A 43,191-nucleotide genomic window follows, 5' to 3' on the forward strand; every position below is an offset into this window, starting at 1 on the left:
GCCGTAGCCGAGCATCGGCCGGACCACCACGCCGCGCTCGACCAGTGCCGACTCGACCGGGGCGGCATCGGCGCCGAAATCGACCAGCACGAAGTTCGTCTGCGACGGGGTGACCTTCAGGTCCAGTGCCTGAAGCGACTCGGTCAGGCTGTCGCGCTGGCGCCGGTTGCTGTCGCGGAAGCGGTCCACGTGGGCCTGGTCGCGCAAGGCCGCCTCGGCCGCGGCCAGCGCCAGGGAGTTCACCGCGAAGCTTTCGCGCAGGCGCTCCAGCGGGCCCAGCAGCCCGGCATCGGCCATCGCGTAGCCCACGCGAAGCGCGGCCAGTCCATAGGCCTTCGAGAAGGTCCGCGTCACCACCAGATTGGGGAAGCGACCCAGCAGGCTGCGCGCACTCGGCACGCCGGGCACGGTGACCGTCTCGTGGTAGGCCTCGTCGACCACCACCAGCACGCTCTGGGGCACCTGCTCCAGGAACGCCTCCAGCGCCCGGGTCGGGAACCAGGTGCCGGTCGGGTTGTTCGGGTTGCTCAGGTAAACCAGCCGCGTGGCGTCGTCGACCGCCGCGGCCACGGCGTCCAGGTCGTGGCCGCGCGGCATCTCGGCATCCAGCGGCAGCGCATCCGGGCGTTTCACCTCTGCGCCCGCCGCGATCGCCGCCAGCACATGCACGGCGAAACCATACTGCGGCACCACCACGTTGCCACCCGGCCCGGCATAGGCCTGGGCCAGTTGCATCAGCAATTCATGCGAGCCGTTTCCCGGCAGCACCTGGTCGGGCAGCAGGCCCTCGCGGCGGGCCAGCGCGGCACGCAGGCCGGTCGCCAACGGGTCGGGATAGCGTGCCAGCCCCGCCAGTTGCGCCTGGATGGCCGCGGCCACCAGCGGATTGCTGCCGAAAGGGCTCTCGTTCCCACCCAACTCGACCAGCACCTCGCGCCCGAAACGCTCGCGCAGGGCCACGATGTCGTGGCCCGGGTCGTAGGCTTTCAGGCGGGCGATGCCGGGCTGCACCAGGGCCTCGAAGTCGGTCACGCTCAGCCCTTGCGACGGGCGAAATCGCCCATGAAGTCGGTCAGCGCGGCCACCCCGGCCTCGGGCATCGCGTTGTAGAGCGAGGCGCGCAGGCCACCGATCTCGCGGTGCCCCTTGAGCGCCAGCAGGCCGGCCTCGCGCGACTCTTCCAGGAACGCCGCATTGAGGCCCTCGTCGTGCAGCCAGAACGGCACGTTCATCCACGAGCGCGATGCCGGGTCGACCGGGTTGCGGTAGAAGCCCTCGCTGTCGTCGATGGCGTGGTACAGCCGCTGCGCCTTGCGCTGGTTGATCGCCGCCATGACCTCCAGCCCGCCCATCTCGCGCAACCAGGCGAACACCAGCGCGGCGAGGTAGATCGAGAACGTCGGCGGCGTGTGCAGCAAGGAACCCGCGCGGGCATGCGCCGCCCAGGTCAGCACCCGCGCACGCGGCTGGCCGGCACGCTCCAGCAGGTCGCGACGCACGATGACCAGGGCCAGGCCGGAGGGCCCGATGTTCTTCTGGGCCCCGGCATAGATCACCCCGAAGCGGGCCACGTCCAGCGGACGCGAAAGGATGGTCGAGGAGAAATCACCCACCAGCGGCACCGCGCCACTGTCGGGCACGGCGGGAAACTCCACGCCATGGATCGTCTCGTTGTGGCAGTAGTGCAGGTAGGCCGCATCGGGATCGACCGCTGCGGCGTCGACCTCCGGCGCCCGCAGGTAAAGCCCCGCCGCGTCGGCGGCATCCACCAGCACCCGGGTGCGCACGTGGGGCTCCCCCTCGGCGACCGCCCGCTGGCTCCAGTGGCCACTGACCACGTAGTCCGCACCCTGCCCCGGTGCCGCCAGGTTCATCGGCAGCAGCGCGAACTGTTGCGTCGCGCCGCCCTGCAGGAACAGCACCGCGTAGTCGTCGGGAATGCCCATCAGCGAGCGCAGGTCGGCCTCGGCCTGGGCGACCAGGGCCTCGAAGGCGGCACCGCGGTGGCTGACCTCCATGACCGAGGCCCGTTCCGCGCCCCACTCCAGCAATTCCGCCTGGGCCTGGCGCAGCACCGCCTCCGGCAAGGCGGCCGGTCCGGCACAGAAGTTGAAAGCGCGGCTCATCATGCCTCCCTGCGAATAGGCCGAAGGCTAGCATGAGGCCCGTGCGCGCCAGAAGCGGCAACCGCCATCAGGCCTCCGCGCGGGCGTACTCCAGCAGCAGCGCCTCGAACTCGTGGGCCGGCAATGCCGGCGAGAACAGGTAACCCTGGCCATGGCGGCACCCCGCGGCGAGCAGCAACTGGCGCTGGCCCGGGGTCTCCACCCCCTCGGCGGTCAGCGACAGGCCCAGGTCGGCGGCGAAGCCGGCGATGGTGCGCACGATCGCCCGGTGCCGCGAGTTGGATTCCATGTCGCGCACGAAGCCACGGTCGATCTTGAGTGCATCGAAGGGCGAGGAAGCGAACGACTCCAGCGACGAGTACCCGGTGCCGAAGTCGTCCACCACCAGGCTCACGCCCAGCGCCTTGAGGGCCCCCAGTCGCTCCTGCGCGTGCCCGCGACCCGCACGGAACACCGTCTCGGTCACCTCCAGCCGCAGTGCCTCCGCCGGCAGGCCGTTGCGCTCGAGCACCGATCGCACCTCCTCGACGATCTCCTTGCCCGCCAGCTGGCGCTCGTCGACATTGACGTTCACCCGCAGCGCCGCCAGCACCGGGAAGCGGCCACGCCAGCGGGCCACGTGCGCGCAGGCCTCGCGCAGCACCCAACCGTCGAGCTCGGTGATCATCCCGGTCTCGTCGGCCACCTGGAGGAACTCGTCCGGCAGCAGCAGCCCGCGCGTGGGATGCCGCCAGCGCACCAGCGCCTCGCACGCCACCATGCGCTGGGTCTCCAGCTCCACGATCGGCTGGTAGTGCACCTCGAACTCGCCGCGCTCCAGGGCCCGGCGGAAGTCGGTCTCCAGCTCGAAGCGCGAACGTGCCAGCCGGTGCATCGCCTCGTCGAAGATCGTGTATCCGGACTTTCCGCGGTCCTTGGTGGCGTACATCGCGATGTCCGCGTCGCGCAGCACCTGGTCCGGGGTCGTGTACTCCTCGCGGCCCAGAACGATGCCCACGCTGGCCCCGGAGAACACCTGTTGCGAACCGATGTCGAAGGGCTTCTCGAACACCGCAAGGATCTGCTGCGCCATCTCCACCGCGCGCTCCCGGTTGCAGGGCACCGTCGGAAGCACCGTGAACTCGTCGCCGCCGTAGCGTGCCAGCATCGCCCGCCCCTCCAGCACCTGGGCCAGCTGCCCGGCGATCGCCACCAGCAGCCGGTCCCCGGCCCCGTGGCCGAGGCTGTCGTTGAGCCATTTGAACCCGTCCAGGTCCAGGAACAGCACGGCATAGTCGTGGTGCCCGCTGCGCCTGGCGGCATCGATCATGTCGCCCAGGCGCTGCTGGAACACCGGCCGGTTGGGCAGCGAGGTGAGCGGGTCGTGGGTGGCGTGGAAACGCAGGCGCAACTCCGCCTCGCGGTGCTGGGTGATGTCCCGCACCGTCCCGGTGAGGTGGTCCACGCCGTCGAGCTCGATCGGCCCGATGCTCACCGTCACGTAGACCCGGCGCCCGTCGGAGCGGATGTAGCAGCTCTCGTAGTCGCGATGGATCGGCTCGTTGCGGGCCAGTGCCGCCAGCCGCTGCCGCACCACCGGCACCAGTTCCGGCGCCACCAGCTGCTCGAAGCGCATCGAATACAGCGTCTCCTCGTCATAACCCAGCAGGTCGAGCATGGCCTGGTTGGCGTAGACGTAGCGGTCGCCGCGCGAGATGAACACGCCCACCTGGCTGTGCTCGACCAGGGTCCGGTAGCGCGCCTCGGACCGCTTCAGGGCCTGCTCGATCTGGCGTTGCCGGGTGACGTCGCGGATCACCCCGGTCGAGGCGATGTCGCCGCGGTAGTGCACCGCGCTGGCCACCACCTCGCACAGGATGCGCACGCCGTCGGCGCGCACCAGGTTGATCTCGTAGCGTTGCGCGTCCATCGAGCCCGACTCGCGCTGCGCCCGCCGCTGCAGTTGCGCCTCGCGGTCGCTCGGCGCCACCAGCGCCATGTATTCCGACCCGGTCAGCGCCTCCAGGGTCATGCCCAGGATGTCGGCCATGCTCTGGTTGGCGAACACCACCACGCCGCGCTGGATCAGGAACACGCCGTCGTGGCTGCTTTCCACCAGCACCTTGTACAGCGCCTGGGACTGCTGCAGTGCTTCTTCGGCCAGCACCTGCGCGGTGACGTCGACCACCGTGCCCTCGAAGAACAGGATGTTGCCCTTGCCGTCGCGCACCGCGCGCGCGTTCTCGCTGATCCAGATCGCCTGGCCGTCGGCACGTCGCACCTGGATGCGCTCGGCCTTGATCCGCTCGCCGGCCATCAGCCGCCGGTGCAGCGATTCGCGGTGTTCCGGGTCCATGATCAGGTGTCCGGAGGAACGCCCCAGCTCGCGCAGCATCCGTTCCGGCGAGGGGTAGCCGAAGATCCGAGCCATGGCCGGATTGACGTCGATGAAGCCGGCACCGGGCAGCGAGCGGTAGATGCCCTCGGCCGCGGCGAGGTAGAGCGCGCGATAGCTCTCGTTGCCGTTGTCGCCCAGGGGTTGCGTGCCGGCCGGGCGGACGTTCTGCACGATGCAGAAGACGACCGTCTGGCCCTCGTGTTCCATCAGCTCCGCGCTGAGCTCCCCGTCGACCTCGCTGCCGTCGATGTGGCGCATGCGCACCTGCAGGTTGGAGACCTTGCTGTCGGCGCGCAGCTGCGCCCATATCGACGCCCGCACCTGCATGTCGGCCCACAGACCGATCTCGGCCGGCAACTTGCCGACCACCTCGTCCGCCCGGTAGCCCAGATGCGTCTCGAAGGCATGGTTCACCTCGAGGACCGCGCCGTCCTGGGCACGCATCAAAGTCACCAGGGAGTCAGAGAAACGAAAGCACTCAGCGAGTGGCATTTCACCTCTATTGCACGGCGCCGAAGCGTGGAACCCGTGCGCCCTGTGGTGCAGCGAGTATGCAGACCCCCGGGGGCGCCCGCAATCGGGGCCCGCGGCCCGGCTCTCAGCCGCGCCCGGGGCCGTACAGCAAAAGGGCGGTGATGATGGCCGCCAGCGTCATCGCCGCGGCGATCAGCCACCACACGGTGCTCGCCGTGTCGGCCCGCGCAGGCTGCTCGATCTCCACGTCGGGCAGGTCGCCGGCGTCGCCGGCCTTGGCGTGGTGCACCGCCAGGCCGGGGGCTTCCAGCACGAAACGCTGCTGTTCCACCACGATCTGGTCGCCGTGCTCGAGCACCGCATCGCGGCAGGGAAGACCATTCACCTCGACCGCATCGCCACCGGTCACCCGAAGCAGCACCCGGGCACCTTCAAGGACCACCTCCACGCGCGCATCCGACAGCGCCGGATCGTCCAGCTGGATGTCCGCCCCCGCACCCGCGCCCAGCACCAGGCGCTCGCTCAGGCTGAAGCTGCGCCCCGAGGTGGCCCCCGACACGCCACGCAGCACCACGCGCACGCCGGCCATCGCCAGCGGTGCCTGGGCGTCGGCTACGGGCCGGTTCGCCTCGCGGGCCAGGCACACCTGGGCTTGCAGATGCCCCAGGCACAGCAGGTCGCCGGGGCGCAGCATGGCCAGCGCATGTACCGGACGTGCATTGACGTGCACTGCGCCGCTGCCCTCGTTCACGCGCAGCCACAGGCCCTTGGGGTCGCGCTTCAGGCGCACGTGCGTCTCGGCCAGGCCCGCCCCTTTCACGCACACTCGGTTGGCGTCGCCCGAGCCGATGCCGAGCTCGCCCTCGGGCAGCTCGATGGCGGGGTGTTCGCCGTTCGGGAATGTCAGTCGCATGCGTCCTCCTGGCCGGGCAATCTAGCACGCGCGGGCACGGGCGCAGCCAGGCCGGGCCGCACTTTGCACCCGGCGCCGCGAAACCGCAGAATCGCCCGATCAACACGGAGGGTTCCATGTCCACGATCGATATCAAGCATCCGCATTCGCGCCCGGACGACGAGGCGCGGGCCGCCGTCGAGCGGGTGGCGGAGAAGATCCAGGAGAAGTTCCAGATCGACTACGCCTGGGAAGGCGACCACCTGCACTTCCAGCGCTCCGGCGTGGATGGGAACATCCTGCTGGAGCCGGGCCAGATCCACGTCACCGCCAAGCTCGGCTTCCTGCTGGCGATGATGCGCGGACCGATCGAGGAAGAGATCCGCAAGTACCTGGCGCGCGAATTCAGTTGATCGCGCCCGGCACACCCGCCAGGTCGAACGGATCCGGGGTGCCGGCGAACAGGCGCCGTGAAACGGCCCGTTCCCCGGTCTCGATGCGACGCAGGAATTCTCCGGCGCCGTCGAGCTGGCGGAACGCCTCGAACCCACGCTCCAGGAACGCCTGCAGTTCCATCACGCCCGCCGCACGCGCCGGCATCCGCGACATCCTCAGCAGCCGGGCCACGCCCATCGTGTGCACCGCGCGGTCCAGCGTGTGGCCCACCTCCAGCACCAGGTCGATCTGGTGGTTGCGCAGCCGCGGACATCCGGCCGCGCGGTAGGCGCGCGCGTAGCTCGCCGCGTCCAGCGCATCCGGTGCCACGCCGTCATCGTGGAGCGCCTGGGCCATCTTCAGGTCGAAGGCATGGCTCAGCGTGGCCAGCTCGATCGCCTGGGCCAGCGCCTCCAGCAGCGACAGCGGCAGCAGCCGCGACAGCAGCGGCGCTATGCGGGCCACGTCGCGGTCGCGCGCACTGAAGTCGCGGTCGGCGTAGAGGTCGCTCAGGAAGAACTCCGCGGCCGGCCGCATGCGCGGATCGGCCAGCAGGTCGCGAAAGCCCAGCGCGAGGCGCTGGTGCTGGAAGCGCCGCAGCGCACCCAGTTCCGGCAGCAGGTTGCGCGGCTCGCGCACCGGGTCGTGCGCTTCGTGCTGCCAGCGCAGCCGTCGTTCCAGGCCGCGCCGCAGCCGTTGTTTGTCCACTGACATCGCCACCTCGGTTCCGGGGCTACAATCGCAGCCTGCCCGTCGGAATCCTCGCATCCGCCATGCTTCTGTTCCAGCCTGCCAGTGTCTCGCGCCCGCGCCGCCGGAAGTCCGAATCCACCCGCGTGGGCCTGGCCATCGCCGGGGGTGGCCCGATCGGCGGCATGTACGAAATGGGCGCCCTGCGCGCGCTGGACGAGGCCATCGACGGCCTCGACCTCAACCGCCTCGACGTCTACGTCGGGGTGAGTTCCGGTGCCTTCCTGGCCGCGGCGCTGGCCAACCGCATCTCCACCGCGCAGATGTGCCGCATCTTCATCACCGGCGACGACCCGGAACTGCACTTCCGGCCGGAAAGCTTCCTGCGGCCGGCCGTGGGCGAATACGCACGCCGCGCGGCCACGCTGCCGCAGCGCGTGGTCACGCTGTGGCGCGACTGGCTGCTGCGCCCCAGCGAGGCCAGCTTCTCCGACCTCATCGACCACGTCAGCGGCATGGTGCCCACCGGCCTGTTCGACAACTCCGCCATCGAAGCCTTCATGCGCCGCGCCTTCACCATGCACGGGCGCACCAACGACTTCCGCGAACTCGATCGCAAGCTCTACGTGGTCGGGGTCGACATCGACACCGGCGAAGCGGTGCGCTTCGGTGCCGCAGGCTGGGACGACGTGCCGATCTCCAAGGCCATCCAGGCGTCCTCCGCCCTGCCCGGCCTGTACCCGCCGGTCGACATCCGCGGCCGCCACTTCGTCGACGGCGCGCTGCGCCGCACCATGCACGCCTCCGTCGCGCTCGACCACGGCATCGACCTGTTGCTGGGCGTCAATCCGCTGGTGCCGTTCGACTCCAGCCGCTCGATCCACCCCGAACGGCTGGACAAGCTGGCCAAGGGCGGCCTGCCGATGGTGCTCTCGCAGACCTTCCGCACGCTGCTGCAGTCGCGCGTCGAAGTCGGCCTGGCGAAGTACGCGCAGACCTATCCCGAAGTCGACCAGCTGGTGTTCGAGCCCAACCCCGAAGAGGGCGAAATGTTCTTCACCTCCATCTTCGGCTACGGCAGCCGCGCCCGCGTCTGCGACTACGCCTACCGCTCGACGCTGGCCGACCTGGCCGCACGACGCGACACGCTGGGCCCGATGCTGGCCGCCAAGGGCATGCAGCTGCGCGGGGAACTGCTCGACGATCCGCAGCGCTCGATCTTCGACGGCCTGCCCCCGGTGCTCGGCGGCACCGACGCCACCGCACGGCTGCGTCGCGCGCTCGACGACGTCCAGGAACTGGTGCGCCGCTCCTGAGCCGCCCCCGAGCCGCCCGGGGCGCCCGCACCGGCGTTGCAATACTGGTATGAATGCTCTAGACACCGCCCGCACACTGTGTCTCGTAGCAGGCAGTGCCTGATCCTTCCATCCAGCGAGGTAACCCCATGGCCAAGCTCAAGTCGTCCACCCGCACCAAGCGCGCTTCCGGCTCCACCACGAAGAAGTCCAGTGCGAAGAAGTCCAGCGCCCAGGCACCGGGCCTGCAGAAGCGCGCCGAGCAGATGCAGCGTTCGATCGTGGATTCCGCCCAGCAGATCTGGCTGGCCGGCGTCGGTGCGTTCTCCCGCGCCCAGGAAGAAGGCACCAAGATGTTCGAGACGCTGGTCAAGGAAGGCGTCACGATCGAGAAGTCCACGCGCAAGTACGCCGGCGCCCGCGCCGAGGCCGTGCGTGATGTCGTCGAGGACCGCGTGGGCCACGTGCGTGGCCGCGCCACCGACACCTGGGACCGCCTCGAGAAGGTGTTCGAGCAGCGCGTGCAGCGGGCCCTGAACCGCCTGGGCGTGCCGGGCCGCGACGAGCTGGCCGACCTCAACCGCCAGGTCGAGTCGCTCAACGCCGAACTGCGCCGGGTCAATGCCGGCGGCAAGGGCACCGCCGCGAAGAAGCCGGTCGCCAAGGGCCCCAGCGCCACCAAGGCCGCCAAGAAGACGCCGGCAGCGAAGAAGGCCAAGGCCGGCAAGTCGCCGGCGAAGAAGGCACCGGCAAAGAAGGCCCCCGCGAAGAAGGCGCCTGCCAGGAAGGCCCCCTCGAAGAGCGCGCTGCCCAAGGTCGCCAAGCCGCAGGCTCCCGGCGCGCAGGATTCCGGCACGTCGTCCTGACGTCCACGCTCAAGGCCCGCTGGCCACCAGGAAGTTCAACGAGTTCCCTCCCCTTGTAGACTTCCGGCCAGCGGGCCTTTCCCCGTCCCAGGGCGCATCGGCGATGTGCCCTGGAGGCTTGTCCTCGAGCGCGTGAAGATTGCGTTTATCCCGATAGGCTCCTTCCACATGGAAATCTATCGATGCTCGGACTCCATCCCGTTGTCATCGCCGCGTTCGTGGCCGCCACCGCCGTGGGCCTGTCCGCCGCCTATCTCCTGACCCACGCCCGCCGCAAGGCCCGCGAACGCGCCGGCATCGAGGCGCTTGCGCAGGTGAAGTGGCGCGATTTCGCCCACCTGGTCCTCGAGGCGATGCGCCGCGACGGCTACGTCGAGGAGGACCTGGAACGGCAGCCGGGCGACAGCGGCTTCGACTTCGTGCTCGCACGCGAGGGCGAGCGCGTGCTGCTGTCGTGCAAGCACGGACGCACCTTCCGCCTGGGCGAGGCCGTCGTGCGCGACTTCGCCACCGCCGTGCGCATGCACGGCGTCAGCGGCGGCATCATCGCCACGCTCGGCACCATCGAGGGCTTCGCCCGGGAAGTGGCCGAGGCCAACCAGATCGACGTGATCGACGGCGCCCAGCTGTGGCAGCGCGTCGCCCCGCTGATGCCCGAGCCCGTCACCGAACACATCCAGCACCACACCCAGGCCGAGGCGAAGCGCCGGCTGGGCATCGCCACCGCCGCCAGCCTGACCCTGGGTGCCGTCGTCTTCCTGGCACTGGCCGGCGTGCAGGATCGCCGCCCCACCGCGACCGAAATCGCCACGCGCAGCGCGCTGCCGGTTCCTGCAGCCACCGCCCCGCGCCCGGCCCCGCTCAGCCAGGTCAATGGCCGCACCGACCCGCTGGAACTCGACGACCAGGCGCTGAACCATCGACGCCTTACTGCCGCCCGCAGCCTGGCCAGCATGCCGGCGTTGATTCATGCGGACTGGTCGACGCGCTCCACGCTGGTGCTCAGCCTGGCCGAGCACGACACCCGCAACGAAGTCATCGACCCGCTGGTCGATGAAGCCTGCCGCATGCTGGTGCAGTACGAAGAGCTGCGCTACACGCGCTTGCAACTCGAGCCCGCACCCGGAAGGGATTCCCCGGTGCGCTGGCGCCAGTGCCGCTGACGCCGGCTCCGCCGCGCCAGCCCCCCCGCCCTACCAGTGCACGCCGCGCATCACCGCGGCGAACGCGATCTGCTCGCTGGTCGGCTTGTCGCCCTCGCGCGCTCCCTTCATGCCCTTGGCCGCGGCTGAATCCGGGAACAGCTCGAAGGCGGTGTTCATCACCACCTCGTAGGCCTTCGGGGCCAGCGCATGCACCAGCGAGGCGAAGATGCCCAGTCGCGTCGCGATGCGCGTGGGCCGCTCGATGATGCCCTTCACCACCAGGCCTGCCGCTTCCTCCGGGGTCAGGGTCGGCACGCTTTCGTACATCTTCGTCGGCGCGATCATCGGTGTGGCCACCAGCGGCATGTTGATCGTGGTGAACGCGATGCCCTTGCCCGACAGCTCGCCCTGGGCGCAGCGGCTGAACGCGTCGAGCGCCGCCTTCGACGCCACGTAGGCGGAGAAGCGCGGGGAACTGGCCAGCACGCCGATCGAGCTGATGTTGATGATGTGCCCGCGCCGCTGCTCGGTCATGTGCGGCAGGAAGCCCATGATCAGGCGCAGCGCGCCGAAGTAGTTGAGCTGCATCGTGCGCTCGAAATCGTGGAAGCGGTCGTAGCTCAGCTCGATCGAGCGCCGGATCGAGCGCCCGGCATTGTTCACCAGCACGTCGACGCCGCCGTGGTTCTTCACCACCGTGTGCACCAGCGAATCGCACGACGCCATGTCGGCCAGGTCGGCGGTGTAGGCGTGCACGTCGCCACCGGCCGCCTTGAGCTCGTCGCGGGTCTTGAACAGCTCCTCCTCGCCCCGCGCCACGATGACCGTCACCGCGCCGGCGGCCGCCACCTTCTCGGCGGTGGCACGGCCGATGCCCGACGAGCCGCCGGTGATCAGCACCACCTTGCCCTCGATGCGCCCGCGCAGGGAACGATCGACGAACAGGTCGGGGTCGAGGTTGCGTTCCCAGTAGTCCCACAGGCGCCAGGCATAGGTGTCCAGGCGCGGCACCTCGATGCCGCTGCCCTTGAGCGCGCGCTCGGCGTCGCGCGAGTCGAAGCGGGTCGGGTAGCTCACGAACGACAGCGCCTGGCGCGGGATGCGGAAGTCGCGCAGGAACATCCCCAGCATCCGCTTCACCGGCGGCAAGGCGCCCACCGCCCCCTTCACCGTGGGCGGCACGAAGGCGAACATGCGCGCATCCAGCCGCAGCGTCATCTCCGGCGCATGGCCGGCGTGGCAGAAGGTGTTGAGGATCTCGCCGATGCGCATCGGCTCGGGATCGACCAGGTGGAAGCACTGGCCGTCCAGCCCGCGCTTGTGCGCGATGTGGTCTATCGCATCGGCGACGAAGTCCACCGGCACCATGTTGATGCGCCCACCCTCGATGCCCAGCATCGGCATCCACTGCGGCATCGCCTGGCGCATGCGCTTGATCAGCGTGAAGAAGTAGTACGGCCCATCGATCTTGTCGATCTCGCCGGTCTTCGAGTGCCCCACCACGATGCCCGGCCGGTAGATGCGGAACGGCACCGGGCATTCCTTGCGCACCAGCCCCTCGGAATCGTGCTTGGTGCGCAGGTAGGGGTCGTCCAGGCCCTCGGCCTCCTCGAACATGTCCTCGCGGAACACGCCCGGGTACAGGCCCGCCGCGGCGATGGAACTGGTGTGGTGGAAGCACTTGACCTTGATCGCGGCGGCCAGCTCCATCGCGTGGCGCGTGCCCTCCACGTTCGCCACCCGCTGGCTTTCCGCATCGGCCTTGAGGTCGTAGATCGCGGCGAGGTGGAAGAAGTGGTCGACCTTCCCGGTCAGCGCCTTGAGCGCCGCCCCGACCACGCCCAGCCGCGGCTTGGCCAGGTCGCCATACACCACCTTGATGCGGCGCATGTCCCAGCCCATTCGCGCGCCGATCTCATCGAGCTTCTTCTTCGAGCCCCGCCGCACCAGAACATGCACCGTGCCCTTGCGCTGCAACAGGCGATCGACCAGGAATCGGCCGATGAAGCCGCTGGCACCCGTGACGAAATAGTTCATGCGCCCTCCCCCGAGGTTTGCAGGACCGTCCCATTCGACGGCGTATGCACCGAGCATAGCCAGCCCGGGGCCCGATGCCTAGCGAGCGCGGGCCGATCCGCGTTGATTCCTCCATACCTCCGTGCTATCAACTGCCGCACATCCGGGGGGAAGCGCACATGTCCGATCTCAACACCGAATTCGAAGCCGCCAAGGCGCGGGTGAAGCAGCTCGACGAGCGGCCCGACAACGACACGCTGCTCAAGCTCTACGCGCTGTACAAGCAGGGTTCGGAAGGCGATGTCCATGGCGAGAAGCCGGGCTTCTTCGACTTCGTCGGCACCGCCAAATACGAAGCCTGGTCGAAGCTCTCGGGCATGGACCGCGACGAGGCGAAGCGCCAGTACATCGCGCTGGTCGACAAGCTTTCCGGCTGATGGCGCGCGACACGCGCCAGCGCATCCTCGACTGCTCGCTGGCGATGTTCAACGCCCAGGGCGAGCCGAACGTCACCACCAACCACATCGCCGACGAGCTCGAGATCAGCCCCGGCAACCTGTACTACCACTACCGCAACAAGGACGACATCATCGAGCACCTCTTCGCCGCCTACGAAGAGCGCATCGATGCGACGCTGGTGGTGCCCGAGGGGCGCGAGCCCGACCTGGAGGACATCTGGCTGCAGCTGCACCACGTCTTCGAGTGCATCTGGGACTACCGCTTCCTCTACCGCGACCTCATCGACATCCTCAGCCGCAACCGCCGGCTGCGCCTGCGCTTCGCCCGCATCCTCAAGCGCGGGGCCGAGAACGCGACGGCGATCATGCGTGGGCTGGTGCGCACCGGCACGATGCGCGCCTCGGCCGCCGAGATCGACGCCACCGCCACCAACATCCTGCTCATCGCCACGTTCTGGCTCAACTACGCGGCCGCCCGCGGCGACAAGGACGAACACGCCGCCATCCGCGACGGCATCGTGCAGGTGATGATGCTGGTGGCCCCGTTCCTGCGCGACGCCGAGCGCGTCCACCTCAACACGCTGATCGTCGCCTACGAGTGAGCCCCGCCGTCCCTGGCCGCGCCTTGGCCTCGCCCTGGCGCCTCGGGCTTGCCCTTTGAACACGCCTCTCGCATGCTGGCCGTGGACCACGGGAGGCAACGCGATGGCGCGCAAGAATGCGGCATGGGCCGGCTTCGAGCCGGCGGGCAAGGGCTACGATTTCAGTGGCGCGAAGCTGGCCAAGGCCTGGCCGAAGCTGCACGCAGGGGACGCCGAGCCGTTTCCCGATGCCAAGCGCACCCAGGCGCTGCTGAAGTCCATCAAGAACCCGCCCAAGGGCCACGACCCGCAGACCCTCTCCGACGCGCTGGTCGACGCCTGGCGCGCCTTCCACCAGGGCGACTTCAAGGCCGCCTACGAGCAGGGCAAGGCGCTGGGCGTGGCCGGGGCATCGGTGGCGTGCAAGGCGCTGGCCATCCACGCCGACCACCTGGTCGATGACGCCGACGAACAGCTGGCCCGCTTCGAGGAAGCCGCCCGGCTGGCCGAGGATGCGATCGCCGCCCTGCCCGGCGAGGCCAACAGCCACTACCGCCACGCCCATGCGCTGGGCCGCTACTCCCAGGGCATCAGCATCGCCAAGGCGCTGAAGATGGGCCTGGCCGGGAAGGTGCGCGACAGCCTCGAGCGAACCCTGGAGCTGGCGCCCAAGCACGCCGAGGCGCACACCGCCATGGCGGTCTACCACGCCGAGATCATCGACAAGGTCGGCTCGATGATCGGCGGGCTGACCTATGGCGCCAAGGCCGCCGAGGCCGAGAAGCACATCAAGCAGGCGCTGAAGCTGACCCCCGAGGCCCCGATCGTGCACGCCGAACACGCCAACGTGCTGCTGCTGCTCAAGGGCCGCAAGGGCGAGGACGCCGCGGCGGATGCCTTCGAGCACGCCGCCGGCCTGACGCCGCGCGACGCAATGGAGGAACTCGACGCCTCCTTTGCCGCCGCACAGATCGAGTAGGTCGCGCCTGCAGGCGCAGCCGCAGCCCAACCCCGGAAAACACAAAGGCCACCCCGGGGGGTGGCCTTTGATCGCAACTGGTGGGCGGTACAAGGATCGAACTTGTGACACCTGCCGTGTGAAGGCAGTGCTCTACCGCTGAGCTAACCGCCCGTAGCGAGCCGCGTATGTTAGGTACAAGCACCCAACCCGTCAAGACATCCGGACGGAATCAGCGGCTCTGCTCGATCGCACCCTGGTACCACAGCTGCGCGTCCTGCGTGTCGGACTCGCGGCGGCGGCGACGCTCGGCCACCGTGAAGCAGCTGGTCTGGCGCATGCGGGTGCCCACCGTCTGCTCACGCGTGCACACCAGGCGGCTGTCCGCGGCCACGCCGGTCAGCATCGTGTTGATCTTTTCCTGCTCGTTGAACACGCGGATGCGCTGCTCCTCGCTCATCGCGTCGATCGAGCCGGCCGACTCCAGCCAGGTGCCGATGCGGTCGAGCGATTCCATCACCTCGCGCTTCTGCATCGCGTTGATCTCCGCGTAGGTGTCGCCGGACTCGATCTCGTTGACCAGCTGGTGGCGACGCTCGGCAAAGACCTCGGCAGTCACTGCGGCACGGTCCGAACCCAGGTTCAGGTGCTCGTTGCCGCCGGACTGCAGCTTGGCGGAAGCCAGCGGGGAAAATGCCAGGGCCATGGCGATGGCGGCGGCAGAAATGATCTCTTTCATGCAATTAGCCCTTTTTCGACGATATTGAAGTTCAGTGCGTTCACCATATCCAATTTTCACCGCGGTTTCACAACTGACAAAAGTCACGGTCCATGTGCATGTCAAAACCGGCGGTCCCCGGACGCCCAGGCAGGCCTCCGGGGAGGATCAGACCACGTCAAACGCCAAAGTGAGCGCGCAGCGGCCACGATCAGTGCAGGCTTCCGGACAGTGGTGCCGCTGCGCGAATGACGAGCGCCGCTGGCCCGGATGCAATAATCGGCCTTCCCCTCGCCGGCCCCACCCATGCCCCAGGACCCGACCCGCCTGCTAGACGCCCTGCTGCCGCTGGCCCGCGAGGCCGGCGACGCGATCATGGCGGTGTACGCCACCGACTTCCGGGTCGACGACAAGGACGACGCCTCACCGGTCACCGCCGCGGATGCCATCGCCGAGCGCATCATCCTGGCCGGGCTGGCCACGCTGTCACCAGGCGTGCCGGTGGTGGCCGAGGAAGCCGTCGCCGCAGGGCACATGCCCGAGATCGGCGATCGCTTCTGGCTGGTCGATCCACTGGACGGCACGCGCGAGTTCGTCAAGCGCAACGGCGAGTTCACCGTGAACATCGCGCTGGTCGAGCGCGGCCGCGCCGTTCTGGGCGTGGTCCTGGCCCCGGCCCAGGCGCGCATGTACAGCGGCGCGATCGGGTTCGGCGCCCACGTGGAAGACCGCGACGGCCGGCGGCCCATCCACTGCCGGGTGCCACCGCGCGAAGGGCTCACCGTCGTGGCCAGCCGATCGCACGGCGACGCCGATGCGCTTCAGGCCTTCCTCGGCGGGCGCCAGGTGGCCGAGCTGGTCAATGTCGGCTCGTCGCTGAAGCTGTGCCTGGTGGCCGAGGGCCGCGCCGACGTCTATCCCAGGCTGGGGCGCACGATGGAATGGGACATCGCGGCCGGCCATGCCGTGCTGGCGGCCGCCGGCGGACGCGTGCTGCGCGCCGACGACCACCAACCCCTGGCCTACGGCAAGCCCGGCATGGAGAACCCGCACTTCGTCGCCTGGGGGGCCGAGCCGGGCTGAACAAGGCCGGAGCGCCGGCGTTTTCGCGTTGACAGGCATTGTCTTCCACGCAAGGACGCCCACCCATGCCTTCCTCCGTTTCCCGCCCCGGCAACCCGGCGCTCATCGTCACCGCCGCAGCACTCGCCATGGCGCTTTGCACCCTCGGACCGGCCCAGGCCCAGGGCCGGATGGCGCCAGCCCCCGCGCCGCAGGGTGGGCACCAGACCGAACTGTCCAACGGGGTTCCCATCGAGAACCTCAGTGCCCCGACCGATGGGCTGCTGGCCTACTACATCGACGTCCCACCCGATTCGGGCCACCTGATCATAGAAACCAGCGGTGGCACCGGCGATGCCGACATCTACGTCGGATTCGAGTTCGAACCCACCCTGGTGGAGTTCGACTGCGTCGGCTGGCTGGCCGGAAACGAAGAGCGCTGCTGGTTCCCGATTCCCGACACGGGCCGCTACAACATCCTCGTGCATGCCTACGAGGCCTTCGAAGGCCTGCGCCTGGAGGCCAGCTACAGCGACGAGCGCCCCGAGGTCACGCCCCTGGCCAATGGCCAGACCGTGCCGGTGGAAGTGCCCGCCGGCCGGATGAACTACTACTCGTTCTTCGTCGAGGAAGGCAGCACCGACCTGATCGTGGAGATGCGCGGCGGGCCCGACACCACCGGCGACTCCGAGCTCTACGTCCGCCACGGCGCCCCGCCGGTGCAGGACGAGTTCTACTGGGACTGCGCCCCTGGATCGACGGCAACGACGAGACCTGCATCTTCGAGGACCCCGAACCCGGCCTGTGGTACGCCGGCGTGGAGGCCTGGCACGAATTCGGCGATGTGATCGACGTGACCCTGAGGGCGCGGTGGACCACCCCCGCCACCGACGTCCCCGGCAACCTGCAGGTGCAGTCGAACGGGTCGCGCCTGCGCTCGGTCCACCAGTTGAGCTGGACCGGCGGCCTGGAGGTCATCGACATCCTGCTCAACGGTGAGGTGGTGCACCAGGGGCCCAACGACGGCAGCCACACCCATCGCGTCATGGCCTGGCAGCTGCCGGCCGAGTGGCAGGTATGCAATGCCGACACCCTGGAGTGCTCCCCGCTCATCCTCGCCCGCTGAGCGCATTCCTTCGCCCGGGGCTGCGTCCAAGCGCCCCGGGCCGACCGGCTGGACCTGCCGTTCAGATATCTGAGCGCGGCGAAACGGCAGCGCGTGCAAGCTGGGATGTGAATCACATTCCACCGGCCCGGCCAGTAGCGACAATGGTGCATGGCGTCATGCCCGGCCCCCTGCCCGGTGCGGCTCGTCCGAACCGGCGCTCCAGGATGAATTTGCCTCCCCTCACCAATCCCGACCATCGCACACGCCAGACCTGCACCGGACTGTGCATCGCGTCGTTGCTGGGCATGCTGGCCGTGGTGGCGTTCGAACCCTACACCGCCGCCGGCTTCGCCCATGGATTGCTCTACGCCCCCCTGATCCTGCTGGCCGCGCTCACGGGCGACTGGCGCGCGGTGGTCCTGGCCACCGGACTGGCGCTCGTGCTCAACGCGCTGGGGGCCTACCTCTCCCCGGCGCCGCTGCCGAATGCGCCGGACATCGTCTCCCTCGGCAACCGCCTGGTGGGCACACTGGCCATCTTCACCACCGGCCTGCTGGCGGTGGCGCTGCAATGGCAGCACGCCCGCAGCCTGCACAGCGACCGGCAGCTGCGACGCATGGCCGATGCGATCCCGCAGATCGTGTGGTCGGCCAACCCGGAGGGCGTGCTGACCTACCTGAACCGGGCCACGCTGGAGTACACCGGCGACCCGGACCATTCCATCCCGTTGACCCAGAACTGGCTCAACGCGCTTCACCCGGACGACCGCGAGCGCTGCATGGCCCAGTGGATGGAGTGCGTGCACTCCGGCCGCGACTACCGCATCGAGTTCCGCATCCTCCGCCACGACGGCACCTACCGCTGGCATACCACGTCCGCCAAACCGGTGCGCGATGCCGGCGGCCGCATCACCCACTGGTACGGCACCTGCATCGACGTCGAGGACGTCAAGCGCGTCGAGAACGACCTGCGCCAGGCCCAGCGGCTGGAATCGCTGGGGCAGCTCACGGGCGGCATCGCCCACGACTTCAACAACCTGCTCACGGTCATCATCGGCAACGCCGAACTGCTGCGCGACCAGCTGGCCGACCATCCGGCCCTGTCCGAGCAGGCGCGCCTGGTGCACCGCGCCGCGCAACGCGGCGCCAACCTCACCCAGCGCCTGCTGGCCTTCGCCCGGCGCCAGAGCCTCGACGCCGCCGCCGTGGACATCACCGTGCTGCTGGCCGATTCGCAGCTGCTGATCGAGCGCACCATGGGCGACCACATCGCCACCAGCGTCACGCCAACCCCCGGCCTGTGGCCTGCCCTGATCGACGCCGGCCAGCTGGAGGACGCGCTGCTGAACCTGGCGCTCAACGCCCGCGACGCGATGCCCGACGGGGGCTGGCTGACCTTCGAGACGCGCAACCACACCGCCGCCACCGCCCGCTCCGATTCCCACGGCACGCTGGCGGCCGGCGACTACGTGGTGGTGTCGGTGTCCGACACCGGCGTGGGCATCACCGCCGAGGACCTTGGCCGCGTCATGGAGCCCTTCTTCAGCACCAAGAAGCGCGGGAAGGGCACCGGCCTGGGGCTGAGCATGGTGTACGGGTTCGCCCGCCAGTCCAACGGACACATCGAGATCCGCTCGGTGCCCGGCGCCGGCACCACGGTCGAGCTGTACCTGCCACGCGCCGCCGCCGAGTCCACCCCGGCAAGGCGCGAGGCCCCCTCCCCGTCCCTCGAAGCAGCGATGGGGCGAGGGCAAAGCATCCTCATGGTCGAGGACGACGACCTGGTGCGCGGCTTTGGCGAAGGCCTGTTGCGCGAACTCGGATACACGGTCGTGCCGGTCGCCCGCGCCACGGAGGCGCTGGCCATCCTGGAACGCAACGACGACATCGATCTGCTGTTCACCGACATCCTGATGCCGGGAGGCATCAATGGCCACGAGCTGGCCCAGCGCGCGCGCAGGCTCAGGCCAGGGCTGAGGGTCGTGTTCACGTCGGGATTCACCGACGACAAGGGACTGAATCCGGAAACGCTGCGCCGTACGGGGGCGTTTTTGCCCAAGCCCTATCGGCGTGCTTCACTGGCGGCGTGCCTTGACCACGCGATGCACGATCACCCCGCTGCCCCAAGGGACACCGATACGTGAGTCCAACCCGCTTGCTGATCCTCGACGACGAGCACGACGTCGGCGCCACCATCGCCGCCGTGGCTGGCTCCATGGGCCTCGGCGCCCGGGTGACCTGCGAGCCGGCGGCCTTCTTCGAGGCGCTCGAGGACTACCAGCCCCACGTCATCGCGCTGGACCTGATGATGCCGATGATGGACGGCCTCGAGATCATCGAGCAACTGGGTCAGCGCGGCTGCGGTGCACAGCTGATGATCACCAGCGGCCTGGGCACCCAGATCCTCGACGCGGCGCGACGCACTGCGGTGGAGCACGGCCTGCAGCTGGCCGGCGTGCTGCCCAAACCCTTCAGCAACGGCCAGCTGAAGGACCTCCTGCTGAGCGTCGACATGGGCGATGCATCGACAGTGGACCGCCCAGCCCAGTCCCCGGCCCATGCCGCCAACGGCTGCGCGGCCGCCTTGCGCGATGCCCTGGCCAACAACGAAGTGCGGCCCTGGTTCCAGCCCAAGGTGGCCTGTGCCGACGGCCGCCTGGTCGGGTTCGAGGCGCTGGTGCGCTGGCACGACCCGGTGCGTGGCGTGCAACCGGCCGACCGCATCATCCCGCTGGCCGAGGACAACGGCCTCATCGACACGCTGACCTGGAGCATGCTGGAGCAGAGCCTGGCCTGGCTGTCCGGGAACTTCCCCGACAGCGACCTGCACATGGCGGTCAACCTGTCCGCACGCAGCTCGCTGTCCACCAACACGTTCATGAGCGGCCTGGTGGCGCTGTGCGAGCGCCACGGCGTACCGCCTGCCCGCCTGGCGTTGGAGCTCACCGAATCCCACGCGATGGTCGACGAGCGCGGCTCGCTCAGCCAGCTCACGCGGCTGCGCATGCGTGGCTTCCGACTGGCCATCGACGACTTCGGCACCGGCTTCTCCACGCTGCAGCAGTTGCTGCGCCTTCCGTTCTCCGAGATCAAGCTCGACCGCAGCTTCGTGCTGCAGTCCACGCACGACCCTGCCTCGCGTGCGGTCATCGAGTCGCTGGTCGAGCTGGGCCACAAGCTGGACCTGGGCTGCACCGCCGAGGGCGTGGAGGACCAGCGCACGCTGGACTACCTGCGAGAGCTAGGCTGCGACCACGCCCAGGGCTACCACATCGCCCGCCCGATGCCGGGCGACGAGGCGCTGGCCTGGGTGGCCGCGAGGTAAACGGCAGCTGAAACCGCCCTGTCCGCCCCTTTCGATCGGACGCGTTGAGTAGATGGAACCACCCGTTCGATCCAGGTCGGGTGGTTCCAAACATTCGATTCGATGATCTTCTCTTTTGGGGGTGTCACATGAAGGAAATTCGCCGCGGGCTGCCATTGGCTGCCCTGTCCACCGCGCTGCTCGCTCTGGCAGCGCTTCCAGCCATCGCCACCGCGCAGACTCCAGTCAACAATGGCGAGCCGGTCTTCGGCCTGACCGCCCCCACCGGAGGCCAGCTCCTCTTCGTCATCGACGTCCCCGAAGGCAGCCACGACCTGCTGGTGGTGACCTCCGGCGGTCCCGGCGATGCCGACCTGGCCATCCGCCAGGGCGAGCTTCCCACCTTCGAGGAAAATGACTGCGCCTCCTTCACCGTAGGCAACCAGGATGCCTGCCTGATCGAATCTCCCGCCGCCGGCGAGTGGTTCATCCTGATCGATGCATGGGTCGAGTTCGAAGGCCTGGCGCTGGTCGCGTCCTTCGAGGACGAGCCCGCGCAGATCACCCCGCTGGAAGCGGATGTCGACCTTCCCGTCGCCGGCCCCCCCGGTTCGATGAGCTGGTTCAGCGTGGAGGTTCCCGAGGGCGCCGGGGAAGTGGTCGTGGAGATCTTCCCGGAGGAAGGCAGCACCGGTGACGGCGACCTGTTCGTGCGCTTCGGCGAGCGCCCGCTTCCCAATGGTTCCGACTGGGATTGCCGCCCGTTCGCGGTGGGCAGCGAGGAACAGTGCGTCCTGACCGATCCCCAGGCCGGGACCTGGTACATCGGCGTGCATGCCTGGCCCGACAGCGGTGAGCTGGCCAACGTGCGCATCCTCGCCACCGGCGACCTGGGCGAAGTGGAGCCGCCCGCGATTCCCAGCAACCTGACCGTCACGCTGAGCGGCCCGCGCATGCGTCCCGACCACAACCTCTCCTGGGACGGCGGCGGCGAGACCGTCGACGTGTGGCTCAACGGCGCGATCGTCTTCACCGGCGCCAACACCGGCAGCTACACGCAGCGCGTTCCCATCCTGTTCGGCGCCACCAACTGGCAGGTCTGCAACGCCGGCACCACGGAGTGCACCGACTGACGGCAGCCCGTCCAGCGGCCCCGCAACCGGGGCCCTGCACCCGGCCGGCCCGAACCGGCCGGGTGCCCTGTCCGCCACGGCCCGGCCTCCGCGTTGTATGGTGCATCCACCCGACCCGGCAACCTGCCCGGTCCACGACGGGGGCACGGCATGAAGGCGCACAAGAACAGCGTGGCAACAGTGATCCTGTTCACCGTCGTGCTGATCATCCTGTCACTGCCCTGGGTCAGCGGGGTCTAGCCCCCAACCATCACCCCGTCACGGCGCCAGCAGTCGCGCCAGCACCGCCTCGGCCAGCTCTTCGGCCTGTGCCGACATCGTGTCCAGGCGCAGCTCCGCGTTCTCGGGCACCTCGTAGGGCGACCCGATGCCGGTGAAGTTCGGCAGCTCGCCGCGCCGCGCCTTCGCGTACAGGCCCTTCGCATCGCGCCGCTCGCACTCCGCCAGCGGCGTGTCGACGAACACCTCGATGAACTCGTCCGCGTCGAAATACTCGCGCACCATGCGCCGCTCGGCCCGGAACGGCGAGATGAAGCTCACCAGCACCACCAGCCCGGCATCGACCATCAGCCGGCTCACCTCGCCGACCCGGCGGATGTTCTCCACCCGGTCCTCGTCGGTGAAGCCCAGGTCGCGGTTGAGGCCGTGGCGCACGTTGTCCCCATCCAGCAGGTAGGTGTGGAAGCCGCGCGAGAGCAGCTTCTTCTCCACCAGGTTGGCGATCGTCGACTTGCCCGAACCCGACAGGCCGGTGAACCACACGCAGCGCGGCACCTGGCCCTTGATCCGCGCCCGCGCCGCCTTGTCCACGTCCATCGACTGCCAGTGGATGTTGGTGGCCCGGCGCAGCGCGAAGTCGATGACCCCGGCCGCCACCGTGGCGTTGGTCTGCCGGTCCACCAGCACGAAGCCGCCCAGCTCGCGGCACTGCGCATAGGGCTCGAACACCACCGGCTGGTCCAGGTCCAGGTTCACCGCCGCCACCGCATTGAGCTCCAGCCGCTTCGCCGCGATGTGCGCCTGCGTGTCCACGTCGACCTGGTGCTTGATCTCGCTGACCTGGGCACCGACCGTGCGCGTGCCGATCTGCAGCCAGTACGGACGCCCCGGCAGCAGCGGCTGCACATCCATCCACAGCAGGTGTGCGCCGAACTGGTCTGAGGCCTCCGGCGGGTCGGCCACGGCAGCCAGCACGTCACCCCGGCTCACGTCGATCTCGTCGGCCAGCGCCAGCACCACCGGCTGTCCCGCATGGGCGCGCTGCACCGCCTGCGTGCCCACATGGATCGACGCTACCCGCGAACGGCGGCCCGACGGCAGGGCCACCACCGCCTCGCCCACCGCCACGCCCCCGCCCAGCAGGGTGCCGGCGAAGCCGCGGAAATCCGGGTTCGGCCGGCACACCCATTGCACCGGCAGCCGGAACGGACCCGACGCCGCCTCTCCGGCCGCCTCCGCGGCCTGCTCCAATACCTGCAACAGGCCCGGGCCCTCGTACCAGGGCGTGGCGTCCGAGGCCGCCACCAGGTTGTCACCGTGCAGCGCCGACACCGGCACCGCGCTGACGCGGCCGATGCCCAGGTGCCCGGCCAGCGCCTCGTAGTCGGCCACGATCGCGTCGAACACCGCCTCGTCGAAACCCACCCGGTCCATCTTGTTCACCGCCAGCACCACGTGGTCGATGCCCAGCAGCGACACGATCCACGAATGCCGGCGCGTCTGCGGCAACACCCCCTTGCGCGCATCCACCAGCACCACCGCCAGGCTGGCGGTGGATGCCCCCGGTGGCCATGTTGCGCGTGTACTGCTCGTGCCCCGGCAGTCGGCCACGATGAACTTGGCCCGCTCGGTGGCGAAGTAGCGGTAGGCCACGTCGATGGTGATGCCCTGCTCGCGCTCGGCCGCCAGCCCGTCGAGCAGCAGGGCGAAGTCCAGCGCCTCGCCCTGGGTGCCATGGCGCCGGCTGTCGTCGGCCAGCGCGGCCACCTGGTCCTCGAACAGCCCGCGGGTGTCGTGCAGCAGCCGCCCGATCAGCGTGCTCTTGCCGTCGTCCACGCTGCCGCAGGTGATCAGGCGCAGCAGCGGCTTGGTCTCGTGGCGCTTCAGGCACGCGGCCACATCGGGTCCACCCCCGGTCGTGGCCATCAGAAGTAGCCCTCCTGCTTCTTGTGTTCCATCGAAGCGCCTGCGTCGTGGTCGATCAACCGGCCCTGCCGCTCCGAGGTCGTGGCCACCAGCATCTCGGCGACCACCTTCTCCAGCGTGTCCGCATCGGACTCCACCGCACCGGTCAACGGATAGCAGCCCAGCGTGCGGAAGCGCACGCGGCGCATGCGCACCTCGTCCGCCTGCACCGGCAGGCGGGCGTCGTCGACCATCAGCAGCGCGCCATCGCGCTCCACCACCGGGCGCTCGGCGGCGAAGTACAGCGAGGGCACCGGGATCTGCTCGCGGTAGATGTAGAGCCACACATCGAGCTCGGTCCAGTTCGACAGCGGGAACACCCGCACGCTCTCTCCCTCGTGGATGCGCGCGTTGTACAGGTTCCACAGCTCCGGCCGCTGGTTCTTCGGGTCCCAGCGGTGCTGGGCCGTGCGGAAGGAGAAGATGCGCTCCTTCGCCCGCGAGCGCTCCTCGTCGCGGCGCGCCCCACCGATCGCCGCATCCACCCGGTGCAGGTCCAGCGCCTGCCGCAGCGCCTGGGTCTTCATCACGTCGGTGTGCACGCGCGCCCCATGGCTGATCGGGCCGATGCCCCGCGCCAGCCCGTCCGGGTTGGTGTGCGTGAGCAGCGTGCAGCCGGTCTCGGCCACGCGCCGGTCGCGGAACGCGATCATCTCGGCGAACTTCCAGCCCGTGTCCACGTGCAGCAGCGGGATCGGCGGCGGCGCCGGATGGAAGGCCTTCACCAGCAGGTGCAGCAGCACCGAGGAATCCTTTCCCACCGAGTACAGCATCACCGGTCGGGCGAAGCCGGCGGCCACCTCGCGCAGGATGTGGATCGCCTCGGCTTCCAGCCGGTCGAGGTGGGACACGTGGGGCTCGGGGATCATCGGTGGCTCCGCTGCGACCGCTCATCATAACGACCGCCCCCGCCCGCCCCAAGCTGAACCTTTCCCACGCCGGCCGGACCGGTAGCGACGCGCATCACAGTTGGACGACGTCCGTACGTGGCAGTATGCAGGCCGGTCCTCCACGGCCTTCCGGACATGATCACCCCCACCCACGACTTTCGCGCCTGCGCCAGGGAGAGCATCGCCTACCTGCGGGCGCGGCTGGCCTTCGACCTGGTCATGGTCACGCACGTGGAAGGCAACGACTGGATCGTGCTGGATGTCGAGGCCACCGGCTACGACGTCAAGGCCGGCGACATCCTGAAGTGGGACGAATCCTTCTGCATCCGCATGCTCGATGGCCGCGGCCCGCGCGTCGCACCCGACGCCCGCGCCGTCGGGGCCTACCGGGGTGCGGCCATCGCCGACCGCTTCGAGATCGGCGCCTACGTCGGCATCCCCCTCGTGCTGGAGAACGGCCACCTGTTCGGCACCTTGTGTGGCCTCAACCGCCGCACGGCCGGCCACGAGCTGCTGGCCGAGCAGCCGACCCTGGAACTGATCGGCCGTCTGCTCAGCGGCGTGCTGCAGGCTGAACTCAAGGCCGGGCGCGCCTCGCGCCAGGCCGAGCGCTACCGCGAGGAAGCGCTGAGCGACGTCATGACCGGACTCAACAACCGCCGTGGCTGGGATCTGCTGCTGGCCGCCGAGGACGAGCGCTGCGCACGCTACGGCTACAACGCCGCCGTGCTGGTCATGGACCTGGACGAACTCAAGTCGATCAACGACACCCGCGGCCACGCCGCCGGCGACGAGCTCATCCGCCGCGCCGGCAGCGTGCTCGAGGCGCATGCGCGCGAGAACGACATCATCGCCCGGCTGGGCGGCGACGAGTTCGGGCTGATCGTCGCGGAGGCCGATGCCGGTGGCCTGGACCTCCTGACCGCGCGCTACCGCCAGGCCTTCGAACGGGCCGGCATCGCGGTGTCGATCGGCGCCGCCGTCCGCGACCACAAGGGCGGTCTGCGCGAAGCCTGGACCCAGGCCGATGCACTGATGTACCTGCACAAGCGCACCGAGGCCATGGCCAGCGCCACCTAGTCGCCGCGCCCCCGCCGCGCCCGGCGCCAGGCCATCGCCAGCAGCGTGCCCAGCCCGCCCAGCACCAGTCCGGCCGCCGCGCCCAGCAGGTTCACCTGCACGTCGGCCAGGTGCGCCTCGCGCCAGTCCAGCAGGCCCTGCACCAGCTCCGAGAACACCGCCAGCAGCACCAGCACGCCCATCACCCGCAGCACGCGCAGGTCCGGACGCAGCAGCCACAGCAGCAGCGCCATCCACGCGAAACCCACGAAGTGCGCCACCTGCCCCGCCGACCAGGGCAGCGCGGCCGCCAACTGGTAGACCAGGCCCACCAGCGTGGCGCCGAACAGGCTGCGCACCTGCCCGCCGGGCAGGAACAAGGCGGCCGAGAACACCAGCGAGGTGAGCACCAGCGCCACGGCCGCCAGCGGCCGCCGGCCCCAGGCCAGCCACACGCTCACCCCAGCACCATCACCACCACCACGCGTTATGGTGCCCACGTCCTCGACCATGCATCACCCGTGTGCGGATCCAGGCACAAGGGTGCCGACCCCGCCCCCGACCGCGGCTGAACCACGCCGGGTCGGGGAAGTCGCCTCAGTGCCGCTGCAGGGAGGTGTACCGGGGGCGGCCACCTTCCGCGTCGCGAACCGGCGTCGCCCGCCGCAGGTTCCCTGCAGGGTCCCTCACCCAGGCGTCCACGAAGCGCTGGAACTGCGCCCAGCCCTGCTCCGACTCCCAGATCCCGTACTCGTGCATCACGAAGACCAAGTCATGGCCCGGGCCGAATACATCGCGCAACTCGGCGACCGGAAGCAGCCGGTGCTCGCTCTGGCGCCAGCACGGCACCCCGTCCGGACACGCCAGCAGGTTGGAGCCGGTGTTGGTGTAGTACAGCCGATGCACCACCGCGCCATCTTCCACCAGCAAGTGCCGTTGCAGGGTCGGATACTCGACCCAGTCACCGCCAGGCGCGGTCTTTCCGTAGCGCCGGGCACGTTCGGCTTCCGGGTCGAACAGCCAGCGCTGTTCGGTACGCCACAGGCCCATCGTGCCCAGTCGCGACCAGCTGCCCACGTGGATCCAGTGGTCGTTCCAGTCGAAGTCCGCGCGCACCGCTTGCGGCACGATGCCGGCGCTCACCCAGCCCCGCACCGTCCCATCCACCTCGCGGCGCACCACCGCCCACGACGAGGAATCGGCCAGGCCCGTGCGCAGCTGCTGCAGCTCGAAGCGCACTGGATCACCACCGCCCTCGGGCAGCGCATCGAACACCACCCGGCCGCGCGGGCCAGCTGCACGTCGATGTCCAGCGCGGTGCCTTCCAGGTGCAGCGTCTGCTGTTGAACGTCCAGCAAGCCGGCCACCAGCAGGGAGCCGCTCTCGCCCAGGCCCAGCAGCAACTGCCCGGGCACGTCCACGGCCGGGCCCTGCACCGACAGCGTGTCCACGTTGGGCCGGGTCAGCACATGGGTGAGCTGGTAAAAAGTACGCTCGGGCAGCAGCTCGACCTCGCAGTCGTCGGGAACCGGAGCGTGGAGTTCCTCGTACTGCACCCGGTGCCAACGCTTGACGATGTAGTCGATCCCCGCGAAACCGTGCACCCGACGCAGGTCCAGCGTCCCGCGACGCGAATTTTGCAACACCAGGTAGTTGTGCTGCGAGCCGTCGCCCAGCATGCACCACCGACCCTGGGCACTCTCCCCGCGCACGATCGGCTGGTTGAGTTCCACCCGCAGGCCACCCTCGTGCGCGTGCCAGCTGATCCCCACATCGTCCAGGTCCGCGCGTACGAAGTACTCGCCGCCGCCGCCGGCGCGCAAGGCCAGGCCCGTCCCCTCGCCCAACACCAGGCCATGGGCATGCGGCGGCCAGAACCAGGCCTCGTAGGGCGCCGCAGGCAAGCGCGCCGACCGGCCCGGGTCCATCAGCCGCGCCTGGATCGCCGCATCGACGTGCTGGTTCCAGTGCAGGCCACGCAACCGGTCGACCTCGGCGTCGTCCATCACCAGGGCCAGCGTGTCCGCATAGCCCGGCGGCAGCGGCAACACGCCCGCCTCGATCAGGTCCACCAGTGCAGCGGCCACCAGCACGCGCTGCGTGTCCACGCCAGGCGCCGCGCGCAACGCCGCCTCCGGATCGAGAGGCGCCTGCGGATCGATTGCGCCCAACGTGGCATGGAAGGCCGTCGAGGCCGCGCCCAGCCGAAGGGCCGGCCAGTCCACCGCCTCGAGGCGCTCGCCCGCCGAGGCCACGCGCAGTTGCTGCGCCGACCCCAGCAGCGACACCCAGCGCAACGCCGCACCGCCCGAGCCCACGCCTTCGGCGTGCAGCGACAGCATCGCCGCGCCGGGCAGGCCTTCCGGCACCACCAGGTCCACCGTGCCGTTGCCGCGCGTGGTGCCCTCGGCCAGCACGGTGGCACCCTCGTGCAGCGCCACGCGCACGCCGGCGCGATCACGCGCGGTCAACACCACGCGCATCGGCACCGCTGCCTGGGCGTCCACCACCCGCACCCGCAACTCGCCCAGCATCCGCTGCCCCGACGCGTTCACCAACTGATAGGCCACCCGGTCCACGCCGCTGCCCTGGGCATGCGCGGTGTAGTGCAGCCGGCCATCGACCAGGGCGGTCGAGCCCAGCACGCCGTCGCCCACCGACACCAGCGAGAAATCCGCCAGGCCTGCATTGGCAGCGGTGGCGTCGAACGACCCGGCCGTGCCACCCACCAGGGTCAGCTCGCCCATCGCGGCCGGGCGCGCACCACCCGCCGGTCCGCGCCCATCAACAAGGCCACGCAGGCCAGCACGCACAGCAGCCCCCGCAGGCGCGATGCCCGCGACACGAAAACGTCCATGATTTCTCCTGATCGACCGATGCCCCGAGTGAGGCATCCATGCTGCCATGCGCAATGTGCCCGGTCCCCAGATTTTTTCTGGGCAACTGCGTCTGCAGGGCGTGCTGCGGCTCGCGCTCAGTGGGCGTCGTAGAAATTCAGCTGCCGGGACACGCGCTCCGGCCCGGCACCGCTGTCGAGCCACAAGGCCTCGATGACATACAGGCGGCGCAGGCCCGGGCGCGCATCCATCCGCAGCGGCTCCCAGACCCGGCGCCGCACCTCGCGGCAGCCCTGTGCGCCGGGCGGGCAGTCCGGCCGCAACACCCCGGGTTCGGCGTCCAGCGCGAAGGTCAGGGCCACCAGGCTGCCTTCCTCGATCCGCCACGAGAACGGGATCGCCTCGCCCCCCGGCACCTGCTCCACTCCCTGCCCGGACCCGGCCTCGAAATCGACCGCGAAGGCGTCCACCGCACCCGGACGCGACAAGTCCGCGCCCGAGTGCCAGCGGCCATCCAGCAGCTGCGGCCCCAGCACCAGCCGCGGGTCCACGCGCACCACCGGCGTCACATGCGCGCGCAAGTGGTCGTCCACCGAATGGCGCAGGCGCGTGCTCAGCATCCACTCCTCCGCGCCCAGGCCATCACCGCGCACCCGCTCCATGCGCATGTCCACCACGCCTTCGCGAAGGCTGTCGGGCAGCAGTTCCACCGTCAGCGTCAGCTCGCCCTGCGGCGACACGCCAATGATTCCCTGCGCGGCATAGCCCGGCGCCACCACCCGGCCGTGGAGAAGTCCACGGTGCCCGCGATGAACTGTGCGTCCTCGTCGCCCAGCACCGGGTCGGGGTTGAGCAACTGCATCGCCACGGGCCCGGCATGCAGCACCGGCCCCATGCGCCCGCGCGGCAACTGCAGCGCAGGATGGGCGGCGTAGTAGTGGCGGCGAACCTCGCCCGAGGGCAAGGCATCCCGGCACGCCGGATCCACGTTCACGGGCAGCCGGTAGGCCAGCGTCCGGCTCTCGGTGAACTCGACGAATTCCAGCCCGGCCAGCATCGCCATGCGCCGGAACATCGACGGCATCCGCGCGGAGATGCGCAACACCTGCACCGGGCCCACGCCCGGACAGTCGACGTGGATGTCCTCGAATTCGAAGGACGGGTGCCCCGGCCGCACCACCCGGGCCGAGCGCGGGTAGCTGTCGATGTTGGGCAGGAACATCGCGCTCACCCGCCCGGTCGCCCCGGTGTCCATGACCGAGCCCACGAAGCCGTCCTCGCTCCAGTCGTCGATCATCCGCATCCGCACGCCATCCCGGCGCCCGAAGGACACCGTGCCCGGCGCCGAGGCCGGCACCATCGTCTTGTCCAGGCCCAGGAAGTCGATCTCCTGGAACGCGGTCGCACCGCCCCAGTCGAGGCTGGAATACGCGTCTTCCAGCAACTGCCCGGGCACGCCGGCAAGGTAGGCCTCCACGGCGTCGGTCGATGCGATCAAGGCATTGGGGTCCACCGACCCGGCGCCGGGCATGATGCCCAGGTTGATGCCCTGGAACACCTGCGCATGGCGCAGCAGGCGGTTGGGGTCGACCTCGTGAAGCAACGCAAGCAAGCGCGGCTCGGGCATGCGCCACTGCCCCGCGTTCGCCTCCTCCAGCAGCCCCACCAGCGCCGTGGTCAGCACGGTGACGTTGTTCGGCCGATGCTCGGAGTTGCCGATGCGCCCACCCGGGCCGGCCTCCTCCAGCAGGCGCGCCGCGGTGCCCTGCAGCGACTGGAAGCGGGCCGTGTGGCCTTCCGGCGATGCCGCCAGCACCTCCACCAACACCAGCTCGCCGCGCCGGGCCGGCGGCACCTGCACGCTCACCTCGAACCCGCCAAAGAAGTTCGAGTCCGGCAGGAACTCGCCCTCGAACCGGTCGGGCCCCACCCAGGCCACCACCTCCAGCGCCTCCCATTGCTCCTCCGACCACGCCGAGCAGCGCCAGTTGAGTGCACAGGGGAAGCCCCAGGTGCCGCCGATGGTCAGGACTTCGGTTGTCGCCGCCTGCCCCCGGGGCATGCGCCCCTCGCCGAATTGCGCGCTCAGCGACGCAGGACACAGCAGCAGCAATGCCGCCAGGAGAGGGGCGAGGGTCCGTGCCATGTGGAGCTCCAACGAGGGGGTACGGAGGAGCCAACGGCGCAAACCCGGGCGGCCGGACACCCTCGCCCGCGCCTCAGGGCGTGTCGTAGAAGTCGAGCTGCCGCGACGTGCGTTGCAGCCCCCCGCCCGCGTCGGCGAACCGCTCCTCGATCACGTACAGCCGCCGCAGCCCATCGCGCACACCAAGCCGCAAGGGCGTCCACACCCGCCGCAGCACCTCGCGGCAGTCGCCGACGCCGGGTGGACACACGGGCAGCAGCTGACCCGGCTGCGTATCACGGGCAAAGGTGCTGGCCAGCACGCGCCCGTCCTGCAGCACCCACGAGAACGGCACGCTGGGCCCACCGGGCGCCTCCCGGGCACCCTGCCCGGTGACCTCGTTGAAGCTCACCGCCAGTGCATCCACCGCACCCGGCAGCGACAGGTCGCTGCCCGAGCGCCACGTGCCCGCCAGCAGCCCACCGGAAAGCACCAGGTCGGTGTCCACCGCCACCACCGGCGTGACATGCGCGCGCACGTGGTCGCGTCGGAATCCTCCACGCGTGAGCTCACCCCCCACTCCGCAGCGCCCAGCCCGTCGTCGCGCAGGCCTTCCAGGCGCATCACCACCCGGCCGTCGATCAAACTCCCGGGCAGCGTGTCCACCGCCAGCGACACCTGTGCGCCCGGGCCCAGCGCCACCGTGCCACCGGACGCGTAGCCGGGCGCGTCCACCGCCCCGGTGGACAGGTCGATGGTGCCGGCGATGAACTGGCTGTCCTCCTCCATCGGGTCGGGATCCGGATTCAACATCTGCAGCGCCACCGGCCCGCGCGGCACCGCCACCGGCGCGCGCGCCAGGCCCCGCGGCGGGTAGGCCACGGCGTAGTGGCGAACCGCCTCGAACACCGGCAGCGTCTCCACGCAGGGCACCACGTCGCCCTCGATGGCCCGGTAGCCCAGGTCGTTGAGCTCGGTGTACTCGACGAACTCCAGCGCGCCGGCCATCGCCATGCGTCGGAACATGAACGGGTTGCGCCCGGTGATCCGCAGCGCCTGCACCTCGCCCTGCCCCGCGCATTCATAGGTGATGCGCTGCGACTCGAAGGACGGCTGCCCGGGCCGCACCACCCGCGCCGCCCGCTGCAGCGAATCGATGTGCAGCTCGAAGAACGTGGTCAGCCCGCGCACCAGCCCGGTGTCGATGACCGTCGAGAACCCGCCCTGCTCCTCCCATTCGTCGCGCAGGCGCATGCGCACGCCGGCACGGCGCCCGAACGCGATGGTGCCCGGCGACGCGCCGGGCGCCAGGGTCAGGTCCAGCCCCTCGAAGTCGATCGGCTGGTAGGCACTCGACCCCCAGGTCTGGAACTGCTCGAACACCGCCTGCAGCACCTCCTCGGGCACATCGGCCAGGTAGGCCTCCACGGCGTCGGTCGACGCCACCAGCGCATTCGGGTCCACCGTGCCGGCCCCCGGCAACGCGCCGGACACCAGGCCCTGGAAGGCCAGCGCATGCCGCATCAACCGGGCCGGGTCGACCTGCCGCAGCAGGCGCTGGAACTGCTGCTCGTCCATGCGCCAGTCACCGCCGTTGGCCTCCTCCAGCAGCCCCACCAGGGCGGTGCTGAGAATCGTCAGCATGTTCGGGCGCCGGTTGCCCAGCGCCACGCGGCCATCGGCATCGGCCGCGGCCTGCAGCCGATAGGCCACGTCCTGGAGGCTGGTGAAGCGCGCCACGTGCCCCTCCGGCGCCTGCGCGGTCACCTCCAGCATCACCATGTCGCCACGCTGCAGCGGCGGCACCTGCACGGCCACCTCGAATTCCGAGCGGTCGCCCTCGAAGCTGGTGAAGCCACCGATGAACTTCTCGTCCCCCACCCACGCCGCCACTTCCAGCGGCACCCAGTCCACCGCCGCGTCGGGGAAGCAGTTCGGCGTGGTCGTCAGGCAGGGGTAGCCCCACCAGCCCTCGATCACCAGCGCCTGCGGCAGCGCCGCCGGCGCCCTCGGCATGCGCGGCTCCGGCGCCTGGGCCAGGGCCACCACCGGCAGCAGTGCCACGGCCAGCGCCAGGGCAACAGCCAACACCGTTCCAGGGAATCGATTCATGGCGGACCTCCTGGTCCATGCGGGAACCACCGGGCCGTTCCCCGGCCCTCCCCACTCAAAACGGCGCAGCGTGCGCGATGCGGACTCCCTCGGCACCGCGTGTCATTTGTCCTCCCCAGGGTTCGGAGTATTCTGCGCCGACACCACAAGGAGAAAGTGACCATGCAGACCCGCGCGCAATTGCCGACCGTGTTCGGCAGCCTCCTGGCCCTCGTTTTCGCCGCTTCGGCGCTCGCCACTGAAGGCAACGACCAGGCACAGCCCGACCGTCTGGGCGACCCGGACTCCGACCTGGTGTTCACCCCGCTGGAGCCCTGCCGTATCCTGGATACCCGACAGCCCAGCCCACGCAGCGGACAGATCGCGGGCGGCACCAGCCGGGATTTCTACGCCTTCGGGGTCGACTTCCAGTCCAGCCAGGGCGGTGCCGCTGGCAATTGCGGGCTCACCAGTGCCGCCGAGATCGACGCCGTGGTCATCAACGTGGCCGTCGTGTCGCCGGCGAGCGCGGGTTTCCTCACCGTGTGGCCGGCCGGCGGCGAACGCCCGCTCGCCAGCACCGTGAACTACGCCGCAAACCAGACCGTGGCCAACGAGATCATCGCCCCCATCACCATCCCCGGGCTCGACGTCTCGATCTACAGCCACCGCAACGCGCACGTCATCGCCGACGTGGTCGGCTACTTCGCGCGCCCGCAGCGCGCCGGACTGGCGTGCAGCTGGGTGGTGGGGCCCGACACCAGCATCGTGTCCGGCGCCACCCTCAACGCAAGCACGGCCGAGTGCCCGGCCAACAGCACCCTGACCGGGGGCGCGTGCGAGCACAACATCAACGAGGTGTTCGTGCTGAGCAGCACCGACATCCTCGGCACGCGCTGGACCTGCCGCTTCAAGAACGAGGCGCTGGGCACGGTGAGCGTGCGCGCCAAGGCACGCTGCTGCTCCACGCCGGGGCGGTAACAGCCGCCTTCCAGAAGCCCGCCTTATACTGGCGGGCTTCTTCCAGGATGCCCCACATGAAAATCCTCGTCACCGGCACCGCCGGCTTCATCGGCTCCCACCTGGCCCAGCGCCTGCTGGACCGCGGCGACGAGGTCATCGGCCTCGACAACCTCAACGACTACTACGACGTCACCCTGAAGCAGGCGCGCCTGGCGCGCTTCGCCGAGCACCCCAACTACACCCACATCACCGCCGACCTGGCCGACCGTGCCGCGGTGGAATCCGCCTTCGCCACCCACAAGCCGCAACGCGTGGTGAACCTGGCCGCCCAGGCCGGCGTGCGCTACGCCGCGGAGAACCCGCACGTGTACGTGGCCAGCAACGTCACCGGCTTCCTGCACATCCTGGAAGGCTGCCGCCACCACGGCGTCGAGCACCTGGTCTACGCCTCCACCAGCTCGGTGTACGGCGCCAACACGAAGATGCCGTTCACCGAACACCGCGCCACCGAACACCCGCTCACGCTGTACGCGGCCACCAAGAAGGCCAACGAGCAGATGGCGCACAGCTACGCGCACCTCTACGGCATCCCCTGCACCGGCCTGCGCTTCTTCACCGTCTACGGGCCGTGGGGCCGGCCGGACATGGCGCTGTTCCTGTTCACCAAGGCCATCCTGGATGGCCAGCCGATCAAGGTCTTCAACCACGGCCACCACAAGCGCAGCTTCACCTTCGTCGAGGACATCGTGGAAGGCGTCATCCGCACGCTCGACAGCGTGCCCGGCACGAACCCGGACTGGAACGGCATGACGCCCGACCCGGCCACCAGCGGCGTGGCGCCCTACCGCATCTACAACATCGGCAACGAACAGCCGGTCGAGCTGCTGCGCTACATCGAAGTGCTGGAAGACTGCCTGGGCCGCAAGGCGGAGATGCAGATGCTGCCGCTGCAGGCCGGCGACGTGCCCGACACCGAGGCCGACGTGTCCGACCTGATCGCCAGTGTCGACTACCGGCCGAGCGTGTCGGTGGAGGATGGCGTGGCGCGGTTCGTGGAGTGGTACCGGGGCTACTACGTCTGAAGCAAGCGACGCATCCGGGCAGGGGCCACTATAGAAAATCATTTAAATAGCATATAGAGTAGCTGAAAGCATCTATTTGCTATTTAGATATATTTTTATGGGCCAGGGCATGCAAAGCACCGTCATTGAAGTCCACCGCCACGGCCAGTGGACGGCAGCCGCATCGCTTGAGCCGCTGGGCGACGACCGGGCGCGCGTGGACTACCTGCCCGAGTACATCTTTTCCAATCAACCGCTCCCCATTTCGCTGACCTTGCCGGTCGGGTTCCAGGCCACGCGCGAGGATCTCGATGTACGCGCCCCGGCCTTCCTCTACGACCTGGTCCCCCAGGGCAAGGGCCGGCGGTTGCTGGTGCCCATGTTGGGCCTCCGCGACCACGACGCGCTGGTCGTCCCCCTGCTCATGGCGGGCGCATTCAACCCGGTGGGCGCGTTGCGGATTCGTAGCGCCGTGGCGTTCTACGAGGACTACACCCGGAGCAATCCAGCCCCACCGGGAAGCGAAGCCGGCTTCAACCGCCGCCAGCTCGCACAGCGCGGCGACAGCGTGCTCGAGCACCTCTCCACCCACGGCATGCTGGCCTCCGGAACCACCGGCGTGCAGGGCGTGTCGCCCAAGTTCCTGCTCAGCGAAGACCGCGAGGGCCTGTTGCATGCGGACATGGCCCTGGAGGACGTGGATGCCCGTGTGCACTGGCTGGTGAAGGGCCCGCGCAACGCCAGCGACACCGACCGTGCGGTGCTGCGAAACGAGGCCGCGTATCTCCGTGCAGCCGCGGCCTGTGGGATACGCGTGCATCAGGCCGAACGGATCGAACACGCCCACGACCTGTTGTTCCTGCCGCGCTTTGATCGCCAGGCCGGGCCCGATGGCGTCCAGCGCCTGCACCAGGAAAGCCTCGCCAGCCTGGCAGGACTGCAGGGCTTTGGCTTGCCTTGCCGACAGAACACCCTGCTGCATGCCCTTCGACGCCATGCCACCGATCCACTGTCGGAAACCATCGAGTTCCTGCGCCGCGACGTATTGAACCTGGCCCTGCGCAACACCGACAACCACGCCCGCAACTCCGCCGTGCAACGGCTTCCGGATGGCCGCATCCAACTCACCCCCCTGTTCGACTTCGCTCCGATGTACCTGGACCCGGAGTTCATCCCGCGCAGCGTGCACTGGGTCGATGCGGACGACGTGCGCGTGCATGCATGGGCTGATGTGCTGGCGCACCTGCAACTGGAGGCCGCCGAGGTGCAGGCCGTGCGCACCGCGTTGGCGGATTTCGCCTCCGCTGTCGCCGCCCTGCCCGGCACCCTGCGCCAGCTGGGCGTCGACGCCGACATCATCGAGGCCTGCCGTCGCAGCATCGACGAACAGGCTCGGCAACTGCAGAACCTGTAACCATGCCCAGGAACCCACCCCGCCCCAGCCCGGCCGAGGCCCGCATCCAACTCGATGCGCTGTACGCGGCGCTTTCCCGGGGTGAGATCGACCTGGCCCATGCCGTGCGACGCATGCGCCACATCAGCGGCCTCACCCAACCCGAGTTCGCGCGCCATCGTGGCATCAGCGTGCAGGCGCTCAGGCAGATCGAATCCGGCCGTGGCAACCCCACGGTCAAGTCGCTCAATGCCATTGCGGAAGTGTTCGGCCTTCAGGTTGGTTTCGTGCCGATAATGCGCGCATGACCCCCATCTCCATCCTCGACCTGGTCCGCATCACCGACGCCACCGACGCCCGGCAGGCGCTGGACAACGCGCGCGACCTCGCCGCGCATGCCGAGCGCTGGGGCTACACCCGCTTCTGGGTGGCCGAGCACCACAACATGCCGTCCATCGCCAGCGCCGCCACCTCGCTGGTCATCGCCCACGTGGCGGCCGGCACGCAGCGCATCCGCGTGGGCGCCGGCGGCATCATGCTGCCCAACCACTCGCCGCTGGTCATCGCCGAGCAGTTCGGCACGCTGGCGCACCTGTTCCCCGACCGCATCGACCTGGGCCTGGGCCGCGCCCCCGGCACCGACCAGGCCACGCTGCGCGCGCTGCGCCGCACCCCGCACACGGCCGAGAACTTCCCCGACGACGTGCTGGAGCTGCAGCGCCTGCTGGCGCCTGCCCGCCCCGGCCAGCACATCGTCGCCACGCCCGGTGCCGGCACCGAAGTGCCGCTGTGGATGCTGGGCTCGAGCACCTTCGGCGCCACCCTGGCCGCGCAGCTGGGCCTGCCCTATGCATTCGCCTCGCACTTCGCCCCGCAGCAGCTGCAGTCGGCGCTGGAGGTCTACCGCAGCCGCTTCGAACCCTCCAAGCAGTTGCAAAAGCCCCACGCCATGGTCGGCGTGAACCTGATCGCCGCCGACACGTCGGAAGAAGCCCGCCACCTGGCCACCAGCCTGCAGATGTCGTTCACCAACCTGCTGCGCGGCCAGCGCCAGCTCAGCCAGCCGCCGATCGACGACATCGACAGCTACTGGAACCCGCAGGAGAAGGCCCAGGCGCAGTCGATGCTGGCCTGCTCGGTGTTCGGCGACAAGGCGGAAATCCGCGCCGGCGTGGCAAAAGTGCTGGCGCAGACACAGTGCGACGAGCTGATCATCGTATCTGATGTGTATGACCACGCCGCGCGCCTGCGCTCGTTCGAACTGATTGCCGAAGCCCTGCATTGACCCCGACGAAAACCACGCTGCCCCCACTCGCCGAAGTACTCGACCTGCTGCCCGACGCGGTGTGCATGGTCGACCCCGACGGCCACATCCTCTACGTGAGCGCCAGCTTCGAGCGCCTGCTGGGCTATGCCCCCGCGGAAGTGCTGGGCCGAACCACCTTCTCGCTCCTCCACCCCGACGACCTCGAGGCCACGCGCGTGCAGGCCAGCAAGGTGATGGAGGGCGCGCAGCAGCGCCACTTCCGCAACCGCTACCGGCACAAGCTCGGCCACTACGTCGACATCCAGTGGTCGGCGCACTGGCTGATCGAGCGCGGCGTGCGCATCGGCGTGGGGCGCGAGATCGGCGAGCTGCGCCGCGCCGAGCGCGAGCTGGAACACCGCGCCAGCCACGACCCGCTGACCGACCTGCCCAACCGCCGCCACCTGCACCACCAGCTGCAGCGCGCCGTGGAACAGGCCCGGCTATCCGAGGGCCACCTGGCCGTGCTCTACCTGGACCTGGACGGCTTCAAGGCCGCCAACGACCGCGGCGGCCACGACGCCGGCGACCGCATCCTGCGGGAGGTGGCGCAGCGCCTGCTGGACGGCGTGCGCCAATCCGACCTGGTGGCGCGCGTGGGCGGAGACGAGTTCGTGGTGTTGCTGCCGGGCTGCCGCGACCTGGCCGGTGCCCAGACCGTGGCCGACGGCCTGCGCGCCCGGCTCAAGCCGCCCTTCGCCTTGCCCGAGGGCAGTACCGAGCTCGATGCCAGCATCGGCATCGCCTGCTTCCCCGCCGACGGGGCCACCGGGGAGGCCCTGCTGGCCCAGGCCGACCGGCGCATGTATGCCGCCAAGCGCGCCAAGGGCGCCAGGGCCTCGGCCGACTCCTGACCCCAGCCGGCGGCGTCATGCCGGACGCGGTGACGCACCGCACTATGGCTATCTGCTCCTGCGGGGTGTATCACAGCGGTACGGTCTTCCACGCCCGCACAACCCGCACGCACCCGAGCGGCCGCCCGCGCCTGAAGTAGACCCGTGATCGACTACCAGCAGACCTTCCAGCACGACCCCCACGCACTGATGGTCCTCACGCCCGACCTGGTGATCGTGGACGCCAACCCGGCCTACCTCGCCAAGCTCGATGCCACGCTCGAGGCGATCAAGGGCCGGCCGGTGTTCGACGCGTTCCCGCCCCGCGAGAACGGGGCGATGCGCCAGGCCCGCGCCTCGCTCGAGGAAGTGCTGCGCACCGGCAAGCCGCACACGCTGGACCTGCTGTATTTCCCTGTGCTGCGGCAAATGCCCGACGGCCAGGTCTGGGAAGACCGCTTCTGGTCAATCACCAACACCCCCATCCTGGGCGCCGACGGCAGCGTGTCGCACATCCTGCACTGCGTGACCGATGTCACCGGCCTCATCGACCCCGGCCTGGGACAACCCGCCGACGGCCAGCACAACTTCGAGGAACTGCGCCAGGCCACCGTGGCCCGGCGCATCAACCGCGCCCTGGTGTCCGAACGCAGCCACCTGCGCCACCTGATGCAGCAGGCGCCGGGCTTCGTGGCCGTGGGCCGGGGCCCGGAGCACGTGTTCGAACTGGCCAACGAGGCCTACTACTCGCTGGTCGGCCACCGCGACATCCTCGGCAAGCCGGTGCGGCACGCGCTGCCCGAACTGGAGGGCCAGGGCTTCTTCGAACTGCTCGACCGCGTGTACACCACCGGCGAGCCCTTCATCGGCCGCGCCATGCCGGTGCAGCTGCGGCCGCAGGCCGACGGTCCGACGGTGGAGCACCACATCGACTTCATCTACCAGCCGATCCTGGACGACGCCGGCGAGGTCAGCGGCGTCTTCGTGCAGGGCCACGATGTCAGCGAGGCCTACCAGCTGTCGCAGGAAGTCAGCTACCAGGCCGCCCACGACGCCCTGACCGGGCTGGCGAACCGGCGCGAGTTCGAGCGCTGCCTGCGCATCGCGATCGACGAGCTCGAGGGCGAGGCGATGCACTCGGTGCTGTACCTGGACCTCGACCAGTTCAAGATCGTCAACGACACCTGCGGCCACTCCGCCGGTGACGAGCTGCTGCGCCACGTCAGCATGATCCTGGGCCAGCAGGTGGCGCCCCACGACACCCTGGCCGGCTGGGCGGCGACGAGTTCGGCGTGCTGCTTTGCCATTGCCCGGAAGCCACCGCCGAGCGCATCGCCCACGAGCTGCGCGAGGTGGTGTCGAAGATCGAGTTCAGCTGGGCGCAGCGCGTGTTCCCCTGCAGCATCAGCATCGGCGTGGCCAGCTTCGGGGCCGGCATCGGCAACATTGAACAGGTGCTCAGCGCCGCGGATTCCGCCTGCTTCCTGGCCAAGGAAAAGGGCCGCAACCGCGTGCAGGTGTACCGCACCGAAGACCAGGAGCTGGCCACCCGCCGGCGCGAGATGGACTGGGCGGTGCGCCTGCGCGAGGCGCTGCGCCAGGACAGCTTCATCCTCTACGTCCAGGCCATGGTGCCGCTGCAGGCGCGGCACCGCCCCGCCGGCGGCTGGAGGTGCTGATCCGCCTGCGCGACGAGGACGGCAGCCTGGTGCCGCCGATGGCCTTCATCCCGGCCGCCGAGCGCTACGGCATCATGCCGGCCATCGACCGCTGGGTGATCACCCGCGCCCTGGCCTACCTCGAGCAGCAGAACCAGGCCCGCGGCGAGCGCATCCAGCTGTCGATCAACCTGTCCGGCGCCACGCTTAACGACGAGGGCTTCGCGCCCTTCGTCGAGGAGATCCTCAAGCGCACCGACGTGGACCCGGAACAGATCGTGTTCGAGGTGACCGAAACCAGCGCCCTGGTGAACCTGACCGCCACCGCCAGGCTGCTGGCCCGGCTCAAGGCGGCCGGCGTCAGCTTCGCACTGGACGACTTCGGCAGCGGCATGTCCTCACTGGGCTACCTCAAGCACCTGCCGGTGGACTACCTCAAGATCGACGGCCTGTTCATCCGCAACATCGCCACCGACCGCGTCGACTGCGCCATGGTCGAAGCCATCGCCAAGGTGGCCTCGGTGATGGGCATCCAGACCGTGGCGGAATTCGTGGAAACGCAGGACGTGATGGACCTGTTGGCCGGGATAGGGATCGACTTCGCGCAGGGTTATGGGGTGCATGTGCCGGAGCCGCTGGACACCCCATCCATCATGACGTACCTTGATGCTTCTTGATGAATCATGACAGCATGCCCATGAACACCCCCACGCGCGAAAAGTTCTCTTCGCAGGCCGCCCCGGAAGTGCTGGCCGCATTGCGCCGGATCGCCGAAGCCGAGGGCCGCCAGTTCCAGGCCGTGCTCGACGAAGCCCTTCGCGACTACATCGACCGGCACCAGAACGAACGCCCCCGCCGCCACGCCATGGCCGCGTTCGCCAGCAGCGTCCAGGAATTCGACAGCCTCTACCGCGAACTGGCGAAGTAGCGGGTGCCGCGCGACTTCCTGAGCGTGGCCGACGTGCTGGGCATGCACGCGGTGCTGATGCAACGCTATGGCGGCGCCGCAGGCGTTCGCGATCCGGGGGCGCTGGAAGCCGCGCTGTTTCGACCACAGACCGGCTACTACCCCGACATCGTGGCCGAAGCCGCCGCACTGATGGAAAGCCTGGCCACCAACCACCCCTTCATCGACGGCAACAAGCGCATCGCCTTTGCCGCGGCCGACGTCTTCCTGCGCATCAACGGCTGGTCGCTGCGGCGGCCGCCGATGCAGATACACGCGCAGATGCTGGCCATGCTGGAAACGGGCACGTTCGACATCGCCCACCTCGATCCCTGGCTGCGAGCCTTTGCTGTCGAAGGCACCACGCGCGGCAGCTAGCGCCCTAGGGCGCCGGCACCACCTGGTCGCAGCGTGCCATCGCCGACGGGGCGAACAAGCCGCCATAGCGCGTCCCGTCGACATTGCGCCGGACCCGGTCCACGTCGGCCCCCTGGCCGGGCAGCAGCGTGATGGTCTCCCGCAAATGCCTCGCCTTCGCCTCGGCCTGGGCGATCTGCTCGTCGCTCAGTACCGAGGACACAATCGAGTGGTCATTCGCCCAGTTCAGCTTGCTGGTGGGCCACCAATGCGAATCAAAGCCAAGGGCATTCCTCACATCGATGTCGTAGTGAATCAGCGCCATCACCTCGATGGCATGAGTTTGCGCAAGGTCGTCTGATTCGTCCTCCCACGCGCTCCAGAACCGCGACATGGCCTCGCCGACCAGGCTGCCGGCCACTCCGGCATGGCCGGCGTTGAACAGTGTCCAGGCCAAGGTGGAGTGATGCTGCTCCTGCAAGCGCGCCTCGGTCGAGTCCTCGGGCCAGATCCTGGGCGGGCGCCGGACGATGTTGCCCCCGTTGCCGTCCATCCAACCCGACGCGGACATGTAGAAGGTCATCGCCTGCACGCTGCCCAGGAACGCCGCGCGACGGAACTTGGCCAGCAGTTCGCGCGGCATCACGATCGGGGCGCCGTCGCAGTGGGCTGCCACATCGGCCACGTGGCGCGGCCAGTCCACCTCGCCGTCGTGCTCGGAGACGTAGCCCAGGTGACCGCGGCATACGGTCGGATTCCCCTCGCGGTCCTCGCACAACAGCCACGAGCGATGCAGGTCGACCGCACAGACCCCCAACTCCATCGCCAGCCGGCACGCCGCCTCGGGCTCGCCGCGTGCCGCGCGCCAGGTCAGATCGTCCACGATCTCCGCCAAGGGCGTGCCCACGGGCGGCAAGGACGCTTCATTCGCCATCGCCCGGGTAGACACAGCCAGACAGGCGAGCACCGCAAGGCCGAACCACCCGCATCTCCATTGCATCGGCATCGTCGACCCCCCGGCGTGATGGCTTGCAGACTAACGCGAAATCCCGCCATCCAGAATAGACCCGGCAGCGCCTGCATCCTCCTCCCGGTCGTCGGCCACGCCCCCTTGCGGTGCATCCCGCAGCCGTGCACATTCGCTGCTGGGGAAAACCAACCAGGGGAACACCACATGCAAGACGACTTCCAGTACGTCGGATTCTGGGCGCGCGTGGGCGCCACCGTCATCGACGTCATCATCATCCTGTGCATCACCGTGCCGCTAACCCTGATGATCTACGGGTTTGCCTACTACGACAGCACCGCCATCGTGGCCGGCCCGGCCGACATCCTGATCAACTGGATCATGCCGGCGGTGGCGGTCATCCTGCTGTGGCTGAAGTTCCAGGCCACGCCCGGCAAGATGGTGGTGGGTGCCCGCGTGGTGGATGCACGCACCGGCGCCACCATGACGCCCGGCCAGGCCGTGGTGCGCTACCTCGCCTACATCGTCTCGGCCCTGCCCCTGTTGCTTGGCTACATCTGGATTAGCTTTGATTCGCGCAAGCAGGGCTGGCACGACAAGATTGCTGGGACCATTGTGATCCGGCCGAAGGTGCAGGGTGTGGAGGCGGTGAAGTTCGGCGCAGATGCCTGACCCGTATCCTCGAACGTCCGACTACCTCAAGGTAGTCGGACGTTCTCTGGAAACTGCGCGAGCCACCAGTTCGACGAGCGGAGCACCGGGCGAAAACTAACGTCGATTACTCCACCGGCCCGTGATCGAGCAGCGACAGCAGGTACTGGCCGTAGCCGTTCTTGGCCAGCGGTTCGGCCAGGCGGGTGAGCTGCGCGCCATCGATCCAGCC

General features: G+C 69.3%; 42 protein-coding genes, 1 tRNA gene and 1 pseudogene (1 of these 44 cut by a window edge). 25 read left to right on the forward strand and 19 right to left on the reverse strand.

The annotated features are described in order from the left end of the window. From hisC to FU658_RS06645, 4 genes are all read right to left on the reverse strand, one after another. Window positions 1–1,032, reverse strand: the 5' portion of a protein-coding gene (gene hisC, locus FU658_RS06630; RefSeq protein ID WP_187265970.1) for a histidinol-phosphate transaminase. It extends 84 nt beyond the left edge of the window; the window shows 1,032 of its 1,116 coding nt (coding positions 1–1,032); the start codon lies at window positions 1,030–1,032; its stop codon lies beyond the left edge, outside the window. Window positions 1,033–1,034: 2 nt separating this feature from the next. Beyond that, window positions 1,035–2,126, reverse strand: a complete 1,092-nt coding sequence (gene serC, locus FU658_RS06635; protein ID WP_147891356.1) for a 3-phosphoserine/phosphohydroxythreonine transaminase — start codon at window positions 2,124–2,126, stop codon at window positions 1,035–1,037. A gap of 67 nt (window positions 2,127–2,193) precedes the next feature. After that, window positions 2,194–4,947: an EAL domain-containing protein gene (locus FU658_RS06640; protein ID WP_187265971.1), complete on the reverse strand. Its 2,754-nt coding sequence runs from the start codon at window positions 4,945–4,947 to the stop codon at window positions 2,194–2,196. A gap of 154 nt (window positions 4,948–5,101) precedes the next feature. Further along, window positions 5,102–5,890, reverse strand: coding sequence for an FHA domain-containing protein (locus FU658_RS06645; RefSeq protein WP_147891358.1), 789 nt, complete (start codon window positions 5,888–5,890; stop codon window positions 5,102–5,104). Window positions 5,891–6,006: 116 nt separating this feature from the next. Between FU658_RS06645 and FU658_RS06650 the strand changes: the two genes are divergently transcribed. After that, window positions 6,007–6,282: a polyhydroxyalkanoic acid system family protein gene (locus FU658_RS06650; protein WP_147891359.1), complete on the forward strand. Its 276-nt coding sequence runs from the start codon at window positions 6,007–6,009 to the stop codon at window positions 6,280–6,282. Here the strand turns inward: FU658_RS06650 and FU658_RS06655 are convergent. Then, window positions 6,275–7,018, reverse strand: a complete 744-nt coding sequence (locus tag FU658_RS06655) for a DUF8198 family protein (protein ID WP_147891360.1) — start codon at window positions 7,016–7,018, stop codon at window positions 6,275–6,277. The two genes, FU658_RS06650 and FU658_RS06655, sit on opposite strands and share 8 nt — an antisense overlap. A 59-nt stretch (window positions 7,019–7,077) precedes the next feature. On the opposite strand from FU658_RS06655, the gene FU658_RS06660 reads away from it, so the two are divergent. The 3 genes from FU658_RS06660 (at window position 7,078) to FU658_RS06670 (ending at window position 10,318) form a co-directional block, all read left to right on the forward strand. Next, window positions 7,078–8,310 (forward strand): patatin-like phospholipase family protein, encoded by a 1,233-nt coding sequence (locus FU658_RS06660; RefSeq protein ID WP_147891361.1) that lies wholly within the window; start codon window positions 7,078–7,080, stop codon window positions 8,308–8,310. 128 nt (window positions 8,311–8,438) lie between these two features. Then, entirely contained in the window at window positions 8,439–9,155 is a 717-nt protein-coding gene (locus FU658_RS06665; RefSeq protein ID WP_147891362.1) for a phasin family protein, read from the forward strand. Between the two features lie 182 nt (window positions 9,156–9,337). Next, window positions 9,338–10,318, forward strand: coding sequence for a restriction endonuclease (locus tag FU658_RS06670; protein WP_147891363.1), 981 nt, complete (start codon window positions 9,338–9,340; stop codon window positions 10,316–10,318). 30 nt (window positions 10,319–10,348) lie between these two features. Here the strand turns inward: FU658_RS06670 and FU658_RS06675 are convergent, their stop codons facing one another. Then, window positions 10,349–12,337 carry an SDR family oxidoreductase gene (locus tag FU658_RS06675; protein ID WP_147891364.1) on the reverse strand — a complete coding sequence of 663 codons (1,989 nt, stop codon included), beginning with the start codon at window positions 12,335–12,337 and terminating at the stop codon, window positions 10,349–10,351. A gap of 158 nt (window positions 12,338–12,495) precedes the next feature. Between FU658_RS06675 and FU658_RS06680 the strand changes: the two genes are divergently transcribed. The 3 genes from FU658_RS06680 to FU658_RS06690 all read left to right on the forward strand — a co-directional run bounded on the left by FU658_RS06680 (window position 12,496) and on the right by FU658_RS06690 (window position 14,334). Then, window positions 12,496–12,753, forward strand: coding sequence for an acyl-CoA-binding protein (locus tag FU658_RS06680; RefSeq protein WP_147891365.1), 258 nt, complete (start codon window positions 12,496–12,498; stop codon window positions 12,751–12,753). Next, entirely contained in the window at window positions 12,753–13,376 is a 624-nt protein-coding gene (locus FU658_RS06685) for a TetR/AcrR family transcriptional regulator (protein WP_147891366.1), read from the forward strand. Before FU658_RS06680 ends, FU658_RS06685 begins: the two co-directional genes overlap by 1 nt. 103 nt (window positions 13,377–13,479) lie before the next feature. Then, the gene (locus FU658_RS06690; protein ID WP_147891367.1) at window positions 13,480–14,334 is read left to right on the forward strand and encodes a tetratricopeptide repeat protein; all 855 of its coding nucleotides are present in this window, start codon (window positions 13,480–13,482) and stop codon (window positions 14,332–14,334) included. A 78-nt stretch (window positions 14,335–14,412) separates the two neighbouring features. Here the strand turns inward: FU658_RS06690 and FU658_RS06695 are convergent. Further along, window positions 14,413–14,487 (reverse strand) — tRNA-Val (locus FU658_RS06695). A 58-nt stretch (window positions 14,488–14,545) separates the two neighbouring features. Next, on the reverse strand, window positions 14,546–15,052 hold the full coding sequence (locus tag FU658_RS06700) for a hypothetical protein (RefSeq protein ID WP_147891368.1): 507 nt from the start codon (window positions 15,050–15,052) through the stop codon (window positions 14,546–14,548). A gap of 285 nt (window positions 15,053–15,337) precedes the next feature. Here FU658_RS06700 and cysQ point away from each other — a divergent pair, with 285 nt between their 5' ends. The 6 genes from cysQ (at window position 15,338) to FU658_RS06730 (ending at window position 21,638) form a co-directional block, all read left to right on the forward strand. After that, window positions 15,338–16,114, forward strand: a complete 777-nt coding sequence (gene cysQ / locus FU658_RS06705; protein WP_147891369.1) for a 3'(2'),5'-bisphosphate nucleotidase CysQ — start codon at window positions 15,338–15,340, stop codon at window positions 16,112–16,114. Window positions 16,115–16,179: 65 nt separating this feature from the next. Continuing rightward, window positions 16,180–16,941 (forward strand): PPC domain-containing protein, encoded by a 762-nt coding sequence (locus FU658_RS06710; protein ID WP_147891370.1) that lies wholly within the window; start codon window positions 16,180–16,182, stop codon window positions 16,939–16,941. Continuing rightward, on the forward strand, window positions 16,911–17,219 hold the full coding sequence (locus tag FU658_RS06715) for a hypothetical protein (protein ID WP_147891371.1): 309 nt from the start codon (window positions 16,911–16,913) through the stop codon (window positions 17,217–17,219). Before FU658_RS06710 ends, FU658_RS06715 begins: the two co-directional genes overlap by 31 nt. Before the next feature lie 206 nt (window positions 17,220–17,425). Next, window positions 17,426–19,345, forward strand: coding sequence for an ATP-binding protein (locus FU658_RS06720; protein ID WP_187265972.1), 1,920 nt, complete (start codon window positions 17,426–17,428; stop codon window positions 19,343–19,345). Beyond that, a complete protein-coding gene (locus tag FU658_RS06725) occupies window positions 19,342–20,526 on the forward strand; it encodes an EAL domain-containing response regulator (protein ID WP_147891373.1) in 1,185 nt (394 codons plus the stop codon). Before FU658_RS06720 ends, FU658_RS06725 begins: the two co-directional genes overlap by 4 nt. A 128-nt stretch (window positions 20,527–20,654) precedes the next feature. Next, window positions 20,655–21,638, forward strand: a complete 984-nt coding sequence (locus FU658_RS06730; protein ID WP_147891374.1) for a PPC domain-containing protein — start codon at window positions 20,655–20,657, stop codon at window positions 21,636–21,638. Window positions 21,639–21,896: 258 nt separating this feature from the next. Here FU658_RS06730 and cysC read toward each other — a convergent pair whose 3' ends face one another. Then, complete coding sequence (gene cysC / locus FU658_RS06735; protein ID WP_255505454.1) at window positions 21,897–23,783, reverse strand: adenylyl-sulfate kinase; 1,887 nt, start codon at window positions 23,781–23,783, stop codon at window positions 21,897–21,899. Then, window positions 23,783–24,691, reverse strand: a complete 909-nt coding sequence (cysD, locus tag FU658_RS06740) for a sulfate adenylyltransferase subunit CysD (RefSeq protein ID WP_147891375.1) — start codon at window positions 24,689–24,691, stop codon at window positions 23,783–23,785. Before cysD ends, cysC begins: the two co-directional genes overlap by 1 nt. Window positions 24,692–24,847: 156 nt before the next feature. On the opposite strand from cysD, the gene FU658_RS06745 reads away from it, so the two are divergent. Beyond that, window positions 24,848–25,792: a GGDEF domain-containing protein gene (locus tag FU658_RS06745; RefSeq protein WP_147891376.1), complete on the forward strand. Its 945-nt coding sequence runs from the start codon at window positions 24,848–24,850 to the stop codon at window positions 25,790–25,792. Here the strand turns inward: FU658_RS06745 and FU658_RS06750 are convergent. From FU658_RS06750 to FU658_RS06775, 8 genes are all read right to left on the reverse strand, one after another. Then, entirely contained in the window at window positions 25,789–26,232 is a 444-nt protein-coding gene (locus tag FU658_RS06750; RefSeq protein ID WP_187265973.1) for a VanZ family protein, read from the reverse strand. The genes FU658_RS06745 and FU658_RS06750 overlap by 4 nt on opposite strands. A 136-nt stretch (window positions 26,233–26,368) precedes the next feature. Beyond that, complete coding sequence (locus FU658_RS06755; protein ID WP_187265974.1) at window positions 26,369–26,914, reverse strand: hypothetical protein; 546 nt, start codon at window positions 26,912–26,914, stop codon at window positions 26,369–26,371. Beyond that, window positions 26,911–28,518 (reverse strand): YcjX family protein, encoded by a 1,608-nt coding sequence (locus FU658_RS06760; protein WP_147891379.1) that lies wholly within the window; start codon window positions 28,516–28,518, stop codon window positions 26,911–26,913. The genes FU658_RS06755 and FU658_RS06760 overlap by 4 nt, the downstream gene beginning before the upstream one ends. Then, complete coding sequence (locus tag FU658_RS15160; protein WP_255505455.1) at window positions 28,506–28,628, reverse strand: hypothetical protein; 123 nt, start codon at window positions 28,626–28,628, stop codon at window positions 28,506–28,508. The genes FU658_RS06760 and FU658_RS15160 overlap by 13 nt, the downstream gene beginning before the upstream one ends. A 117-nt stretch (window positions 28,629–28,745) precedes the next feature. Next, entirely contained in the window at window positions 28,746–29,348 is a 603-nt protein-coding gene (locus tag FU658_RS06765) for a hypothetical protein (RefSeq protein WP_147891380.1), read from the reverse strand. Next, window positions 29,327–30,754, reverse strand: a complete 1,428-nt coding sequence (locus FU658_RS06770) for a hypothetical protein (RefSeq protein WP_147891381.1) — start codon at window positions 30,752–30,754, stop codon at window positions 29,327–29,329. The genes FU658_RS06765 and FU658_RS06770 overlap by 22 nt, the downstream gene beginning before the upstream one ends. Window positions 30,755–30,827: 73 nt before the next feature. Then, window positions 30,828–31,241, reverse strand: coding sequence for a hypothetical protein (locus FU658_RS14380; protein ID WP_187265975.1), 414 nt, complete (start codon window positions 31,239–31,241; stop codon window positions 30,828–30,830). Further along, window positions 31,142–32,845: a hypothetical protein gene (locus FU658_RS06775; RefSeq protein WP_147891382.1), complete on the reverse strand. Its 1,704-nt coding sequence runs from the start codon at window positions 32,843–32,845 to the stop codon at window positions 31,142–31,144. The genes FU658_RS14380 and FU658_RS06775 overlap by 100 nt, the downstream gene beginning before the upstream one ends. A gap of 156 nt (window positions 32,846–33,001) precedes the next feature. On the opposite strand from FU658_RS06775, the gene FU658_RS06780 reads away from it, so the two are divergent. The 10 genes and pseudogenes from FU658_RS06780 to FU658_RS06825 all read left to right on the forward strand — a co-directional run bounded on the left by FU658_RS06780 (window position 33,002) and on the right by FU658_RS06825 (window position 41,362). Next, a complete protein-coding gene (locus tag FU658_RS06780) occupies window positions 33,002–33,805 on the forward strand; it encodes a hypothetical protein (protein WP_147891383.1) in 804 nt (267 codons plus the stop codon). Between the two features lie 56 nt (window positions 33,806–33,861). Beyond that, a complete protein-coding gene (locus FU658_RS06785) occupies window positions 33,862–34,869 on the forward strand; it encodes an NAD-dependent epimerase (protein ID WP_147891384.1) in 1,008 nt (335 codons plus the stop codon). Window positions 34,870–34,978: 109 nt separating this feature from the next. Then, window positions 34,979–36,262, forward strand: a complete 1,284-nt coding sequence (locus FU658_RS06790) for a type II toxin-antitoxin system HipA family toxin (RefSeq protein ID WP_147891385.1) — start codon at window positions 34,979–34,981, stop codon at window positions 36,260–36,262. 2 nt (window positions 36,263–36,264) lie between these two features. After that, window positions 36,265–36,549 (forward strand): helix-turn-helix domain-containing protein, encoded by a 285-nt coding sequence (locus FU658_RS06795; RefSeq protein WP_147891386.1) that lies wholly within the window; start codon window positions 36,265–36,267, stop codon window positions 36,547–36,549. Next, complete coding sequence (locus tag FU658_RS06800) at window positions 36,546–37,526, forward strand: LLM class flavin-dependent oxidoreductase (RefSeq protein WP_147891387.1); 981 nt, start codon at window positions 36,546–36,548, stop codon at window positions 37,524–37,526. The genes FU658_RS06795 and FU658_RS06800 overlap by 4 nt, the downstream gene beginning before the upstream one ends. Further along, a complete protein-coding gene (locus tag FU658_RS06805) occupies window positions 37,523–38,401 on the forward strand; it encodes a diguanylate cyclase domain-containing protein (RefSeq protein ID WP_255505456.1) in 879 nt (292 codons plus the stop codon). Before FU658_RS06800 ends, FU658_RS06805 begins: the two co-directional genes overlap by 4 nt. Before the next feature lie 189 nt (window positions 38,402–38,590). Beyond that, window positions 38,591–40,059 (forward strand): annotated as a pseudogene (locus FU658_RS16000) (diguanylate cyclase domain-containing protein). Then, a complete protein-coding gene (locus FU658_RS06815; protein ID WP_187265977.1) occupies window positions 40,053–40,715 on the forward strand; it encodes an EAL domain-containing protein in 663 nt (220 codons plus the stop codon). Before FU658_RS16000 ends, FU658_RS06815 begins: the two are co-directional and overlap by 7 nt. A 20-nt stretch (window positions 40,716–40,735) precedes the next feature. After that, window positions 40,736–40,966, forward strand: a complete 231-nt coding sequence (locus FU658_RS06820) for a hypothetical protein (RefSeq protein ID WP_147891390.1) — start codon at window positions 40,736–40,738, stop codon at window positions 40,964–40,966. Between the two features lie 24 nt (window positions 40,967–40,990). Further along, on the forward strand, window positions 40,991–41,362 hold the full coding sequence (locus tag FU658_RS06825; protein WP_222708371.1) for a type II toxin-antitoxin system death-on-curing family toxin: 372 nt from the start codon (window positions 40,991–40,993) through the stop codon (window positions 41,360–41,362). Between the two features lie 4 nt (window positions 41,363–41,366). Here the strand turns inward: FU658_RS06825 and FU658_RS06830 are convergent, their stop codons facing one another. Continuing rightward, window positions 41,367–42,236: a hypothetical protein gene (locus tag FU658_RS06830; RefSeq protein WP_187265978.1), complete on the reverse strand. Its 870-nt coding sequence runs from the start codon at window positions 42,234–42,236 to the stop codon at window positions 41,367–41,369. Between the two features lie 279 nt (window positions 42,237–42,515). On the opposite strand from FU658_RS06830, the gene FU658_RS06835 reads away from it, so the two are divergent. After that, on the forward strand, window positions 42,516–42,980 hold the full coding sequence (locus FU658_RS06835; protein ID WP_147891393.1) for an RDD family protein: 465 nt from the start codon (window positions 42,516–42,518) through the stop codon (window positions 42,978–42,980). Window positions 42,981–43,191 lie beyond the last annotated feature (211 nt).

The sequence above is a fragment of the Alkalisalibacterium limincola genome, from assembly GCF_008017755.1.
Classification (GTDB): domain Bacteria; phylum Pseudomonadota; class Gammaproteobacteria; order Xanthomonadales; family Xanthomonadaceae; genus Alkalisalibacterium; species Alkalisalibacterium limincola.

Bases quoted from the DNA above. Each gene is read 5' to 3' on its own strand.
- FU658_RS06670 (WP_147891363.1), top strand. From the start codon at position 9,338: ATGCTCGGACTCCATCCCGTTGTCATCGCCGCGTTCGTGGCCGCCACC.
- FU658_RS06650 (WP_147891359.1), top strand. From the start codon at position 6,007: ATGTCCACGATCGATATCAAGCATCCGCATTCGCGCCCGGACGACGAG.
- FU658_RS06660 (WP_147891361.1), top strand. From the start codon at position 7,078: ATGCTTCTGTTCCAGCCTGCCAGTGTCTCGCGCCCGCGCCGCCGGAAG.
- cysD (WP_147891375.1), bottom strand. From the start codon at position 24,691: ATGATCCCCGAGCCCCACGTGTCCCACCTCGACCGGCTGGAAGCCGAG.
- FU658_RS06700 (WP_147891368.1), bottom strand. From the start codon at position 15,052: ATGAAAGAGATCATTTCTGCCGCCGCCATCGCCATGGCCCTGGCATTT.
- FU658_RS06720 (WP_187265972.1), top strand. From the start codon at position 17,426: ATGAATTTGCCTCCCCTCACCAATCCCGACCATCGCACACGCCAGACC.
- FU658_RS06835 (WP_147891393.1), top strand. From the start codon at position 42,516: ATGCAAGACGACTTCCAGTACGTCGGATTCTGGGCGCGCGTGGGCGCC.
- FU658_RS06645 (WP_147891358.1), bottom strand. From the start codon at position 5,890: ATGCGACTGACATTCCCGAACGGCGAACACCCCGCCATCGAGCTGCCC.
- FU658_RS06760 (WP_147891379.1), bottom strand. From the start codon at position 28,518: ATGGGCGAGCTGACCCTGGTGGGTGGCACGGCCGGGTCGTTCGACGCC.
- FU658_RS06800 (WP_147891387.1), top strand. From the start codon at position 36,546: ATGACCCCCATCTCCATCCTCGACCTGGTCCGCATCACCGACGCCACC.
- FU658_RS06640 (WP_187265971.1), bottom strand. From the start codon at position 4,947: ATGCGTGCCCAGGACGGCGCGGTCCTCGAGGTGAACCATGCCTTCGAG.
- cysQ (WP_147891369.1), top strand. From the start codon at position 15,338: ATGCCCCAGGACCCGACCCGCCTGCTAGACGCCCTGCTGCCGCTGGCC.
- FU658_RS06730 (WP_147891374.1), top strand. From the start codon at position 20,655: ATGAAGGAAATTCGCCGCGGGCTGCCATTGGCTGCCCTGTCCACCGCG.
- FU658_RS06795 (WP_147891386.1), top strand. From the start codon at position 36,265: ATGCCCAGGAACCCACCCCGCCCCAGCCCGGCCGAGGCCCGCATCCAA.
- FU658_RS15160 (WP_255505455.1), bottom strand. From the start codon at position 28,628: ATGGACGTTTTCGTGTCGCGGGCATCGCGCCTGCGGGGGCTGCTGTGC.
- FU658_RS06685 (WP_147891366.1), top strand. From the start codon at position 12,753: ATGGCGCGCGACACGCGCCAGCGCATCCTCGACTGCTCGCTGGCGATG.
- FU658_RS06675 (WP_147891364.1), bottom strand. From the start codon at position 12,337: ATGAACTATTTCGTCACGGGTGCCAGCGGCTTCATCGGCCGATTCCTG.
- FU658_RS06690 (WP_147891367.1), top strand. From the start codon at position 13,480: ATGGCGCGCAAGAATGCGGCATGGGCCGGCTTCGAGCCGGCGGGCAAG.
- FU658_RS06665 (WP_147891362.1), top strand. From the start codon at position 8,439: ATGGCCAAGCTCAAGTCGTCCACCCGCACCAAGCGCGCTTCCGGCTCC.
- FU658_RS06680 (WP_147891365.1), top strand. From the start codon at position 12,496: ATGTCCGATCTCAACACCGAATTCGAAGCCGCCAAGGCGCGGGTGAAG.
- serC (WP_147891356.1), bottom strand. From the start codon at position 2,126: ATGAGCCGCGCTTTCAACTTCTGTGCCGGACCGGCCGCCTTGCCGGAG.
- FU658_RS06710 (WP_147891370.1), top strand. From the start codon at position 16,180: ATGCCTTCCTCCGTTTCCCGCCCCGGCAACCCGGCGCTCATCGTCACC.
- FU658_RS06785 (WP_147891384.1), top strand. From the start codon at position 33,862: ATGAAAATCCTCGTCACCGGCACCGCCGGCTTCATCGGCTCCCACCTG.
- FU658_RS06820 (WP_147891390.1), top strand. From the start codon at position 40,736: ATGAACACCCCCACGCGCGAAAAGTTCTCTTCGCAGGCCGCCCCGGAA.
- FU658_RS06770 (WP_147891381.1), bottom strand. From the start codon at position 30,754: ATGGCACGGACCCTCGCCCCTCTCCTGGCGGCATTGCTGCTGCTGTGT.
- FU658_RS06655 (WP_147891360.1), bottom strand. From the start codon at position 7,018: ATGTCAGTGGACAAACAACGGCTGCGGCGCGGCCTGGAACGACGGCTG.
- FU658_RS06790 (WP_147891385.1), top strand. From the start codon at position 34,979: ATGCAAAGCACCGTCATTGAAGTCCACCGCCACGGCCAGTGGACGGCA.
- FU658_RS06775 (WP_147891382.1), bottom strand. From the start codon at position 32,845: ATGAATCGATTCCCTGGAACGGTGTTGGCTGTTGCCCTGGCGCTGGCC.
- cysC (WP_255505454.1), bottom strand. From the start codon at position 23,783: ATGGCCACGACCGGGGGTGGACCCGATGTGGCCGCGTGCCTGAAGCGC.
- FU658_RS06745 (WP_147891376.1), top strand. From the start codon at position 24,848: ATGATCACCCCCACCCACGACTTTCGCGCCTGCGCCAGGGAGAGCATC.